The 53241-nt window shown below is 65.8% G+C and carries 64 protein-coding genes, 2 tRNA genes and 1 pseudogene (1 of these 67 only partly in view); 42 read left to right on the forward strand and 25 right to left on the reverse strand.

All coding sequences use genetic code 11. The annotated features are described in order from the left end of the window. Both MKK67_RS12205 and MKK67_RS12210 read right to left on the reverse strand, forming a co-directional pair. Window positions 1–95: transposase (locus tag MKK67_RS12205; protein WP_409568346.1), on the reverse strand; the 95-nt coding region annotated here is incomplete at its 3' end. A gap of 157 nt (window positions 96–252) precedes the next feature. Further along, entirely contained in the window at window positions 253–768 is a 516-nt protein-coding gene (locus MKK67_RS12210; protein ID WP_243965027.1) for a hypothetical protein, read from the reverse strand. A 119-nt stretch (window positions 769–887) separates the two neighbouring features. On the opposite strand from MKK67_RS12210, the gene MKK67_RS12215 reads away from it, so the two are divergent. From MKK67_RS12215 to MKK67_RS12245, 7 genes are all read left to right on the forward strand, one after another. Then, on the forward strand, window positions 888–1091 hold the full coding sequence (locus tag MKK67_RS12215; protein ID WP_243965030.1) for a helix-turn-helix domain-containing protein: 204 nt from the start codon (window positions 888–890) through the stop codon (window positions 1089–1091). Between the two features lie 3 nt (window positions 1092–1094). Further along, window positions 1095–1295: a hypothetical protein gene (locus MKK67_RS12220; protein WP_243965032.1), complete on the forward strand. Its 201-nt coding sequence runs from the start codon at window positions 1095–1097 to the stop codon at window positions 1293–1295. Beyond that, on the forward strand, window positions 1292–1585 hold the full coding sequence (locus MKK67_RS12225; RefSeq protein ID WP_243965035.1) for a hypothetical protein: 294 nt from the start codon (window positions 1292–1294) through the stop codon (window positions 1583–1585). The genes MKK67_RS12220 and MKK67_RS12225 overlap by 4 nt, the downstream gene beginning before the upstream one ends. After that, the gene (locus tag MKK67_RS12230) at window positions 1582–3600 is read left to right on the forward strand and encodes a DUF3987 domain-containing protein (protein ID WP_243965036.1); all 2019 of its coding nucleotides are present in this window, start codon (window positions 1582–1584) and stop codon (window positions 3598–3600) included. The genes MKK67_RS12225 and MKK67_RS12230 overlap by 4 nt, the downstream gene beginning before the upstream one ends. A 33-nt stretch (window positions 3601–3633) precedes the next feature. Continuing rightward, a protein-coding gene (locus MKK67_RS12235; RefSeq protein ID WP_243965038.1) for an IS5 family transposase occupies window positions 3634–4391 on the forward strand; the annotation gives its coding sequence in 2 pieces (ribosomal slippage) (window positions 3634–3970 and window positions 3970–4391; 759 coding nt in all). Between the two features lie 22 nt (window positions 4392–4413). Then, a complete protein-coding gene (locus tag MKK67_RS12240) occupies window positions 4414–4608 on the forward strand; it encodes a hypothetical protein (protein ID WP_243965040.1) in 195 nt (64 codons plus the stop codon). A 33-nt stretch (window positions 4609–4641) separates the two neighbouring features. Then, window positions 4642–4992 (forward strand): hypothetical protein, encoded by a 351-nt coding sequence (locus MKK67_RS12245; protein WP_243965041.1) that lies wholly within the window; start codon window positions 4642–4644, stop codon window positions 4990–4992. Between the two features lie 612 nt (window positions 4993–5604). Here the strand turns inward: MKK67_RS12245 and MKK67_RS12250 are convergent. Beyond that, on the reverse strand, window positions 5605–5859 hold the full coding sequence (locus MKK67_RS12250; RefSeq protein WP_147899136.1) for a hypothetical protein: 255 nt from the start codon (window positions 5857–5859) through the stop codon (window positions 5605–5607). A gap of 497 nt (window positions 5860–6356) precedes the next feature. On the opposite strand from MKK67_RS12250, the gene MKK67_RS12255 reads away from it, so the two are divergent. Next, window positions 6357–6623: a hypothetical protein gene (locus MKK67_RS12255; RefSeq protein ID WP_243965042.1), complete on the forward strand. Its 267-nt coding sequence runs from the start codon at window positions 6357–6359 to the stop codon at window positions 6621–6623. Window positions 6624–6680: 57 nt separating this feature from the next. On the opposite strand, the gene MKK67_RS12260 is transcribed toward MKK67_RS12255, so the two are convergent. Then, on the reverse strand, window positions 6681–6869 hold the full coding sequence (locus MKK67_RS12260) for a hypothetical protein (protein ID WP_243965044.1): 189 nt from the start codon (window positions 6867–6869) through the stop codon (window positions 6681–6683). Window positions 6870–6998: 129 nt separating this feature from the next. Continuing rightward, window positions 6999–7301, reverse strand: a complete 303-nt coding sequence (locus tag MKK67_RS12265; RefSeq protein WP_243965047.1) for a hypothetical protein — start codon at window positions 7299–7301, stop codon at window positions 6999–7001. 204 nt (window positions 7302–7505) lie between these two features. Here MKK67_RS12265 and MKK67_RS32920 point away from each other — a divergent pair, with 204 nt between their 5' ends. The 4 genes from MKK67_RS32920 (at window position 7506) to MKK67_RS12280 (ending at window position 9103) form a co-directional block, all read left to right on the forward strand. Then, window positions 7506–7724, forward strand: coding sequence for a ribbon-helix-helix protein, CopG family (locus MKK67_RS32920; protein WP_147899139.1), 219 nt, complete (start codon window positions 7506–7508; stop codon window positions 7722–7724). A 2-nt stretch (window positions 7725–7726) separates the two neighbouring features. Continuing rightward, window positions 7727–8410 carry a hypothetical protein gene (locus MKK67_RS12270; RefSeq protein WP_243965049.1) on the forward strand — a complete coding sequence of 228 codons (684 nt, stop codon included), beginning with the start codon at window positions 7727–7729 and terminating at the stop codon, window positions 8408–8410. Further along, window positions 8397–8663, forward strand: coding sequence for a hypothetical protein (locus MKK67_RS12275; protein ID WP_243965052.1), 267 nt, complete (start codon window positions 8397–8399; stop codon window positions 8661–8663). Before MKK67_RS12270 ends, MKK67_RS12275 begins: the two co-directional genes overlap by 14 nt. A gap of 230 nt (window positions 8664–8893) precedes the next feature. Continuing rightward, window positions 8894–9103: a hypothetical protein gene (locus MKK67_RS12280; RefSeq protein WP_243965056.1), complete on the forward strand. Its 210-nt coding sequence runs from the start codon at window positions 8894–8896 to the stop codon at window positions 9101–9103. A 5-nt stretch (window positions 9104–9108) separates the two neighbouring features. Here MKK67_RS12280 and MKK67_RS12285 read toward each other — a convergent pair whose 3' ends face one another. After that, a complete protein-coding gene (locus tag MKK67_RS12285) occupies window positions 9109–9375 on the reverse strand; it encodes a hypothetical protein (protein ID WP_243965057.1) in 267 nt (88 codons plus the stop codon). A gap of 373 nt (window positions 9376–9748) precedes the next feature. Between MKK67_RS12285 and MKK67_RS12290 the strand changes: the two genes are divergently transcribed. Genes MKK67_RS12290 through MKK67_RS12295 form a run of 3 tightly spaced genes read left to right on the forward strand, consistent with a single transcriptional unit; the run spans window position 9749 to window position 12844 of the window. After that, a complete protein-coding gene (locus MKK67_RS12290) occupies window positions 9749–10174 on the forward strand; it encodes a hypothetical protein (protein ID WP_243965059.1) in 426 nt (141 codons plus the stop codon). Continuing rightward, complete coding sequence (locus MKK67_RS32620; RefSeq protein WP_279601591.1) at window positions 10171–10302, forward strand: hypothetical protein; 132 nt, start codon at window positions 10171–10173, stop codon at window positions 10300–10302. Before MKK67_RS12290 ends, MKK67_RS32620 begins: the two co-directional genes overlap by 4 nt. Further along, entirely contained in the window at window positions 10295–12844 is a 2550-nt protein-coding gene (locus MKK67_RS12295; protein ID WP_243965061.1) for a hypothetical protein, read from the forward strand. The genes MKK67_RS32620 and MKK67_RS12295 overlap by 8 nt, the downstream gene beginning before the upstream one ends. 15 nt (window positions 12845–12859) lie before the next feature. Here the strand turns inward: MKK67_RS12295 and MKK67_RS12300 are convergent, their stop codons facing one another. Further along, window positions 12860–13102: a DUF6894 family protein gene (locus tag MKK67_RS12300; protein ID WP_243965063.1), complete on the reverse strand. Its 243-nt coding sequence runs from the start codon at window positions 13100–13102 to the stop codon at window positions 12860–12862. 764 nt (window positions 13103–13866) lie between these two features. Here MKK67_RS12300 and MKK67_RS12305 point away from each other — a divergent pair. Further along, window positions 13867–14055 carry a hypothetical protein gene (locus MKK67_RS12305; RefSeq protein WP_243965068.1) on the forward strand — a complete coding sequence of 63 codons (189 nt, stop codon included), beginning with the start codon at window positions 13867–13869 and terminating at the stop codon, window positions 14053–14055. A 202-nt stretch (window positions 14056–14257) separates the two neighbouring features. Further along, on the forward strand, window positions 14258–14743 hold the full coding sequence (locus MKK67_RS12310) for a hypothetical protein (RefSeq protein WP_243965073.1): 486 nt from the start codon (window positions 14258–14260) through the stop codon (window positions 14741–14743). Between the two features lie 122 nt (window positions 14744–14865). Here MKK67_RS12310 and MKK67_RS12315 read toward each other — a convergent pair whose 3' ends face one another. From MKK67_RS12315 to MKK67_RS12325, 3 genes are all read right to left on the reverse strand, one after another. Beyond that, window positions 14866–15921 carry an LPO_1073/Vpar_1526 family protein gene (locus MKK67_RS12315; protein WP_243965075.1) on the reverse strand — a complete coding sequence of 352 codons (1056 nt, stop codon included), beginning with the start codon at window positions 15919–15921 and terminating at the stop codon, window positions 14866–14868. Continuing rightward, window positions 15918–16088 (reverse strand): hypothetical protein, encoded by a 171-nt coding sequence (locus tag MKK67_RS12320; protein ID WP_243965077.1) that lies wholly within the window; start codon window positions 16086–16088, stop codon window positions 15918–15920. The genes MKK67_RS12315 and MKK67_RS12320 overlap by 4 nt, the downstream gene beginning before the upstream one ends. Window positions 16089–16172: 84 nt before the next feature. Continuing rightward, window positions 16173–16469 carry a hypothetical protein gene (locus MKK67_RS12325; protein WP_243965081.1) on the reverse strand — a complete coding sequence of 99 codons (297 nt, stop codon included), beginning with the start codon at window positions 16467–16469 and terminating at the stop codon, window positions 16173–16175. A gap of 488 nt (window positions 16470–16957) precedes the next feature. On the opposite strand from MKK67_RS12325, the gene MKK67_RS12330 reads away from it, so the two are divergent. The 16 genes from MKK67_RS12330 (at window position 16958) to MKK67_RS12405 (ending at window position 31987) form a co-directional block, all read left to right on the forward strand. Beyond that, window positions 16958–17446 carry a hypothetical protein gene (locus MKK67_RS12330; RefSeq protein ID WP_243965089.1) on the forward strand — a complete coding sequence of 163 codons (489 nt, stop codon included), beginning with the start codon at window positions 16958–16960 and terminating at the stop codon, window positions 17444–17446. Further along, window positions 17443–17661 (forward strand): hypothetical protein, encoded by a 219-nt coding sequence (locus tag MKK67_RS12335; protein WP_243965092.1) that lies wholly within the window; start codon window positions 17443–17445, stop codon window positions 17659–17661. The genes MKK67_RS12330 and MKK67_RS12335 overlap by 4 nt, the downstream gene beginning before the upstream one ends. Continuing rightward, window positions 17658–18071 carry a hypothetical protein gene (locus MKK67_RS12340; RefSeq protein WP_243965094.1) on the forward strand — a complete coding sequence of 138 codons (414 nt, stop codon included), beginning with the start codon at window positions 17658–17660 and terminating at the stop codon, window positions 18069–18071. Before MKK67_RS12335 ends, MKK67_RS12340 begins: the two co-directional genes overlap by 4 nt. Next, on the forward strand, window positions 18062–18262 hold the full coding sequence (locus tag MKK67_RS12345; RefSeq protein WP_243965096.1) for a hypothetical protein: 201 nt from the start codon (window positions 18062–18064) through the stop codon (window positions 18260–18262). Before MKK67_RS12340 ends, MKK67_RS12345 begins: the two co-directional genes overlap by 10 nt. A gap of 930 nt (window positions 18263–19192) precedes the next feature. Next, window positions 19193–19266: transfer RNA gene (locus MKK67_RS12350), tRNA-Gln, on the forward strand. Window positions 19267–19730: 464 nt separating this feature from the next. Next, entirely contained in the window at window positions 19731–20105 is a 375-nt protein-coding gene (locus MKK67_RS12355; protein WP_243965099.1) for a hypothetical protein, read from the forward strand. A gap of 35 nt (window positions 20106–20140) precedes the next feature. Then, complete coding sequence (locus tag MKK67_RS12360) at window positions 20141–21322, forward strand: S1C family serine protease (RefSeq protein ID WP_243965100.1); 1182 nt, start codon at window positions 20141–20143, stop codon at window positions 21320–21322. A gap of 163 nt (window positions 21323–21485) precedes the next feature. Then, complete coding sequence (locus MKK67_RS12365) at window positions 21486–21869, forward strand: hypothetical protein (RefSeq protein ID WP_243965102.1); 384 nt, start codon at window positions 21486–21488, stop codon at window positions 21867–21869. A gap of 39 nt (window positions 21870–21908) precedes the next feature. Beyond that, a complete protein-coding gene (locus MKK67_RS12370) occupies window positions 21909–23291 on the forward strand; it encodes a PepSY-associated TM helix domain-containing protein (protein WP_243965104.1) in 1383 nt (460 codons plus the stop codon). 19 nt (window positions 23292–23310) lie between these two features. Then, entirely contained in the window at window positions 23311–23706 is a 396-nt protein-coding gene (locus MKK67_RS12375) for a DUF2946 family protein (RefSeq protein WP_243965106.1), read from the forward strand. A gap of 67 nt (window positions 23707–23773) precedes the next feature. Continuing rightward, on the forward strand, window positions 23774–26086 hold the full coding sequence (locus tag MKK67_RS12380) for a TonB-dependent receptor family protein (protein ID WP_243965109.1): 2313 nt from the start codon (window positions 23774–23776) through the stop codon (window positions 26084–26086). Window positions 26087–26225: 139 nt separating this feature from the next. Next, entirely contained in the window at window positions 26226–27203 is a 978-nt protein-coding gene (locus MKK67_RS12385) for an ABC transporter substrate-binding protein (RefSeq protein ID WP_243965112.1), read from the forward strand. Next, complete coding sequence (locus MKK67_RS12390; protein ID WP_243965115.1) at window positions 27200–29239, forward strand: ATP-binding protein; 2040 nt, start codon at window positions 27200–27202, stop codon at window positions 29237–29239. The genes MKK67_RS12385 and MKK67_RS12390 overlap by 4 nt, the downstream gene beginning before the upstream one ends. Beyond that, window positions 29236–29634 carry a response regulator gene (locus tag MKK67_RS12395; RefSeq protein ID WP_243965118.1) on the forward strand — a complete coding sequence of 133 codons (399 nt, stop codon included), beginning with the start codon at window positions 29236–29238 and terminating at the stop codon, window positions 29632–29634. The genes MKK67_RS12390 and MKK67_RS12395 overlap by 4 nt, the downstream gene beginning before the upstream one ends. Beyond that, window positions 29631–30896 (forward strand): adenylate/guanylate cyclase domain-containing protein, encoded by a 1266-nt coding sequence (locus tag MKK67_RS12400; RefSeq protein WP_243965120.1) that lies wholly within the window; start codon window positions 29631–29633, stop codon window positions 30894–30896. The genes MKK67_RS12395 and MKK67_RS12400 overlap by 4 nt, the downstream gene beginning before the upstream one ends. Window positions 30897–31000: 104 nt before the next feature. Continuing rightward, entirely contained in the window at window positions 31001–31987 is a 987-nt protein-coding gene (locus tag MKK67_RS12405) for an ABC transporter substrate-binding protein (protein WP_243965122.1), read from the forward strand. Window positions 31988–32091: 104 nt separating this feature from the next. Here MKK67_RS12405 and MKK67_RS12410 read toward each other — a convergent pair whose 3' ends face one another. After that, the gene (locus tag MKK67_RS12410) at window positions 32092–32769 is read right to left on the reverse strand and encodes a response regulator transcription factor (protein WP_243965125.1); all 678 of its coding nucleotides are present in this window, start codon (window positions 32767–32769) and stop codon (window positions 32092–32094) included. 434 nt (window positions 32770–33203) lie between these two features. On the opposite strand from MKK67_RS12410, the gene MKK67_RS12415 reads away from it, so the two are divergent. Both MKK67_RS12415 and MKK67_RS12420 read left to right on the forward strand, forming a co-directional pair. Beyond that, the gene (locus MKK67_RS12415; protein WP_243965127.1) at window positions 33204–34184 is read left to right on the forward strand and encodes a hypothetical protein; all 981 of its coding nucleotides are present in this window, start codon (window positions 33204–33206) and stop codon (window positions 34182–34184) included. 194 nt (window positions 34185–34378) lie between these two features. Further along, complete coding sequence (locus MKK67_RS12420) at window positions 34379–34591, forward strand: hypothetical protein (RefSeq protein WP_243965129.1); 213 nt, start codon at window positions 34379–34381, stop codon at window positions 34589–34591. Between the two features lie 177 nt (window positions 34592–34768). On the opposite strand, the gene MKK67_RS12425 is transcribed toward MKK67_RS12420, so the two are convergent. Then, window positions 34769–34844 (reverse strand) — tRNA-Glu (locus MKK67_RS12425). Window positions 34845–34951: 107 nt separating this feature from the next. Here MKK67_RS12425 and MKK67_RS12430 point away from each other — a divergent pair. Further along, entirely contained in the window at window positions 34952–35932 is a 981-nt protein-coding gene (locus MKK67_RS12430; RefSeq protein WP_243965131.1) for an RluA family pseudouridine synthase, read from the forward strand. A 298-nt stretch (window positions 35933–36230) separates the two neighbouring features. Further along, window positions 36231–37124 carry an RNA polymerase sigma factor RpoH gene (rpoH, locus tag MKK67_RS12435; protein ID WP_007565114.1) on the forward strand — a complete coding sequence of 298 codons (894 nt, stop codon included), beginning with the start codon at window positions 36231–36233 and terminating at the stop codon, window positions 37122–37124. A gap of 41 nt (window positions 37125–37165) precedes the next feature. On the opposite strand, the gene MKK67_RS12440 is transcribed toward rpoH, so the two are convergent. From MKK67_RS12440 to hemB, 10 genes are all read right to left on the reverse strand, one after another. After that, window positions 37166–38566 carry a histidine kinase gene (locus MKK67_RS12440; RefSeq protein WP_243965134.1) on the reverse strand — a complete coding sequence of 467 codons (1401 nt, stop codon included), beginning with the start codon at window positions 38564–38566 and terminating at the stop codon, window positions 37166–37168. Window positions 38567–38852: 286 nt separating this feature from the next. Continuing rightward, entirely contained in the window at window positions 38853–40145 is a 1293-nt protein-coding gene (locus tag MKK67_RS12445; RefSeq protein WP_092042676.1) for an adenylosuccinate synthase, read from the reverse strand. A gap of 143 nt (window positions 40146–40288) precedes the next feature. After that, window positions 40289–40621 carry a hypothetical protein gene (locus MKK67_RS12450; protein WP_243965136.1) on the reverse strand — a complete coding sequence of 111 codons (333 nt, stop codon included), beginning with the start codon at window positions 40619–40621 and terminating at the stop codon, window positions 40289–40291. 86 nt (window positions 40622–40707) lie between these two features. Continuing rightward, window positions 40708–41559, reverse strand: coding sequence for a D-amino-acid transaminase (locus MKK67_RS12455; RefSeq protein ID WP_243965144.1), 852 nt, complete (start codon window positions 41557–41559; stop codon window positions 40708–40710). 194 nt (window positions 41560–41753) lie between these two features. Continuing rightward, the gene (locus MKK67_RS12460; protein ID WP_243965146.1) at window positions 41754–43025 is read right to left on the reverse strand and encodes an SAM-dependent methyltransferase; all 1272 of its coding nucleotides are present in this window, start codon (window positions 43023–43025) and stop codon (window positions 41754–41756) included. A gap of 114 nt (window positions 43026–43139) precedes the next feature. After that, window positions 43140–44456: an adenylosuccinate lyase gene (gene purB / locus MKK67_RS12465; RefSeq protein WP_243965148.1), complete on the reverse strand. Its 1317-nt coding sequence runs from the start codon at window positions 44454–44456 to the stop codon at window positions 43140–43142. A 107-nt stretch (window positions 44457–44563) separates the two neighbouring features. Next, entirely contained in the window at window positions 44564–45310 is a 747-nt protein-coding gene (locus MKK67_RS12470) for an arginyltransferase (protein ID WP_243965151.1), read from the reverse strand. Window positions 45311–45434: 124 nt separating this feature from the next. Continuing rightward, complete coding sequence (locus tag MKK67_RS12475) at window positions 45435–45923, reverse strand: RDD family protein (protein ID WP_243965152.1); 489 nt, start codon at window positions 45921–45923, stop codon at window positions 45435–45437. 81 nt (window positions 45924–46004) lie between these two features. After that, entirely contained in the window at window positions 46005–46373 is a 369-nt protein-coding gene (locus MKK67_RS12480; protein WP_243965153.1) for a hypothetical protein, read from the reverse strand. Next, window positions 46370–47428 carry a porphobilinogen synthase gene (hemB, locus tag MKK67_RS12485; RefSeq protein ID WP_243965156.1) on the reverse strand — a complete coding sequence of 353 codons (1059 nt, stop codon included), beginning with the start codon at window positions 47426–47428 and terminating at the stop codon, window positions 46370–46372. The genes MKK67_RS12480 and hemB overlap by 4 nt, the downstream gene beginning before the upstream one ends. Before the next feature lie 204 nt (window positions 47429–47632). On the opposite strand from hemB, the gene MKK67_RS12490 reads away from it, so the two are divergent. Continuing rightward, complete coding sequence (locus tag MKK67_RS12490; protein ID WP_243965161.1) at window positions 47633–48091, forward strand: DUF6163 family protein; 459 nt, start codon at window positions 47633–47635, stop codon at window positions 48089–48091. A gap of 162 nt (window positions 48092–48253) precedes the next feature. Continuing rightward, complete coding sequence (ldtR, locus tag MKK67_RS12495; RefSeq protein WP_058193388.1) at window positions 48254–48766, forward strand: transcriptional regulator LdtR; 513 nt, start codon at window positions 48254–48256, stop codon at window positions 48764–48766. A gap of 10 nt (window positions 48767–48776) precedes the next feature. Here ldtR and MKK67_RS12500 read toward each other — a convergent pair whose 3' ends face one another. Further along, window positions 48777–49379 carry an exopolysaccharide biosynthesis protein gene (locus tag MKK67_RS12500; RefSeq protein ID WP_279594956.1) on the reverse strand — a complete coding sequence of 201 codons (603 nt, stop codon included), beginning with the start codon at window positions 49377–49379 and terminating at the stop codon, window positions 48777–48779. Between the two features lie 300 nt (window positions 49380–49679). On the opposite strand from MKK67_RS12500, the pseudogene bcsS (MKK67_RS32925) reads away from it, so the two are divergent. Together bcsS (MKK67_RS32925) and bcsS (MKK67_RS32930) are read left to right on the forward strand one after the other, a co-directional pair. Next, window positions 49680–50105, forward strand: a pseudogene (gene bcsS / locus MKK67_RS32925) (cellulose biosynthesis protein BcsS); the annotation flags it as partial. Between the two features lie 14 nt (window positions 50106–50119). Continuing rightward, complete coding sequence (gene bcsS, locus MKK67_RS32930) at window positions 50120–50404, forward strand: cellulose biosynthesis protein BcsS (protein WP_409568397.1); 285 nt, start codon at window positions 50120–50122, stop codon at window positions 50402–50404. On the opposite strand, the gene MKK67_RS12515 is transcribed toward bcsS (MKK67_RS32930), so the two are convergent. Both MKK67_RS12515 and MKK67_RS12520 read right to left on the reverse strand, forming a co-directional pair. Next, complete coding sequence (locus MKK67_RS12515) at window positions 50371–51963, reverse strand: cryptochrome/photolyase family protein (RefSeq protein ID WP_243965164.1); 1593 nt, start codon at window positions 51961–51963, stop codon at window positions 50371–50373. The two genes, bcsS (MKK67_RS32930) and MKK67_RS12515, sit on opposite strands and share 34 nt — an antisense overlap. Before the next feature lie 3 nt (window positions 51964–51966). Then, a complete protein-coding gene (locus tag MKK67_RS12520) occupies window positions 51967–52701 on the reverse strand; it encodes an SDR family NAD(P)-dependent oxidoreductase (RefSeq protein ID WP_243965169.1) in 735 nt (244 codons plus the stop codon). Window positions 52702–52811: 110 nt separating this feature from the next. Here MKK67_RS12520 and MKK67_RS12525 point away from each other — a divergent pair, with 110 nt between their 5' ends. Next, a protein-coding gene (locus tag MKK67_RS12525; protein WP_243965171.1) for a formyltransferase family protein crosses the window boundary here: on the forward strand, window positions 52812–53241 show its start. Its footprint extends 434 nt past the window's final position; 430 of the gene's 864 nt are visible here — the first part of the coding sequence; its start codon is at window positions 52812–52814; the stop codon falls past the right edge of the window.

The following is a 53241-nucleotide window of genomic DNA, read 5'->3' on the forward strand; positions in this document are numbered from 1 at the left end:
CCCGAACTTTCCCGCAGAAGCGCCAGATACGGCGCCACCAGAGCCCATTCCTCATCGGACACGTCAGACGGATAGGCAGGGCGATCAGCGCTCATGCCCCCTAACGCACAAACTCCACATCGAGTTCATAACACGCTCTAGTGCAGGCGAAGCTATGCCACTTCCGCTTGCGCTTGCCAGTCTCTGGATCACGCAGATCAAGAATGATTGCCCATTTGCCGGGCGAGCGCTCGCGGATGTGGCCCTTCATGTTTATTCGCCTTCCATAAAACCACGTTTGGGCTTCACGCGAGGTATGACGCCGACATCACGTGCGGCAAATATCTTTGCAGCGTCCTCAGGTGACATACCCTTGAGGTCGAAAGAAGATATTTTGGCTATTGCAGCCCATTCGTCGAGATCGTTCCTGATATAAATCTTAAAATTCTCTACAGTTTGAGCCGCTGTCAGTTTCATAACTTCGACAGCATCGTCATTTTCGTACCAACAACTTCCATACGCTTGTTCAATTTGAGCAACGCTCGCGGCAAGTGAGCGCGCGATCGTGAAGATATCGCTCCCCAACTCCTGCTTGAGGTGATTTTGAACTGCGAGCGACGACTCTAGGCGAGCTTCGATTTCCTCTGAAACTGACCGACCGTGCCTCGCAGAAGAGATTTCTAGCTCAGCTCTCAGTTCATCGCGAAGCCGGACGGCTACGGGGCGTCGCAGCCGCACCGCGTCAGGCTTGGGTGGGCGTCCACGACGTGTGGTCTCGGCCTTGTTCATCACCGCCATACTCCTTGCCTCCATTTTCGTATCGTAGATCGTCGTTACGGTAATTGACAAGCCCGCACGTGTTGTCCATTTTCATAACGGTAATCGGCGTTTCAAAAATGGAGTCGGACATGAGACCGGTAGGTTCGGAGCGGAAGACGATCGGTGTTGAGGAAGCTGCGCGTTGGCTCGGCGTCAGCCGCAACGGCGCCTACGAGGCGGCGAAGCGCGGCGAAATCCCGACCATCAATATCGGCCGCCTGAAGCGTGTGCCGATCGCGCCGTTCGAGCGTCTGCTCGGGCTGTCCGTGTCCACCGGGAAGGAGGACGCCTAAGCCATGAAGCAGAAAACCCGCGCACAGCGCGGGCTGCGGCGGGTCTCTAAGAGTGTCTTCTGCCAGGTCGACACTCAGAGAGATACGACAGCCCAAGCGCTCCGACAAGACTATCTGGCCACCCGGTTCGGTTTAACGCCGTCCGTGGCCAATCTCCTCGCCGAACTGGCGTTCACGACCACCGATCGTTGGGGGCGCGCATGAGCGCCCCCACCCTGAACCCCAACGATTACGCCTACGGCGACCCGGATAAGCTCCGGGCGCACATCGCCGAGTTGATGGCCGGCGTCAGCATGCGGGCCAGCATGGTCGGCGACTATGCGTTCCTGCGCGACGATCCGGGGATGCGGTACGCGATGAAGTGCGCGGCGGCCGAGGTCCGTGCCGCCCTCAACTTGCTCGGCGATCTGACCGAGCAGTTGGAACGCGAGCGCCAGCGACGTCAGCCCACGCATGCCTCCCACCCCCATTCGAATCAGGAGGCGCGCGTATGAAGGCGCAGCACTTCGCCGCCGAGGTGTCCCGCCTCGGCACGGGCGCCGATGATCACCGACACGGTGATCGTGCCAAACCTAACGGCGCTAACGGCACTATCGGCACAGGGGGGTCTAATTCCTGGCCCGATCCCGACATGAGCCTGCTCGGCACCGGGCGGCGGTCGCCACCGGCCTTCCCTCTCCATCTGCTCGGCCCCTGGGCCAGCTGGTGCGAGCGCAAGGCCAAGGGGGCGTCCGCGCCGGTGGACTATGTGGCGGTGGCCCTGCTCGCCAGCGTCGGCGCCACCATCGCCAATGTGCGCTGGCCCCAGGCCGGTACCGCGTGGTCGGAGCCGCCGATCCTGTGGTGCGCGGAGGTCGGGCCGCCATCCTCGTCCAAGTCGCCAAGCATGGATGCGGCCTTCAACCTCGTGCGCTTCGCCGAGGATCGGATGGCCGATGGCTTCGAGGCGGTTCAGCAGGAGCATGCCACCGCCCAGCAGGCCTGCGAGGCCCGCGTCGAGGCGTGGAAGATCGAGGTCCGCACCGCCGTGAAGAACGGCGACCCGCCGCCCGCGATGCCGCTTGACGCGCAGGAACCGCCCGTGCCGGTTCGGCCGCGGATCCGGGTGGCGGATGCCACGGTCGAGGCGCTGGGCGCCCTGGCGGCTGGCCTGCCGCGCGGCCTGCTGCTCGTGCGGGACGAACTGGCCGGTTGGCTCGGCGCCTTTGATAAGTACGGTGGCGGCGGCTCCGACCGGGCGTTTGCGATCGAGATGTATGGCGGGCGTGCCTACGTCGTGGACCGGATGAAGAACCCTGAGCCATTGCGGATCCGGCACCTCAGCATCGGTGTGCTCGGTGGCGTCCAGCCCGACAAGCTTGAGATGATCCTGAACGGGCCCGACGACGGGTTGGCCTCCCGGCTGCTCTGGGCGTGGCCAGAGACGAAGCCAGACTTCAACCTCGCCCGCGGCGCGCAGGACGATGGGCCGATGCAGCGCGCGTTCGCCCGGCTCACCGATCTGCTGCAGCTCCATGACGAGTTCGGTCACCCGGAGCCGGTGTTGGTGCCGCTCGCCCGCGATGCGGAGGATCGGCTGGAGGCGTTCGCCCGGGACATCGTCGACCGCTGTCACGTCGCCAGCGGCCTGCTCGCCGGCACCCTCGGCAAGGCCCGCGGGCACGCCCTGCGCCTATCCGCCGTGCTTGAGTTCCTGTGGTGGTGTGGCGGCTCGGATCAGGCCGAACCGCAGGTCATCTCGCCGAACGCGGTCACCGCGGCGGCCGACCTGTTGAACGCCTACTTCCTGCCGATGGCCGAGCGGGTGTTCGGAGACGCCACGATTCCGATGGTGGAGCGGCGTGGGATGCTATTGGCACAGCACCTCCGGCAGAACCGGTTGCCCGAGTTCAACGCCCGCGAGCTCCGACGCCAGATCGGCGGCATGCTGCGGGACGCGGCCGACATGGAAGCCGCCTGCAAGCAGTTGATCGAGGCCGGACTTATCCGTCAGCGTTTCAGCCGGGCCGGCGAGGGTAAGGGGCGCAAGGCCCTGAACTACGAGGTCAACCCGGAGGTGCAAACCGACCGCCCTTTTGGCGTCAGCCCGGTTCCTGAAAAGATCTCCCCCCCTGTGCCGACAGTGCCAATGGCGCCGATAGCACCGATTTCGACGCAAATGGCGCCAACGGCACAAACGGCACAGGGGGGTAAGATAAATTTGGACGCGGCCTCCGAAGCACGGTTGGTGGCCGGCTACGACGCGTTCGCCGCCAACGACGCGTCCGCCCCAGCGCTGTTCGCGCAGATCATGGATGAGATCGGCGTCGACGAGATCATGCGCTTGGGTGCCATCGCTCGAAAGAAGATCAATCGGGCCTACGTCGAGATGGGACCGGCCGAGCGCGCCCTGTTCCATCAGCGGCACGGTGTCGGAGTTCTGGTCGGCGCGCGTCCGGAGTCGAAGCGGAAGGGCAAGGGCCTAGGGTGTGAACCGCACCAAGCTCTTGCAGGCTCTGTGATTTTGTGATTCAGGGCCGCCGTTTTCAGCACGGAGGCGGCGATGGCGGAGCTGTTCTGGCTCTCGGATGCGCAGTGGGCGGTGATCGAACCGTTCATGCCGAAGGATCAACCTGGACCGGCGCGCAAGGACGACCGGCAGATCATCTCCGGCATCCTGCACGTGCTCACCTCCGGCTGCCGCTGGCGCGACTGTCCGGCCGCGTATGGCCCGCGCACCACTGTCTACAACCGCTTCAACAGATGGTCACGGCGCGGCTTCTGGAAGGCCATGCTGGCGGCGATGGCCAAAGCCGGATGGTCGGGCGAGGCTGCTGCCATCGACAGCACCTACGTGCGGGCGCATCGCTCGGCCCACGGCGGTAAAGGGGGGCGAAGGCGCAAAGCATCGGCCCGTCGCGCGGCGGCCAGACGACCAAGATCCACGCCCTCACCGACGTCCTCGGCCGGCCCGGCGTCCTCCTGCTGACGACGGGCAACGCCGCCGACGTCTCCACCGCCCCAGCCGTGCTGGCCGAGGCACCCGGCCGGATCCGCCGCCTGGCCGCCGACAAGGGCTACGACGCCGACTGGCTGCGCGCCGAGTTGCGCGCGAAGAGCATCACGCCGATCATCCCGGGCAAGAGCGGTCGCAAGAAAAGGATCCGCCACGACAAGTGCCGCTACCGGGAACGCTGGCGCATCGAGGCGACCTTCAACCGCCTCAAAGACTTCCGCCGCATCGCCACACGATACGACAAGCTCGCCCGTAACTACGCTTCAGACTTAGCCCTAGCAGCTGTCATCGCCTTCTGGTGCTGATCGAGTCCAGACCCTAGAACCGGTGCCGTTCACTGACGACACCCGGCGCCGGCTTGCCGATCACTACCGGGGCCTGCAGCACTCATCCGGGGCGATCGAGGAGACCGCGCTGCTCCGGCACAACGTGCTGGCGATCTGGGCGCATGAGGATATCCCAGAGGATTTCCTCGACGAACTGCGGGCTGAGGCTGGGCCGGTGGTTCGATCCAATGCGTGACGAACAATATTCGTCACGAAATGGGAGGTGGTGATGCCGCGTCTTCCCGTCGGCGAGAAGGCGATGACCGCGGCCGAGCGCCAACAGCGGCGCCGGACCCGTATCAAGGCCGCTGTCGCGGACCTGAGTCCCGAACGCCGCTTTCGGCGCGACCTGCTGGCCTTCGTGGAGACGTACCGAGCGCTGCACCCCAAGCTGTCAACCGAGGTTGCGGGGCGCTCACTCAATGCTCTCGCCACTGCCATCGGGCTGGATGAATTCAGCCGATCCGAGCGCGGACTTAACCTGTACCGTGAGAGAGGGTGGGAACCTCGTGACCATATCCGCGACTACCTGCGCGCTGAGGCAAACATGCTGTTTTACGGGCCATCTGACTCGAAATAGAGGGGCATGACCAATGGGAGCCGTGCACTACCCCTCCATCTGCGCGCGGTCTTCGTGGTCATCCCCGGCTTGCTGGTCCATCGCTGGTCTCCCTCGCCGACAGGTCAATCGATCGCGGCTCGATACGGCCACGCCCATCCACAGGAACCCGGTGTGGTTAACGGAAGCTTGCGCCTGAAGCGGGGACGTCAGCGGCATTGCGGGTGACAGCGAAGCCGAGGCGCTCAGCTGGTCGACCGTTCCGCGCAAGCACCTGACAGGGCATAAGCCGACGCATCCCGCTCGATCCGAGTTAGCGGACATGAACGATGAGCCCTTGGAGCGAACCAATGTCGTCGCCGAACAAAGAGTCGCGGATTATCAACGCCCAGAACCACGCAAATAACCAGTGGGAAATAGAAATCAAATTTTATCAGAATGAGTTAGAAAAACTCAAGAATAAGATCAACGACAGACTAAGCGATGCTGAGAATAAACAACTATATAAGAAGATCCATCACACATCAGATTGTCTCGAATACTGCAAGTCAAAAGTCGAATGATTTATCTGCGGCTGCAATTGCGCGCAAGTCTGGGCTATGGCAGCCCCGACTAGCGCTGAGAGCTCGATGTCTATAGGGCCTTTAAACCGATGAGTTTTCGGCCCATGTTATACAGCCGCTTGTCGTCCTCTTGCGCACATCGAGAAATGTTTGACAGTTTATGATTGTCGCGCTGACCCATTTTGTAGGCCTCAATAGCGGATCCTACATATTTGGCATCGTCTTTGTTAAAAGCTTCCTTCAGCTCAGCTCGACCCTTCACATCCTCCCCGGTGTTCAAGCTCCAATCAAGATCGTCTTTGACCAGCTTCCAATTTGCGGACATTCGTTCCTCCCGGGCCCTTTTGTGGGGCTGGTGCGAGGATACGCTGGTTTTCGGTTCCGTCGAGTCGATGACTACCTGGCTCCTACGCGCCTCGCATCGTGCCGCCGTTCTCGGCCTGTGCAACGGCTGCCAGCTGGTCGACCGCAACCGGCTTCATGGCGTGATCGAGGATGCTTACCGTCCAGCCCTGTCGGACCAAGCGGTCACGCTGCTCATAAGCTACCCAGGCCGAGGCGCAGCGTAGGGTCCTCCGCCCTCGGCCTTTCAGTGCCGCATCGATTTTGTAGGTGTGCCGCACGTGCGCCTCCTACTCAATTCTGAGCCAACCCTAGCACCGGACCTTGCACCAGGTATCAAACCTGGTCGTTCGGACGTGCAGATGCACATTCCGCGAGGTCGGTTAACGCATGATTAACCATAGTGACCGATTGTATTAATCAGGGCTCGGCAATTGCATTGGAGCATGTCGAAACCCTCATGCGCCAAGGCATATTCTGATGTCGGACGAATTCATTCCCTTTTGGACATTGCTTGCGATTGCCGAAAACCAGCTTCAGTGGGGCACAGAGCCCGACACGATGGAAGCGACGGCACGCGCCCTCGCCAAGCGCCGGCCCGGCAGCATCGTAGCTGAAAGCCTGACAGAACGGGCCGATTACCTCAGGATGATGCGTTGTCAGTCCTCAACGGCAAAAGCCGAGTTCCTGGGCATCAACATCCCCCACACTGGTTCCATACAAGCAGTGGTCTTCTCTAATCACTAGCCTTGAATTAGCATAACATTGCACTGTAGCTGCGGGTCTTCAGAACCACCGATTACTTCAGACCATCACGTTGACGACCCGCCCTGTGGCAGAGGCGTCCGTGACGGGTGGCGCCGGTGGCGGCTCCGTCTTGTCGACCGCGACGGCGACGGACTGCTTGCCATCCATCGGCGACCCCGTTCGGATCGCTTCGTTCTCTGCGGCGCGAACGACGGCAAAGTAGTTGTTGGACGAGACGCTGATCATGGCGTTCGGCTCCTGTCCTACTCAGCTTGCCGACCCTCGATTAAAAGGGTGTTAAAGCGGCCGGAAGACAGAAATTGACTTCAGCCATGACAGTTAATCGGTTGCAATGAGAATTATGCGACCTGTCTGTCAATTCTGCCGGCTCGGGATCCACCGAGACAAGAAGCGGGGCGATCGGACAACAGTGGCCTCGTCATGCGCCGGCGCCTCATCGTCCGGCAGCAGGGACGCGATCAGATCCAGCAGGCCTGCTCTCTCCTGGCCATGAAACAGCACCAGGAATGACCCGAGATCCAGCTCGACCTCCGGTTCGTCCGCCGGGCGATGCAGCACATAAGGCTGCCCGGTATTCAGATCTCGCATCAGGAGCCAACGGTCACCTGCTGGACCGACATGGAACTCTCTGGCTGCCCGTGGCGCCTGCTCAATCATGGCTCTCTCAACGCAAAACTTGAATGCTTAACTGCGGCATATTGGCATGAAAACTTGGGCAAAAATATAACTTAACGCAACAGTGCACAACTATGGACAACGGGGCGGGAGGACGGTCGATTTAAACATCGAGTCCAACGCCTTGCCGCACTGCAGTGTAAGGCCCATCGTCTGGCTACGCAGTGACTGAGGCGTAGCCACATCATGACGAATTCTCTCCGACGAGACGCATTGCTCCGGTTCAAGGTCGAGACTGATCTCGCCCGCGCCGTCGAAACCACCGCTCGACATCGCGGCCAGACCATGTCCGAGTTCGTGCGCCAGAGCGTCCGCGCGCACCTCGCCCGTCACGGTGTTCGGCTGAGTCCTGACGACGGCCCCCGCACGCCTCCGGCCGCTCCCGCTCTCCGTCAGGCAGCTTGAGGATGGCCGGCATGAACGCGCTTCCGACAGTCAACGTCCTACACGATCGTCACGACCGCGCCCTCGCTCCGGTGGTCGGCCTCAAGCCCAGCAAGGTCGTGTTGTACCCGACGCCGCCCGCGCCGCGGACTGCCGCTCAGATCAGCGCCGAGCGTGACGCCGCCAAGGCTGAGCGCGAGGCCTGGGAAGCCAGCCGCGCTGACGTGCTGTTGAACGGCAGTGCCGACGACGTGGCCGCCCTCGACCACCGCATCGCCCTCACCAAAATCCGGCTCGACCAGTTGGAGGTTCAGCACGCCGCCGCGGTGATCGCCGAGGCGCAGGCCCAGGCCGAGCACGACACCGAGCAGAAGCGCCGCAAGGATCTTCACCGCAAGGCCATGAAGGCCAGCGCCGAGGTCGAGAAGCTGGCCGCCGAGTACGTCACCGAGGCTCAGCGCTTGGTGCCGTTGCTTGAGAAGATCCGCGAGCGGGCCGCGCTGATCGAGGCCGCCAACTACGCCTTGCCCGATGGTGCCGATCCGGTGCCGCCCGGCGAGCCCCGCTGCAGCTGGAACGGCAGATCAGACCAGCCGCACAGCTCGATTGCCAGCCGCGTGAAGCTGCCCGCCCTCGGCACCGACGCCGGCTACATCTGGGGCGAGGTCGCCTCGATCCACGGGAGGATCGTCCATGAACCGCACTGAGATCGAGGACGGCGCTGCCTGGGCGCGTCGTCTCTTCCGCAAGCCCGAGCGGGCTGCATCTGAGCGCAAGCTGAGTTCGGCAGAACGCGTCGCCGCGTATCTGGCTCAGAGCCGCGAGGTCGAGGCCAAGGACACTCAGACCCGCTCGGCGGTCGAGCAGACCCGTCGCGATTTGAACACCCCCGGTGCCGCCTTCACGGTCGGGGCCGAGCGCTATGCGGCCGACGGCTCACGCTGGCAGCGCGTCGCCTGAACGGAATTGCGTGGGCCAGACCCGCAAGGGCCTCCTTCACCCACGCCATTGAGGGCGATGCAGTCAGCCCAACACCGGAAAGCCAGCCTGTCCCTCACACCCATGGCCATGGAGAGGGATGCAAAGGCCGGCACGACTGCAACCCCTGACCAAGCAGGGACGATCCGGGATCGCGGTGGGAGGGGTCACCCCCGCCGCGGTCCCGACACCAGACAGTCCGGAGAGCCATCATGGCCGACACGACCCCGCCGAAGCTGACAGACGCTCAGATCTTCACGATCAACAACGACCTCATGAACGTGATGCAGAGCAAGGACCCGGGTGACGCGCACGGCGTCGGCATGTCCGGCTGGCCCGCCATCGGCGACACGAAGGTGATCGACGGCCACACGATGCGCTGGACTGGCCGGATCTGGTCACGAGCCGATGCGGTAGCCTGACCGTGTCAGTTGCCTCCACCACCTCCACCGCCGTCACCTCCACCACAGCTGCCGCCGTCGCTGGAGGAGCCGCCGTGCGAGCAGGAGTGTCCGCTGGAGGTACCAGAGTCCGGGCTCGAAGGATTGCTGTTCCAGCTCACATCCCCACCGCTGCCGTAGGTGTATCCAACCTGCGGTCGCCTTGGTCTGGTCAGCAGATAAAAGAAGATCGTGATCGGCACGATAGCCACGGAGATGAACACCGCGATCATCGCCGAATGCACCACGTCCATCGGAACCTCCATCGGTTCGTCGGTCTGATCAGCATAGCACACTCGCCCCTGCAGCGCTCCGAGCAGCCAGGCCGGTGGGACCCAAGCGGCACTCCTCAGCGGAGGGTGACCGGTCAACGCAAGTCCTCGGGTCCCTGTCAGGGAGGGGGGAAGCCGAGGGTCGGCGCGAGTTCAATCTGTCCGCAGGTATCAACTTTTACAGCGCGTTTCGCTTCGCAGTCTCAAATTGAATTTGACATCGTAGCTTCGAGGAAACCGGCCGTTGAAAGCGAAATCGCCCGCCACTGATGCTGCCGCCGACGCCGCCCTGATGGTGCCGGTGTCGACGATCGCGCACGCGCTGGATCTGACGCCGCGCCGCGTTCAGTAGCTCGTGGCAGAGGACGTGCTGCCGAAGGAAGAGCGCGGACGCTATCCGCTGATCCCGGTGGTGCGGGCCTACATCGCCCACCTCAAGGCCACGCCTGAAATCCCGGTTGGCAACCTCGACCCAGCCCAGGAGCGGGCCCGGAAGGATCGGGCGCTCGCTATCTCGGCCGAGATCAAGAACGACATTGCGACCGGCCGAGTGGTGCTGATCGACGACGCCATCACGATCATGACCGGCGGTCTGTCGAGGGTGCGCAACAAGATCCTGAGCCTGGCCTCGCGGGTGGCTCCCCGGCTGGTGATGCAGCGGGAGGCCGTGCCGATCCGGGCGCTGCTCTACGACGAACTGGTGGCCATCCTGGAGGAGCTGTCCGTCGAGCACGACGTGCAGCGCTTGGCTGGCGACGGTGCTGGCCGGGAGGCGGCATGACCGACCAATCGAATCCCCAGCCCACCGCCTCGAACGATCCGCCCCGCATCGGCGAGATCCGAACCCTGCTCGGCGTGCAACTGCGCTGGAACGGCAGCACGTGGAAGAAGGTGACCGCGAATGGCTGATGAAGCGCTCCGCATGCAGGCCGAGGTCGTTGACCGGTTCAGCGGCCCTCTGAAGGCCCTCCGGACTCAGTTGCTCGACACCGGCCGTGAAGGTGCCAAGCACGGCGAGGCCTTGGCCAAGGGGCTGAACAAGGCTGAGGCCGCCGCGCAAGCGACCGCCAACACCGCCAAGACCGTGCTGAACCCGGCGCTGGCGACCCTGGGCGTGACGGGCATCGGCGTCGGCGTAGCGGTAGCCGGCATCGCCAACGCGCTGAACAGCCTGAGCGGCAACCTGTCGAGCCTCGGGCAGCTCGGTCGTGAGACCGGCATGGCCGCCGATCAGCTGCGGGTGTTCCAGTCGGTCGCCGGTAAGTTTGGGGTGTCAGGCGACGCGTCCTCGGCTGCCGCCAAGACCTTCTCGCAGAACATGCGCGACATCCGTCGTGGCGTCGGTGAGACGATGGGGTTCCTGCAGTCCCAAAACCAAGTGGTTGCTCAGTTCGCTATCAAGCTCAAAGGCTCGAAGAACAACGACGAAGCCTTGAAGATGGCTGAGGAGTTCATGGAGCAGATCCCGAACGCGGTGGACCGGGGTCGCTTCGCGGAACGCCTCTTCGGCAACATGGATCTGGGCCGGCTCGGCGATAAGCACCTGGGCGCGATCAAGGATCTGAACGCCAAGACCGCGGAGAAGCTTGGACCGCTCGACCCGAAGGCGGTCGAGAGCGCCGAGAGGTACGAGCGAGCGCTGGGCAACCTGCGCTCTTCGATGTCGAAGATCGGCCTCACGATCGCGTCCGAGTTGATGGTGCCGGCCGAGCGGTTCACCACGTGGATGGACGACATCGCCTCCGGCAAGCGCAAGGCACTGATCGACGGCCTGCGTCAGGGCATGCACAACATCGGCGCTGAGCTGGGCGCGATCGACTGGAAGGCCGCCGGCCAGAGTGCCGAACAGATGCTGACCAGCACGACGATGTTGGTGAAGCCGCTGGCCGAGGGCGTGAAGGAAATCGCCGCAGCGATCAAAAGCTTCAACGAGGGGAAGCCGGCCGAAGCCCTGCGCCACCTCGACGGTGGCAGCGGCCCGCTCGCCCGCCGGCTGGCGCCCATGAAGGGCGACGACGAGATCGATGCTGTTGAAAACGTCGACAAGCTGCGCAAGCTCCGGGACGTGTCGAAGGAGGCTGCGGGCCACCTCATCGGCCGGACTCAGCAGCGCATGGGCTTGCTCGATAGCCCCGAGGCGGCACAGCAGAAGCTGGACGCGGCCGAGGCCGAGCTGAAGCGCCTGCAGGGCCGCACGCCCGAGCAGCGGCAGAAGGACTACGAGCAATCGACCGAGCGGCTGCGCAAGTCGGTCGACAATCTGTCGGAGCAGTTGAAGACAAAGCAGGACGCTACGGCTCAGAAATCGAGCCTGGATGCCGATGGCCTGTTCGGTGACGCCCGGGTCCAGACGGCCTCGCTCGGCGGCGCTCGGATCTTCGGTGGGCCGGGTGGTTACGGGGCCTTCTCCGGCGGCAATCGGGACGCCGCTCGCGAGGCGTTCAGGCAGTACTTGATGAAGCGTGTGCCTGGCTACGACGGCGGGGCTATGGTGCCGACCGGCCCGGACGGGCGGATCCCTGGTCTCGGTTATGGCATGCCGCGGCTGCCCGGGGTTGGCGGCGGACGCAGCTCAATGCCGGGGATCCCCGACAACGTGCCGATGACGGCCCAGGAGCGGAACACGCTCGGGCTCATCATGAAATATGAGAGCCACGGCCAGAACACCATGAACTACATGGGTAAGCGTCTCGGGCTCAATCCCATGACTCCCAAGGGCTACACCGCCCAAGGCTACTATCAGATGCTGAACTCCAACTGGCGCCGGATCGCGCCGGGCCTCGGGATCACGGCGCCCAACGCCATGTCCGGCAGCCTGGAAGAGCAGACCCGCGTGGCGCTGCACCTCCTGCGGAACGGTGGTGTCCGCAACTGGTCCAACTACAATCCGGCGCTTCGTGGCGCGCTTGCCCGTGGTGAGCAGGCGCCGGTCGCGAGCGTTCCGAATATCCCGCCGATCGGTGAGCGTCCGCGTGTCGCCTCAAACGATCCGGATTTCTTTCCGAACGGCGCCCCTCGGGTTCTGAAGCCGGACTCTATGAAGGATGCAGCCGGCCTGACCATGAACGATGCCGAGAGGCTTCGTGCGAACCGTTCGCCAATCGGGCGCAAGTCCGAAGTGCTGGCTGATCCGAACGACGAGCGTCGCAGGCCCGAGGGCTCATTCTACAGCGAACAGGACGACGCTCGCGCCTCGCGCGATCTCGGCATCGCGTTCCGTGCCATGTCCAAGCGCCGCCGCGAGATGGAGGTGAACGAGAGCCGCCTTGATGCCTCCGCCGGCCGTGCTGGTGTCCTGGGCGGCACGAATGTCGAGGCGAACGGCAGCGTGAACGTCCTCGTTCAGAAGCCTGGGCCCGACACGAACGTGCGCACATCAGCCTCCGGCAACTTGTTCAAGGACGTGGTGCTCAGCCGGGGGCGGACGATGGCCCCAGCCGAGCGGACGTGATGGCGTGCAGCGCGGTCAGGCCGCCAGAGCGACCTGAGTTACATTCGTCCTGATTGGCAGGTACGCGACCGGCGCTCTGGTCTGGTCCCGTATGACCAATGTCCAAAGATCATCCGGCCGGTTTGCGGCGGTCTCTTCAGCTACTTCGAGGATCACATCCAGAGCATCGGCCAGCGCTTGTTTTAGATTAGCTGCTTCGAAGCCGTTATTATCACGGACGGCCTCCTCGCCATTCTCAAAATCAAAGTAGAAGCGCATGGGAATTGGACCATCTGCTCGAAGAGGCTGACTCGCGCCTGATCTCGGCGCACAATGATCTGTTAACAAATTTGGTTAACAGATCGTTAACCTGTCTATCGTCAGGCGCGTTTTGTGCACTCGGGTGAAAGCCCACGGGGCGAGGGCACAGCCTTGGCTACCGACCGCCTATTCCGTGACATCGTGCAGAACCACGGGCGGCAGATGGCGAAGGCGGAGTGAGGCCTTGTAGTCATCCAAACGGGCGAAGCGAATCAGCATCGGCCGGGCCATGCATAGCGCTTGAAGCCCAATGACAACTTCAGCCCGCCCGGCTCACTGCCGAGGCGGGTTTTCTTGTTGCACTGCAGCACTAGAACTGTTTGTGGCGCCCGTCTCAACAGCTGGCGCCATCAGAGCCTCGGATTCCGCGGTGACACCTTTGTCCGAGGCTGAAAGCCCGCCCGATCCAGCATCGTGGCGGGCTTTCCTCTACTAGTATTTGCGGTATGGTCCCCGCGATTTTTGACTCCCCCGAGTTCGAAATCACAACCTTCGCCCGCCTGGTTCGCCGGCGCGGGCTTTTTCGTGTCGCGATCCAGGTCCGGGAAAGCGGTATCGAACTACCGGCACGCCCCGGTAACCGCCCGGCCCCATCTTGTCTCACGAGCCGCGTTGCGTATCGGCTCACTGAGGTGAGGCAATCGAGACCCATGCCGCCGCATAGCAAGCCTCTAGCTCCCATCGCGCGAGGCGAAAAAGCTGGCCGGCTTGCAACGAGCGAGATGATCAAGACGCTGAGCCCAGAGACAGGCAGCGTTGAGGGCGTCGTGCGTCGGATCGAGCAGGTTGGGATCATTGTCGCCAGGGGGCATCAGGAAGCAGGCATGCGAACTGCTGAAGTTCAGGCATGGCACATCGGTTTCCAAGCGGGGATGAGCCTCGAACTCGGAGATTACATGCGCCGCTTTTGATCGGCCGACTTCCGCCCCGCCCCGTGAGTAGATCGGGGCGGGACCGAGCGGTCGAGGGGCGCCAGAAGCGCCTGACAGCGCTGGCGTTCTTCGACACAATCCACAGCGCTCCACAGCCACGCAGCCGGCCCAGGCCGTACCCCGCTGAACCACGCGACCGGATCTGGCATGTTCCGTCTTCGTTCCAGGATGGAGGGAAGCGGTGGCGGGGCTCCTGCGCGATATTCATCCCGGTCGGGTCTACGTCGATTGCTCCTCCTGCAAGCGGTCCGGCCGGTATACCGTCGCCAGCCTGCGGGAGCGGTTCGGCCCGGACATGTCGACGCTCGACGTGCTGCGCCATCTCACAGCCTCGTGCCGCTACCAGCGTCCGCCCGGGTCACCGCCGGCCCGGAAATACGAGCATCTGTGCCTGGCCGCGATCACGCTGCCGCCGCCCAGCCGACCGGACATCCCGGTCCCGCCGGGCGTGCCTTACACGATCGAGGTCTGGACGGAGACGGGTGGGGGCGTCGAGGCCCAGCTCGCGGTGATCTACCCGATCATGATGGCACGTGCGGCGTTCGCAGTGGCGTGCGAGTTGTGGCCCAAGCACGAGGTCACGCTTCGGGACCGATGCCGGATCGTGGTGAAGCGGGAGCGGCCTGATGCGCTTGCCGACGCGACGCCCGCCGATCCGCCTCCCTGATCGCCAAGCCATCAACGACGAAGGCGAGGGCGGCGAGGGCGGCGAGGGCTGTGCGCATGGCGGTCGGATAGCTGAGGGTCGGGCAACGACAATCTAATAGAGCGTGCAACGCGAAGCCCATTTTAGTTGACCCATTTTTCCAGCGGCGCCTTATCTTCAAAATGTTGGAATAATGCGGAATGGGCTAAGATTTTTCCAAGAGAACTCAAAAACGCGCCCATCAGCATCGTCGAGTCATGTATCTGCTGAAGTTTTTCGAGATGCGGTGCGTCTTGCGAAAATAGTGATATTAAAACACTACGTTCTGGAAGCTTATGTGCGTGAAGGTCCCTAAGTTTTTGTTTTTCAGTATTTGTACATCTGAGAGAATAAACGAGGTGATGTACATTTTGTTGCGTCGGACCATTTAAGAAAGTTTCTCCGCCTGAAGATCTTCTATGGTCGATCAAAATTATAGCAATTTCCGGAGGTAAGCCATCGGGGAAAATACTTTTCAGTTCTACATCTTGAATGCTAGCAGCGAAGGCACAGGCATAATTTTGATAGACGATATTCCAAAAATCTGATGCAAAGGTATTTGGGAACGTTATACAACCGATTGATGAAAGATATTCGATTGACTGACCGACGTTCAAGAGATTATTTGTGAATATGGCAGTGATCTTTTTGAATGCCATTATGATCTTCGATTTGTCGTCGAAATCGAAATGAATGCAACTCATCGTAAATAAAGCCGAAAGTGTGGCGTATTCGTCACGAGATAAGTTTGCAGATATATTAATGGCTTGATTGAGTAGATTAGCGACTCTGGAAGAAGTGGCGCGACTTGAGCGCTCTGAAATGAGTCTTACCAGATTTTCCAGCAATTCTGGTGTGCCCACTCTACCATAGCTTTCGTGGGCGCCCCGCAAAGCAAATTGAAAATCTGGATCTTGAAACGCCTCGGGATTGGCATGAGTGCCTGGTCTAGTAAATTCTTTAAGTAACTCAGATCGAATTTCTTCGCAGCGCTCGAGAAACTTTACTTCAGCTCTTAAGACATATTGTTGTAGTCTGGCTGCAACAGCCATCATTATGTCCGCCATCTGGTCAGCAGATACGCCCTGATTGACGGTCAGATTGTGCCCGGCCTGATATGCCTCACCGCCGATGCCGACCGATTGCTTTTGATCGGTCATGGCTTCTTGTCCAACTTGATGTCATGACCAGCTTGGTAGCCGGTGCCACCAAAACCAACTCTCTGGTTCTGTCTGTTTGATCGGACTTTTTTGGCAACAAAAAATCCAGCAACACCGATTATGACAGTTATTGCTATACCGGTTACGGCCAGAGCGTCTGCTGACATTTTCCCTCCATCTTATGCTGTCCGCAGCTTAACCTGTCCTCTAGCCGTTCTCTTCGATGAAGATGACGCCAGCGGCTTCGCTGATCAGTCCTGCCCCGGATTGGGATCCGGCCGGCGGACGGTGACCTTTCCCTCGTGCTCGCTGCCCGGAACCGTCTCCCACCCGTGCTGAGCCGCCGCTTCAGCTTGCTCAGGCGTCACGGCCATCTCACCGTGCACGAGGCGATCTCCAAAGGCGTCGAGCCACAAGTCTCCGGACGGGTCGGCGACCTCGCCCGGCTCGGTGATGGGCATCGGGATGTGTGGCGATCCGCCAAGGTCGAAGGTCGACGGCGGCTCGAAGATCGTGAAATCCGGCCCCGGGATAACGTCCTTGCTCATGGTTGGTCTCCGATGCTTCCTGGCCGCTCAGTTCGCCCCCTCAGGATCCTCACGGTGCCCCACGTAGCCCCGGCCGGTGAGCCAGTCGGAGAGCACGTGCCGAACCGCCTCCGGGCGAGACGGCCTTGGCTCTGGTTGATCTGAGATCCAAGCGTCCAGCGGAGCGAGTTGCTCGGGCGGCAACCGCACATTCACCGGAGTGGCGTCGATCCGAGGCCGACCGCGCGAAGATTTTCTAGCGCTAGCTATTGCGGCCTCCCATTTCTAGCGCTAATAATACCGGACCGACCGAGCGCTTGCAACACTCGGTCGGTCCTGACCATCAACGCCTGGGATCTTCGCCAATGGCTACTCACGCCCATAGCACACGCACGCCCTTATTGCCCCAGTCCGGCAACCCGCGGCCCTTATTAGGCCAGGGGCCCGGCCGGCAGCTGGGCCCCGTCTCCCGGGCCATTCGAGCCTGCCGGGAGACCGATCCCGCCGACTTGGCCATCGCCAACATCCAGATTGGTCTGGCGAGCTTCTTCGCCGATGCCGACCGCCAGCGCGTCCGCGAGCTGCGCCGCCGGATCGCCGACCGGATCGAGGCGGACCTGGCCTTATTAGATGCGCTCAGCCCCGATCCCGACGCCGAGCCCAGCCTTGGGGCCTCCGAGCCTTTCACGGTCGGTCCGGCCCTCGATTGGGTATACGGCAGCGGTGACGACCGTGAGGAAGATGCTGGCGACGATCGCGAGCACGAGAACGAACACGGTGGCGACATCCAAGATGAGCCGCACGATGAGGAGCCGGACCGAGAGCCGAGCCTGTGCGGCCTCACCGTCAACGCCTCCATCCTGGCTGGGGACGAGTGGTCCGGCAGCGATCTTGAGAACGATGACGAGCGCGAGCCGGAGACGGTGGAGGGCTGGTCGCAGCCAACGTTCATGGATGGCGATGCCTACGCGCAGGACAGCTTCGGGAGGCGCGCATGAGCGTCCGCGATCAGCTGTTCTCGATTATCAGCGACATGGAAGACGATGTTGCCGATGTGGCTCGTTGGGGTGAGGTTGTTCGGCTCCTTGGCACCGTGTCCTGCAACATCGATCCGGGCGTCCTATGGGTGATTGGGAAGCCCCTTACCGAACTTGGCGAACGGATCGACGCCAAGTGGAAGCGGGCTCACCAAGCAGCGGGAGGGCAGCCATGAGTGTCGCGACCCGCCGCGCCGCTCTCGGCGCCATCCTCGCCGCCCCACTCACAGGTGGGGCCGTCATGGCCCTCCCTTTAGGATCGCCCCCAAATCTGGGGCCGTCCGATCTTGTTCAAGCTTGCGACTGGGCGGTCGGGCAGTCCGTCTACATCGACACCGTCTCGCATCAGGAGCACTGGGACGACGATCGCCTCGACGAGGAGATGGACCGCTACACTGAGGTGTTCCGTCGGGCGATCAACGAGCCCTCGGCCTCGCCGGCGGGCATCAGCGCCAAGGCGCGGTTGCTGCTCCGAGACCTCAAGGTCAACACGACCGGCTGGCACCCAGATGATGAGTCGACGCTGTCGGATGATGATCGTCTGGTCCGCGTCGTCCTGCGGGAGGTGATCAAGCTATGCGCCTGATCAGCCCGTTCATCCTCGCGGTGGCGTGGTGGCACACGAGGCGGGTCCGCCGTGCCACCCACGACATGCGCAGGGCGAACTACTACGCCACCCGGAGCCTGCGGACCCTGATCGCAGTCGCTCGAGGCCCGATGCCTCGAACAGTCAGCGGCGTGCCGGCGATCCCGCCGATGCCGGTGCTGTTCCGGTAGGGGGTGGTGGATCGCCACCCCCTATGACTAATTCGGGGGAACCCGATTAAAGCGCTGGCTCAAGCACTTGCGCCGAAAGTCTCCCAAGTGTGGACACTTTCGGGGAACTCGATCCCCGGATTGGGGGAGCGGCTCCAAATCTGGATCGGCCAATTACGAAACGGTTTCGCATAACGGACACGATGTCCGTTTTGGCCACCTCTAATCCGGGGAGGCCAAACACGACACCGTGTCGCTTTTTGAAAACGGAAACCGTTTCCGTTTTGCCGAGCCGGAACTCGAAGCATCCACGCCCGCCTTGGCCCTGAGGGGAGCAAAGGCTTGGGCGAGCGTGGAGGTCGGGGTGTGGCCGACCGGCAGCCGAAGCAAGGAGCGTGCGACTCTTCACGAACGCCGCTCGCGCAACCCGTGCGGCAGTCCTGCATCTCTAACTAAACCCTGTCACCGATCGTTTCGCGGCGTTGGGAACACCCGCGGGGATCGCTGCGGACAAAATTTCGGTGTGTCACGCAAAACTGAATTCGTTTCCGCTTTGGCACAGGTAGCTCAAAACTCGTCCGCGATGCCCGTTGGATGCACGCGTCCGATTGCTACCGCTTTTGCTACCCAACTCGTTGGTATCAGCTGGGATGAAGAACGATGAGAGAACGCGCGGAAGCCGATTTTCGATTACCTGTCAGGCCGTTAGGCAACGCGACAGGACACAGCGGGATGGCCAGGAGCGAATTTTAAGACCGCTGCCTTAAACCACTCGGCCACCCTTCCCGGCCGCGCCTGCGGCCCTCCGGTTATGGCTGCCCTGGTCACCGCGTCAACCGCGGAACGCCCGGTTGACCTGTCACGCCATTCCGCATATCTCACCGCCACGCCCGGGGCCGCCATGTCGGCGCGGGTGCTGTCCGGTTGTGGCTTTCAGGCCGCCCGGCGCGGTGGGGGATAGTTTAACGGTAGAACGGTGGACTCTGACTCCTCTAGTCCTGGTTCGAATCCAGGTCCCCCAGCCACCTAAGTTTTCGGCCTTTCAGCCGTATCGATAGCCAGCCTGAACCCGACCGCAGTTCCTGCATGTGAAATGCGGGGCCGCCTTGTTCGGTGCAACGGATGATGTCTCGGTCCGAAGGATCGAGTGTGGATCTTCCCGAGCAGGCAGGCACGGCACTGTTTATCCGATCCGTCGGGCCCGTATTCTTCCGACCAAACGCTGCCTTCTTCCTGCGCGAGTCCGTCGCCCGGTGCGTTTCAAGGATCGGCTGCCGTCCCTCGAACAGATCGGGGCGATACAATATTAACGACGCCTCCAACTAATTCCATCGATCCATCCGCATTGTCTACGCAGCTCATCACGCATCAGTTAGTTCAGCAGCAACCTTAAATACGCAGGCGTGGACTTGCCCACTTCACAGCGCTCCACATCAAGATAAGCTTTGCGCGGATCGTGATTCGATTCTGGTCTGTTGAGGGCAAGCTTATGATGCGGCGTTTCCTGGTTGCCGCCTGCGCGGCGGGCTCCGTTGCTATGGTCGGCCTGGCGCCGATGCCCGCGCAGGCGCAGAGCGCCGGCGCCCTCTTCGGCGGGCTGGCCGGGGGCGTGCTGGGCGGCGTCATCGCCGGCTCGATCGCCGCGCAGGCGGCTCGGGAGCGGCCGGTGGTGGTCTACCACGTTCCCAGGCGCACGGTCCGGGTCATCCACGAGGTGCGTCATGCGCCGCGCCGGAAGGTGGCGCGCCAGCGTCCGATGCCGCCGGCCGCCGGCCCGTCCGGAGCGCAGGTGGTGAACGCGTCGGCCGATCCGTTCGCCTCGCCGCAGGGCAGCGCCACCACCTCCGTGAACCAGACCCGCTGAGCCGTCCCGCCCCCGCCGCACGCCGGACCGACCGCATGTCCCGATCGAAGGTTGCCTGGGCTTTCCTGTTGACTGTCGGCCTTGCGGTGCCGCCGGCCGCGGCGTCGCCGGCTCCACCGAACCTCACGGTCGACAAGACCTTCGGAAAGGTGGCCGGCTGGTCGATCGGCTACAGCGAGAGCCTGGGCGGCTGCCTCGCGGCGGCGAGCTACGGGGATGGCACGACCCTGTGGTTCGGCTTCGGCGGCGCGCGCGGCTCATCCTACCTCGCGCTCACGAACGCCAAATGGCGCTCGTTGGAAGTCGGCGGCCAGTACGACATCCAGATGATCGCCGGTCATGAGAAGTGGCGCGGCACCTTCACGGGCTTCGAGCGCGGGGACGCCCACGGTCTGTTCCAGTCGGGCCTCAAGGAGCGGTTCGTCGCCGATCTGTCCAATGCCGGCAGCATCAGCGTGATCTTCCAGGGGCGGCAGATCGCGGTCTTGTCCCTCGTCGGGTCCACGGAGGCGTTCGACGCCGTGATGGGCTGCCAGAAGGACGTGATCAGTGCCGCCGCCAAGGAGGCGCCGGGGCTGACGAAACCGCGCAAGCTCGAGGCCGGCATGGTCAGCACCGGGACGGGCTTCTACGTCTCGGAGCGCGGGCACCTGCTCACCAACAACCACGTCGTCGAATCCTGCTCGGACTTTTCCGTCCGGCAGCCCGGCCGTCCCTTACTGACGGCGCGGCTCGTGGCGCGGGACGCGACCAACGACTTGGCGGTGCTGGCTACCGATACCCCGCAGAAGGCCGTGCCGCCCCTGTCGGTCCGGGCGCGGCTCGGCGAGAACGTCTATGTCTACGGCTACCCGCAGAGCGATGTCCTCGCTTCCACCGGCAACTTCACCATCGGCAACGTCACGGCCACCGCGGGATCGGGCGACGACACACGCAAGATTCAGATCTCGGCGCCGGTCCACCAGGGCAATAGCGGCGGCCCCGCGCTCGACCAGTACGGGAACGTCATCGGGGTGGTCCAATCCAAGCAGGTGGCCTTCGCCTCGGGTGACGTGCCGCAGAACGTGAACTTCGCGATCAAGTCGACGATCGCCTTGAATTTTCTGGAGGCGAACGGCGTCGAGGCTCCGATCACCGTGCGCACCACCGACCCGATGGACGGTGCCGGGATCGCCGAGAAGGCCCGGGATTTCACGGTTCAGGTCGTCTGCCACTGAACGCGGGCGTCTCAGTCGGAACGCACGCTGGGCGGGCCGGCATGTGAGGCGCGCGAGCGACAAGCCCTCCTATCTGAGGGCTTGAGGTCCACAGCCGAAAAATCCTTGAGGCCTCATGGCGAGCAACCGAGCGTCGACGCCCCGTTGACGTGCGGCGGCGGCGATGCCTAACAATCTGGCCATGCGCCGGTGCCTGCCCCAGATGGTCCAAGGCCGCGCGATCATCGGGATGGTCGCGCTCTACGCGCTGCTGCTCCAGGCCTTCCTTGGCTTCGCCACGCCGGCCCATGCCTTTGGGACATCCGGCGCGGTGCTATGCGCCGAGCACGATTCCGGCACGCCCGATAACGGGGCGGCTCCGCTCCATGCCCATCCGTGCTGCACGCTGGTGCAGGCGGTCGGCGTGGCGCTGCCCCCGTCTGAGCCGGTCGCCGTCGCGTGGCCATTCGCGCCGGCTCTGCGCCTGGCCTGGCGGCCGGAAGCCGAGCGACCGAAGACCGGTCCGCCACCTTCAGCCACCTCTGCCCGAGGTCCGCCCGCCGCCTGACGATCCCGTCTTCCGATCGTTCAGGCCCGGACCGTTCCCATGTCGATTCTCCTGCACGGCAGCGCCCCCGCCTTCGGGGCCGTCGCCGCTTGGCGTGCCTCCCGCGAGGCCGTCTATCGTGCCGTGTGGCGCTGGCACTTCTATGCCGGGCTGCTGTGCCTGCCGTTCCTGATCAGCCTGTCGTCGACCGGGGCGCTCTACGTGTTCAAGGACGAGATCAACGGCAGCCTGTTCGCCTACCGGACCCGCGTGGTCATCCAGGCGACGGCGCCCCTCGGGCCGGACCGGCTAATCTTCAACGCCCTGCAAGTGGAGCCAGACGCGGTACCGGTTTCCTACACGGACCCCGCCGCGCCCGACGCCTCGGCCGTGGTCACCCTGTCGAAGGACGGCCGCAAGCGCCTCGTCTACCTCGATCCCTATACCGGCTCCGTGCTCGACCGCGTCGACCGCGACGGCGAGTTCATGATGGTCGTGCGCGGGCTGCACAGCCTCAGCTATTTCGGGCCCTTCGCCAACGCGTTGGTCGAGGTGGTGGCGGGCTTCGCCATCGTTCTTGTGATCACGGGCCTGTACCTCTGGTGGCCGCGCGGCCAGACCGGCGGCGTCGTCAGCCTGCGCGGGACCCCGAACCGCCGGGTCTGGTGGCGGGACCTGCACGCCGTGACCGGGCTCGTGGCCGGGGGCGGCCTGCTGTTCCTGGCGATCACCGGGCTGCCCTGGTCGATCTGGTGGGGGCAGCAGCTGCGCACCTGGTCGAACGCCGCCGGCCTCGGCCAGCCCGCGATCCTGTGGGCCAACCGTCCGGTCTCGACGGTGCCGATGCGGGCGCGGCTGCCGGATGCCGGCTGGACCCTGCAGGATGCGCCGGTGCCGCGCTCGCGGCCGGCCGCCAGGGCTGTGGAGCCCATCGGGATCGATCAGGCCGCTGCGATCCTGACGCGGCTCGGGATGCCGCCAGGCTACGAACTCGCGCTGCCGGTTGGCGCCGACGGGGTTTATGCCGCGGCGGCCTACCCACACGATGTCGCCCAGCAGCGGCTGATCTCCCTCGATCAATATACCGGCGCGCCCTTGGTCGACGTGCACTTTGCCGAGCTCGGCCCGGTCGGGCGGGCGGTCCAATACGGGATCGGGATCCACAAGGGCGAGCATTGGGGCCGGGCCAACCAGTTCGCCATGCTGGCCTTCTGCCTGGCCACGATCCTGCTCGCCGTCACGGCCGCCACGATGTGGTGGAAGCGCCGCCCGGCCGGCGGCCTCGGCGTGCCGCCCTGGCCGCGGGACCGGCGCGTGGTCGCGACCGTGACCCTGGTGATCGCCGCGCTCGGGGTGCTGTTTCCCCTGACCGGCCTGGCGATCCTGGGGATGATCGGGCTCGATCTGGCCGTGCAGATGGTCCGCAGGCGCGAGGCGGCCTGATCTGACGATAGCGGGCTCGATGCCCGTGTCGACCGACCGCATGACTCTGCACAGGCGGTCCGGCTTCCTCGGGACCGGGCTGATCCTGCTCGCCCTGTGGGTGCAGGCCCTCGCGCCGGTGGCCGCCCTGCGGATGGCGCTGGCCCTGCCCGAGCTGCAAGGTGCGATCCTGTGCGGACACCCGCCGGATGGAGACGCGATCGGCGCGTCTGTGGACCAGCCGATGGCGCCGCCAACCTGCGACGTGTGCCGGCTGTGCCGCGCCGGGATGGTCCCCCCGCCCAATCCTGAAGCTCCCGGCCTCGCCCGCCTGCTGCGCTGGGTCACGCCGGTCTGGCCGATCCCGCCCCCGTCCCGTCCGAAGCCGGCGCCGCGCGTCGCAGGCCAACCGCGCGCGCCACCCGTCCTTGCCTGATCACGGCTTCCATTCGGGCGGCGACCGCGCCGTCCGGCTCCACGACCGATCAGACGAGACTTTTGAGATGTCGATTCACCAGGCCGCATCGCGGTTCGGCACGCTGGCCGTGCTCCTCGCAGGCACGGCCCTGCCCGCAACGGCGCAGCAAGCCGTCACGCTGGACGAGCTTTCCGTCGAAGGCGAGGCCAGTCCCGGCGCGGGCCAACCCGCTGTCGCCGTGCCCTTCGGCGTGGCCGCGCCCCAGGGCTCGGCCCCCTCGGTGATCGAGCACCCGGTCGGCCAGGTCGTTACCGGGATCGGGCGCGACAACACCATCACGAACCGGCCGGCGACCAGCATCGGCTCGGTGCTGGTGAACAGCCCCGGCGTCACCGTCCGCCAGGGCAATGGCGGGCGCGACGTGATCATCTCGATCCGCGGCAACAACGCCCGCTCCACCGGCGTGATCAAGAATACGGTGGTGCTGGAGGATGGCTTCATCCTCACGCAGCCAGACGGTGCGTCCCGCTTCGACCTGACCGACCCGCGGGCCTACAGCCGCATCGACGTGTTCCGCGGCCCGCAATCGCCCCTGTTCGGCAACTACGCCACGGGCGGCGCCATCGCGTTCCGCACCCGCACCGGCCGGGAGATCGACGGCTACGAGATCGGGACCGACGCGGGCAGCTTCGGCTACCTCAGCAACTATTTCACCGTCGGCAAGGCCAGCGGCCCGTTCGAGATCAGCCTGTTCGCCAGCGATGTGCGCAGCAACGGCTATCAGGATCACGCCAGCTTCGACACGCAGACCATCAATCTCCTGGCGAGCTACACGCCGACGCCGGACAATCGCTTCACCCTGAAGGTGATCAACAGCACGCTCGACACCAATCTCGCGGCCCGCTCCTCGCTGGCGCAGTACCGGATCAACCCGTACCAGCGGGGCTGCGCCGCGGCCGCGAGCGCGGCGCCCGGCTGCACGACCTTCAGCCTGTTCCGCAACGGCGCGTTCGGGGCGACCGTGCCGGTGACCGCGGACGAGGGCGGGTTCGGGCGCAAGGACCGGCGGACCATCGTGGCGGCGCGCTGGGAACACGACATCGACGCGTTCACCACCTGGCGGACGCAGCTCGGCTTCGACGAGCGCAACTTCAACCAGCCGTTCTACACCAACGCTTTCCTGGGCTCCTTCCCGGCCTGGAATTTCCTCACCGACGTGACCCGGCGCGGCGACCTATTCGGCCTGCCGGCGGTGGGCTACGTGGCGCTCGCCTACAACACGATCGACATCCATACGCCCACCTACAACCTGACGCCGTTCGGCGCGTCCCGCCTCGGGGCGCTGATCGGCGTTCAGGATGCGGGACAGTCCAATCTCGGCGGCCGGGCGCGGCTCGAACTCGCCCTGTCCGAAAGCTGGACCGGCGTTTTGGGCATCAGCGCCGAGAGCACCGCCATCAACGGCCGTAACCTCGCCTACAGCTACGCGGCGAGCGGCACGACCCGCACGGTGGCGGATGCCGACCGCAACTTCCTCAACGTCGCCCCCGAACTCGCCCTGGTCTACCGGCCGGACGACGCCTGGGCGTTCCGTGGCCGGGTCGCCACCGGCTACACCACGCCGGCGGCGGGCAACCTGTTCGTCACGCCGGCGGGGCTGCCCGGCAACAACACCCAGCTCCAGACCCAGGAGAATCTCGGCTTCGACCTCGGGGCGGATTGGAGCCCGACCGAGACCCTGCGCCTCAGCGTGACCGGCTTCTACGAATTCTTCCGCAACGAGCTGGTCTCGCAATCGCCGGGCGCGGGGCTCCTGGCCTACACGTTCAACGCGCCGGCCTCCGAGCACCGGGGCGTCGAGGTCGGAGCCGACTGGGCCTTCGCGCCGGGCTGGCGCGGGGTCCTGGCCTACACGTTCGATGACCAGATCTACACGCGCTACACCGAGCAGCTGAGCGCCGGCAGCCTCACCCGCCTGTTCGACCGGGCGGGCAACCGGATCCCCGGCGTGCCGGCCCATCAGCTCCTGGCGCGGATCGGCTACGATGTGCCCACCGGGCCGCTCGCCGGGCTCGGGGCCTTCGTCGAGACCGTCATGCAGGGCGATTTTGACATCGATAACGCCAACCTGCTGAAGGCGCCGGGCTACGCGATCGTCAACGCCAACGTCCACTATGCCACGGAGCTAACCGGCGGCTACGCGAAGCGGCTGAACCTCTACCTGGAAGTGCGCAACCTGTTCGACACGACCTACGTCGCCTCGGCCCAGAACCTCGCCAACTCGATCAGCGGCGCCACCGGCCTCCAGAACGGCGCCGGGGTGCTGGCGGCCACCACCGGGTCCGTGTTCGCGGGTGCGCCACGCAACATCGTCGGGGGATTCCGTCTGGCATTCTGATAACCGCGTCCACGGGTCCGCCGTGGTGCCCTGGCCGAGCTTGCACTAAGCTCCTGATCCGAACGCCGGATCGATGCGGGCGCGCGGCCCGGTCTGCGCGGTGAGGCGCGATGACGAAAAAAACCGGCGCGGTGATCGGATGAGGCGGCGGACCATCATTGCCGGGCTGTCGTGCGCCCTGGCGGGCTGGCCGCTGGCGCCACGGGCGCAGGAGCAGGCCCGGGTGGCGGCGCTCTGGCCGTTCGTGGACGGCGGCGCCGAGGGTCGCTCGCTGGCGCGCGCCTTCCGGTCGGCCCTGGGGGATCACGGCCAGACGAACCTTCAGGTCGATGATCGCTGGGGCGGCGCGGATGTGGAGCGCACCCGTGTGCTGGCGGCCGACATCGTAAAGACGAATCCGCACGTGATCTTCGCGTTCCTCAATGCGCAGCTCTCCGCGGTGTCTGCGCTGACGAAGACGATCCCGATCATCTTCGTCGGCGCCTCCGACCCGGTCGGGTCCGGCTATGTCGCGAGCCTGCAGAGACCCGGCGGCAACATCACGGGCTTCACCCTGTACGAGGCGTCGCTGGCGGGGAAATGGCTGGCGGCGCTCAAGGAGGCGGCTCCGACGCTCCGCCACGTCACGCTGCTCTCCAACGCGAACACCGAAGTGCGGCGCGGCAATTTTTACACGGAGGCGCTCGGGGTTACAGGCACCGCCGTCGGCTTGGAGACCGCGGTGGTCATGGTCAGCTCCGCAGACGCGATCGACCCGGTCATTGCCGCCCTCGGCCAGCGGGGAGATGCGGGGCTGATCGTGGCCCCCGGCACCTTCAGCGAAGCGAACGGCGACCGCATCGTCGCCCTGACGGCCGAGCATCGCGTCCCGACGGTGTTCGCGATCCGCCGCTTCGCGCATCGCGGCGGCCTGATGTCGTACGGCCCCGACCCAGCCGACGCGGTCCGTCGCGCAGCCTCCTACGTGGATCGCATCCTCCATGGCGAGAAACCGGCAGCGCTTCCGGTGCAGGCGCCGACGAAGTTCGACTTCATCGTTAACCTGAAGACGGCGCAGGCTTTGGGACTGACGATCTCATCGGCGTTGCTCGCCCAAGCGGACGAGATCGTCGAATGACGGCGACCGCTACGGTCCCGGTTGCCTCGGACCGGACCATCCCGGCCGAGCGGTTCCGCCTCCCGCTCGCGGGAAAGTTCGCCGTCGCCTTCGTGGGCCTCGTGACGCTGGTCCTGCTCATCAACGGCGCCGTCGACCTGTTCCTCAACTACGGCGACGCCAAGCGGACCGCGATCGAGGTCCAGCGCGAGAAGGCGCACGCGGCCGCGGAGCAGGTCGAGTCCTTCATCTCCGAGATCGAGAGCCAGATCGGCTGGACGACCCGGGCCGAGTGGCGCCGCATCTCCCCGGAGCAGCAGCGCTACGACTTCATCCGGCTGCTGCGGCAGGCGCCCGCCATCACGGAGGTCGCCTATCTCGATCCGAGCGGCAAGGAACAGCTGCGGGTCTCGCGCCTCGAACCGGACGTCGTCGGCAGCGGCAAGGATTTCTCCACCGCGCCGCGCTTCACCCGGGCGATCGCCGACAAGGTCTGGTTCGGCCCGGTCTATTTCCGGCGGGGATCGGAGCCGTACATGACCGTGTCGGTGGCCCATGCCGGGCGCGACCCGGGCGTGACCGTGGCCGAGGTCAACCTGAAGCTGATCTGGGACGTGGTCAGTGCCATCCACGATGGTTCGGGCGGCTACGCGTTCGTGGTGACGGCAACCGGACGGCTGATCGCCCACCCGGATCTCAGTCTCGTCCTGCGCGACACCGACCTGTCGACCCTGCCCGAAGTGGCAGCCGCGCTTTCGGGCCGCCGGTCCGGCGCCAATCCGGACGCGACGGATTACGAGATCACCACCGCGCTGGACGGCGGTTCCGTGCTCGCGGCCCATGCCACCATCCCGCGGGTCGACTGGATCGTGTTCGTGCAGCGGCCTCTCGGTGAAGCCATGGCGCCGCTCTATGCCTCGGTGGTCCAGACCTTGTCGCTGATGGGCCTCGGCGTGATGCTTGCGACCGTCGCCGGGACCTTCCTGGCCCACCGGATGGTCGTGCCGATCCGCCAGCTCGAGGACGGCGCGGAGCGCTTCGGTGCCGGCGACCTCTCGGAGCGCATCGTGATCCGCACCGGCGACGAGATCGAGACGCTCGCGCACCGCTTCAACCTGATGGCGAGCCGCGTCCAGGAATCCTACGAGACCCTGGAGGCCAAGGTCGAGGAACGGACCCGCGACCTCAACAAGTCCCTGGACGACCTCCAGAAGGCGCAGAGCCGCTTGGTCCAGTCCGAAAAGCTCGCCTCCCTAGGCCAGCTCACGGCCGGGATCGCACACGAGATCAAGAACCCCTTGAACTTCGTGAACAACTTCGCCTCCCTGTCGAGCGAACTGGTCGACGAGTTGCAGGAGGTGCTTGAGCCCGCTGCGCTCGATCCGAAGATCCGCGCGGAGGTCGACGAGATTGCCGACCTGTTGAAGGGCAATCTCGGCAAGGTCGTGCAGCACGGCAAGCGCGCCGATTCGATCATCAAGAACATGCTGCTGCACTCGCGTTCCGGGTCCGGCGAGCATCGTCCCGTCGAGATCAACGCCCTGGTCGATGAGAGCCTGAACTTGGCCTATCACGGCGCCCGGGCGGCGCAGCCGAGCTTCAACATCACCCTGGTCCGCGACCTTGATCCGGTGGCCGGCACTGCGGATGTCTACCCGCAGGAATTGACCCGCGTCCTCCTGAACCTGATGTCGAACGGGTTCTACGCCACCGAGAAACGGAAGACCGAGCGAACCGAGCCGGACTACGCGCCAACCCTGTCAGTGACCACCCGCAATCGTGGCGACAGCATCGAGATCCGCGTGCGGGACAACGGCACCGGCATCCCGGACAGCGTCAAGGCCAAGATGTTCGACCCGTTCTTCACCACCAAGCCGGCCGGAGAAGGGACGGGTCTCGGCCTGTCACTGAGCCATGATATCCTGGTCAAGCAGCATGGCGGCTCGATCGATGTCGCCACCGAGCCCGGCCAGTTCACCGAATTCACGATCACGCTGCCCCGCGACGGCGCGACGCATGCCCAGCCGATCATCGCCCAAGCCAAGAGCGAACCATGAACGTCCTCATCCTCGTCGTGGACGATGAGCCCGACGTCACCGACCTGTTCCGACAGCAATTCCGCCGCGAGCTCCGCGCCGGGCGGTTCGCGATGGAGTTCGCGCATTCCGCCCCCGAGGCCCTGGCCTGCGTGAACGCGTCGGACGGGGCGAGCCTGATCCTGATGTTCTCCGACATCAACATGCCGGGCATGACCGGTTTGGAGCTCCTGCCGCTCGTGCGGGCCGCGCGCCCCGATGTCCCGGTGATCATGATCACGGCCTATGGCGACGCCGAAACGCGCGAGAAGGCTCTGACCGGGGGCGCGGCGGGCCTGATCACGAAGCCGATCGACTTCGACCTGCTGCGGGCCGAGATCGAAAGCCGCCTGGGCTCCGCCGCGGGGCCGGCATGATCCCCGACCTGCCGCCCGCGAAGATCCTGGTCGTCGATGACGAGCCGGATCTCGAGGCGTTGATCACCCAGAAATTCCGCCGGCAGATCCGGGATGGGCAGGTGACCTTCCTGTTCGCGCATGACGGTCACGAGGCCCTGGATCTCCTGGCCGAGAATCGCGACGTCGACATGGTCGTGTCGGACATCAACATGCCCGGCATGGATGGGCTGACGCTGCTCGCGAAGCTCCAGGAATCCGACGACAGGCCCTCGACCATCATCGTCTCGGCCTACGGCGACATGGCCAATATCCGCACCGCCATGAACCGCGGGGCCTTCGACTTCCTCACGAAGCCGATCGATTTCACCGACCTCGAGACCACGATCGCGCGGACGCTCCGCCATGTCGGGATCCTGCGCGAGGGCCGGCAGCGGCAGATGCTGGCCGAGCGCGCCCACGCCTCCCTGGCGCGGTACTTCTCGCCCAATCTCGCCGAACGCCTGGCGGGCGACGCGTCGGGATTGGAACTCGGCGGCGCGCGGCGCGAGGTGGCCTCCCTGTTCACCGACATCGCCGGCTTCACCAGCTTGGTGGAGAGCCTGGACCCGACCCAGCTCGCCGAGATCTTGAACGGCTATTTCGCCGCGATGACCGATCTCGTCTTCGCGCACGAGGGCACCGTCGCCAAGATCGTCGGCGACGCGATCCATGTCCTGTTCGGGGCTCCGGGCGACCAGCCGGACCATGCGGCTCGGGCCGTCGATTGCGCGCTGGCCCTCGACACGGCCTCCGAGGCTTTTCGCCTGCGCTGGCGGGACCGGGGGATCGAGATCGGCGCGACGCGGATCGGCGTTCATGCCGGGCCGGCCATCGTCGGGAATTTCGGGGGCGGCCGGTATTTCGACTACACGGCCTACGGCGACACCATCAACACCTCCGCCCGCCTGGAGAATGCCAACAAGGCGTTCGGCACCCGGATCTGCGTCAGCCAGAGCGTGGTGATCCGGGCGGAGCAGTTCCGCGGGCGGCCCGTGGGCGACCTCGTCCTGCGCGGGAAGCAGGAGGCGCTGCGCGCCTTCGAGCCGCTGACCGAGCAGGAATACGACGCGGCGATGCTCGACCGCTACCTCGACGCCTTCGCCAAGCTGGAGGCCGGCGAGGCCGGCGCCATGCCGGCCTTCGCGGCCCTGGTGGGCTTGCGGCCGGACGACGCGTTGGCGGCGTTCCATCTCAAGCGCCTGCTCAATGGCGACTCCGGAACCCGCATCGAGGTGCGTTGAGGGTACTTACGCTCTCGACCCGCCAGCGGTCATCATTGACACTCGCGATCGTCTGCTGCGGCCGTCGAGTGTCCTCCGGAATGTCCCGTCCCCCCAGTAGCCGCATGAGGCGTCGCGACATCCTCGCGAGCCTCGGCGGCGCGGCCGTTTGGCCCACGACCGGATGTGATCAGACCCCGCCGCGGCGCCGGCTCGGCGTCCTCCTGGTCTACGGGGAGACACATCCGGACGTGCCCGTCATCGTCGAGACCCTCAAGGACAGCCTGCAGAAGCTCGGCTGGATCTGGGGACAGAACCTGACCGTCGATCTGCGGCATGGCGACGGCGACAGCGAAAAGATGCGCCGTCAGACCGACGAACTTTTGGCGAGCAGACCCGACGTGGTTTTCGCCCAGGGCGTCGTCGGGACGACAGCCTTTCAACAGGCGACCTCGACCATACCGGTGGTGTTCATTCAGGTGCAGGATCCCGTCGGCGGCGGTCTGGTCACCAGCCTGGCGCGGCCCGGCGGCAACCTCACCGGCGTCACGAATTTCGACTACACTTTCGTCGGCAAGTGGCTGCAGCTCCTGACGGAACTCAGCCCTGGGGTCACCCGGGCCAGCGCCATCATCAACCCGGATTACCGCGCGCGCTTTGCCGGCTATGCCGCTGAACTCGCGCGGATCGGGCCGCAGCTGAACATCCGTGCCGAAGCCAGCGGCGTGCACGACGTCGCCGAGATCGAGCGCGTGATCTCCAATCTCGCCGACGAGCCCCATGGCGGCCTGATCGTGCTGCCGGACGCGGTGACCGGCGTCTACAGCCGCCAGATCATCGATCTCGCCGCCCGGCACCGTCTGCCCGCAATCTACGCCTACGCGGCTCAGGTCCGCCTCGGTGGTCTTGCCGCCTACACGACCAGCGTACGCCGGGACGTCCAGCAAGCCGCCGGCTATATCGACCGGATCCTGAGGGGAGCGGCGGTCGGCGACCTGCCGGTGCAGGCGAGCGAACGGTTCTTGACCGTGATCAATCTCCAAACCGCCACGGCCCTGGGGCTGACGATCACGCCATCGCTGCTGGCGAAGGCCGACGAGCTGATCGAGTAGCGAGGGCCGTTAGGTTGGTCGACCGGACCATCGTTCGATCGGCGAGAGAAGGGCGCTCCTCTCGCGGCGGGATTCCACCTGGCCAGGAATCCGGCCATGTGTGATCAACTCACGAAGGCGTATCCAAGGTAGCGTCGGACTTCGATCGGGTCGAAGCTCAGCTTCTCTCGGAGCTTCTTGCGAAGCTTGCTGATGTGGCTTTCGACGACGCTCTCATCGACATCGCTGGTGAAGGCGCCGTAGACCGCGTTGAAGACCTGCTCCTTGGTGAGCCTGCGTCCGCGATTGCGGATCAGGAGTTCGAGGATCTGACGCTCGCGCCGCGGCAGCGCGATCGTCTCGCCATCGATGTCGGGGTCGCGGCCGTCGAAATACACCTTCAGCCGCGCGGTCCGATCCATCACCGCCTTGGCGGTCGAGCGCTGCGAGCGCCGCCAAACGGACTCGGTCCGGGCCATGATCTCGCGCACGTGGACCGGCTTGCGAACGACATCGTCGATGCCAGCCGTGAAGAGATCGAGGGTCTCCGTCAGGCAGCGGGTCTCGATCATGGCGATGATCGGCGCCCGGGACCGCTTCTGGATGAGCTCCGGAAGAGCCGGGCGCTGCTCGCAATCGCCGAGGAGGAAGCCCTGGACGGCGTCCAGATCCGGCTCCCGAGCCGTCTGAAGCCAGCCCTTGAAATCGGTTGCCCGTAATCCGACGGCCGAAACGCCTTCTCTGCTGAAGCTGGCGACGTACCCATCGGTCACCATCGGCCGCTCATCCATGATGACGTACACTACTTCTGTGCTCCTCTATTATTCATTCCGGTCGGCGACTTCGATTGAGAAAGCCGCCGCGGCTGGTTTACGCGGTATCTTCCGATCAAATCGCTAAGTTCTAGGATGAACAGTTGTGCTGAAAGTTATTTAGACATCTTTTATGGCGTTTTTTCGTATTGTTAATGGTTTTATGATTATCGCTGGGTCAAATTTGAGTCCGTAAAAAGATACTACTATATTTATTCTCCAGAATTACTATCGTATCGAATGTTATGATATAGTATTGAGTCGTAATTTAAAATTCTTGCTTTCAAAAATGCATCTTCGACGGGATTTAAGGCGACGATTGCCTATTTTCATAAAGCCTTCACGTCAGCCGCCAGCAGTGCAGGGGCCTGAAAGCGGTGCCGCGGTTGGTGGCGCATTCGGCACACGCCATCTAGGTAGGAACGATGCCATCGCTTGATCCACCGCCGCACAACTTCCCCCGCGTTCTGATCGGCCACGCGGGTTGGCGATTTCTGGGCGACGGCAACAATTTTTCTCTGTCGCAAATGGTGGGCCTGATCCGCGCATCCGGCAGCGTCAGCCATCAATGGTCGAATGTCCTGCGGTCCAGAACATCTCGTTATGGTTCACGGACAAAGACATTCATCATGCCGGAGAAGACTTGTCTCTATCAGAAATATCTGCCCGACCACCTCCAGGTAATCTCGGACAGATTTGCGACGTTTCTGGCTCAGGTAGGCTGGGCCCATTACGTCTTCTCCGATTACGTTAGGCAACAGAATGCCGGCGACCTCTATCACCCGGGTGATAGCCACACGACGGCCTACGGAGGCTACGAGGCGTCGACCGAGATCGTTCGCGCGATGGGTTTGGACGCGGACGCCTTCCAGCCGACATGGTCGATGAGGCCCGTCGACAGCTTCGATCTCTACGAACCGGATGAGGCTCGCCCGGCGCTGAGCGAACGCGTGATCGCGAACTCACCGCCGCTGGACGTGACCACCAACGGTCTCAATAACCGGGGGTGCGTGACGCGGATCGTCAATCCCCATGGCGCGCACCACCGGCTTCTGGTCTTCGGCGATTCTTTCGCGAATCTGTACCTCTGCTACGGCATCGCCCTGCACGTTCGCGAAGTCATGTTCGTGCATTCCGTAAGCTTCGACTACGAGATGATCGAGCGCTACCAGCCGGATTACATCGTCGGCGAGATCGCAGAACGGTTTCTGATCGAGGCGCCGGCCGAGGGTACCTCGCTCGCGTGGATCGTGCAGAGCAAGCTGGTGGACGACATGCTCAGCCCCATGGAGGCTGCGCAATTCGTGGCCAGCTACGAGCCGTTCAAGGAGCTCTACGGTCCGGCGATGATTCCGGTCCTCACGGAGGTTCGTCGTCGGTTCGGCGAGGCGTTTACCGGATCGTGAAGACGACCCCGTTCACCTTAGCGGGCCATTCCGCCCGCAGAACACAAGCAGCGTCGATGCAGCACCGGACTGCGATCAGGTCTTTTCGGGGGATGTCCGGGAAATGCTACGATCGACACGGCTGATCGCGGCAAGGGACGCAGGCGATGCCTGACCTCCACTGGCAAGAGGGGCCGGTCCATTGCACCGACCTTATGGACGCGTTCGGCAAGGTGTTCGGCTATGTCGGGCCGTGTTCCAATGGCGTGCGCGGGTACGTCGTCCAATCCGGATCCGAATGGCCGCCGCGGCCCGCGGCCTTTACCGACCACGCGGATGCAGAAGCGGCGCGCAGCTGGGTCGAAGCCGAGGTCGCCCGGCGATCGTTCCGGCCGATCCGCGTCACGGAAGGGCCGCCGGATGCGTGAGTGTCACGATGCCTCCGCGTGGCCACTGCCCTGCACCCGGATAGAGGTGAGCCCAGCAAGGAGTTCGCAGACAGCACGTGGGAACGCTATGCCAAGAGGCAGCGTGGTCCCGACGCGAAGGCAGCTCGGGTGCCACTTCCGCTAAATCGTTCACAAAATTAATGAAACTTGCGCCGGTGGCGCTCCCAAGGGGAATCGAACCCCTGTTTTCGCCGTGAGAGGGCGACGTCCTAGACCGCTAGACGATGGGAGCTTTCCGGCGGCGCCCGGGTGCTATAGCCACGCCCCGCCGGGGGAGCAAGGGCCTTCTCGACAGATTCCGTATCGATCGGTGCGGGTGGCGCGCGGAGAGGGATTGCGGTGGACGGAATCGACGAGGAACGGGTCGGGATCGTCGTGGAGGGGGGGATCCGGCTCGATCGGGCGCTGGTGGCCCTGTTTCCGGATCTGTCCCGGGCGCGGCTGCAGGATCTGGTGCGCGATGGGCGGGTGAGCCGGGACGGCATCCCGGTGCGCGATCCGTCCGCGAAGGTCGCTACAGGTGCGCAGATCGTCCTGGAGGTGCCGCCCCCGGCCGATGCGGAACCGGCGGCCGAGGCGGTGGACCTAGCGATCGCCTACGAGGACGACGACCTCGTCGTGATCGACAAGCCGGCGGGCCTGGTGGTGCATCCGGCGCCGGGCCACGAGAGCGGGACCCTGGTCAACGCGCTGATTGGCCATTGCGGCGCGAGCCTGTCCGGGATCGGCGGCGTGCGCCGGCCCGGCATCGTCCATCGCCTCGACAAGGACACGAGTGGCCTGATCGTGGTCGCCAAGAACGACGCGGCCCATCAGGGGCTGACGGCGCAGTTCGCCGATCACGGCCGCACCGGGCCGCTGGAGCGAGCCTATGCGGCCCTGGTCTGGGGCGTGCCGCATCCGCGCACAGGGACGATCCAGGCGAGCCTGGCCCGCTCGCGCCACAACCGGGAGAAGATCGCCGTGGTCTCCGACGAGTCCGGACGGCACGCCGTGACGCATTACACGGTCGCCGAAACCTATCCGGAGGTCGCCCTCGTGCGATGCCGGCTGGAGACGGGACGAACCCATCAGATCCGCGTCCACCTCGCCCATCGCGGCCATCCGCTCCTGGGCGACCCGGTCTATGGCGGCGCGTTCCGCACCAAGGCGGCGCGGCTGTCTCCGGAGGCGCGCGACGCGCTCACGGCCCTCGGACGGCAGGCCCTGCACGCGGAACTGCTGGGCTTCAGCCATCCGCGCACCGGCGAGACGCTCCGGTTCGAGAGCCCGATCCCGCCGGACATCGCCGCGCTCGTGGAAGCCCTCGCGAAAGCTTGAGCCAAGAGAATGAGCCAAGAGAATGAGCCAAGAGAACGCGATCAGAGACTGTGATAAGAAACCGGGTCTGTGGCGCGTGCGAAAGATCACGCCGGACCGCGTCACATCGTGACATGGTACGACCATTCGGCCGGACGCGCGTTGATGCTGACGGGGGAGTAATCAACCGCTACCGGTCCATCCGGCTCACCCGTAAGAGATGGGTGGCCGGGAGGGTCGGCTCAAGAGCGGCCCGAGTGGACGGCACTGTTGCCCGTCGCGTCCGCCCGTCAGGGGGACAAGAGTCCAGGAGAATGCCATGGCCGGTACGCTGCCCGTGCTCGCCAATGAAGGTGGCCTGTCGCGCTACCTCGACGAGATCCGCAAGTTCCCGATGCTGGAGCCGACGGAAGAGTTCACGCTGGCCAAGAGCTGGCGGGATGCCGGCGACCGTGAGGCCGCGCATCGGCTTGTAACCTCGCATCTGCGCCTCGTGGCCAAGATCGCCATGGGCTATCGCGGCTACGGCCTGCCGATCGGCGAGGTCGTGTCCGAGGGCAATGTCGGCCTGATGCAGGCGGTCAAGCGCTTCGATCCCGATAAGGGTTTTCGGCTGGCGACCTACGCGATGTGGTGGATCAAGGCTGCGATCCAGGAATACATCCTGCGCTCGTGGTCGCTCGTGAAGATGGGCACCACCGCCAACCAGAAGAAGCTGTTCTTCAACCTGCGCAAGGCCAAGGGCAAGATCTCGGCGCTGGACGAGGGCGACCTGCGCCCCGATCAGGTCAAGCAGATCGCCACCCGCCTCGGCGTGCCCGAGCAGGACGTGATCGACATGAACCGGCGCCTGTCCGGCGACACGTCGCTCAACGCGCCCCTGCGCGAGGAGGGCGAGGGCGAGTGGCAGGACTGGCTGGTCGACAACGCCCCGAGCCAGGAGACCGTGCTGGCCCGCGAGCAAGAGGGGCAGAACCGCCTCTCGGCCCTGCGCGACGCGCTCGGCGTGCTCAACCCGCGCGAGCGGCGCATCTTCGAGGCGCGGCGGCTCGCCGAGGATCCGATCACGCTGGAGGATCTGTCCGGCGAGTTCGGCGTCTCCCGCGAACGCGTCCGGCAGATCGAGGTTCGCGCCTTCGAGAAGGTGCAGGAAGCGGTCAAGCGTAACATCGCCAACCGCGAGCTGCCCCGCACCGGCATCGAGGCGCACTGATCGGCAGAGCCGGCGCGCGAGAAGGCGTGCCGGATTTTGCGCTACTGCCAGGCGTCGAAGGCGTTCTGCAGCACCTGGGCGCCGGCGCTCCCCTTCTCGAAGGTGAGCACCGCCCGCTTGCCCGAGGTGTAGCGCACGGCGAGATCGAACCAGTTGCGGTGGAGCAGCAGGTCGGTGTTGCGATCGACGTCGTTCTGAAGCGACGACAGACCGATCAGGAACAGGTTGTCCCGAACCCGGACCGGCAGGCCGGAGAGCGGGGAGCCACGGCCATTCTCGTCGTCCTTGGCCTGGAGCAGGCCGACATCCTGCACCGTCCGCGCGGCGTCACCCGTCTGGCTGAAGACGAGGCTCACCGTGTGCGAGGCCGGCAGCGTCGCGTCGAGGTTGCGCTGGATGGTCATCACCAGCGTCTGCCCGACATCCGGGATCGTCACGGTCGCGACTACGGCATTCTGGAGCGGCTGGCCCTGCTCGCCATTCACGGTGTCGAGCCGCCACGTCACCCGGCCGTTGGTCTTCGTCGGCTGCGCGTTGTCGGAGCCGGTGGCCTCCTCGATCAGCTCGGCCCGCTGGGCAACGGAGAGGTTCGGCTGAGCCGGCGACGGCGCGGCCCGCGCCGGTGCGCCGGTGTCCTGCCGTGCCGCGGCCCGCGGCGCCGGTGTCGCCTCGCCGCCGACCCGGTCACCGAACTTGGTCTCGGTGTCGGTCTGCTGTGAATCCGCCGTCTCGGTGCCGTTCGACGGCAGGTTCTGGGGCCGGTCGCGGAGCATGAAGGCCGCGACGGCGATTAACCCGATCACCACCGCCAGCACGCCACCCACGAAGGCGTTGCGCAGGATGTGGGAACGCCCGGACCGCGGCGGCACCACTTCGATGCGCGGGCGCTGGCGGCCGTTGCCGGCATCGCCGGAGGAAGCGGCGAGGTCCGGATCTTCGGGCGATGCCGCCGGCTCGGGAACCGCCTGCGGCTCTTCGGGCGCGGCCGACGGGCCCGGCCCGGATCGCGGCGACGAGATCGCGATCGGCGCTTCGCGCGGCTCTGGCTCCGCCTTGGGAATGACGCGCGCGAACGGCGGTATGGCGGCCGGAAGGATGGGCTCGGGAGCCTTCACGGGCTCGGGCTCGGGAACGGTCGGTTCCGGCGGCGATGGCTCCGGGACCTCCGGTGCCGCGGCGGGCGGCGGGCTCGGATCCGGGACCACGACGGCGTCGTTGGCCGGTGCCGGCAGGCCGCCGTGATCGACTTCGAGCCGCTCGATCGCCGTGTCGAGCGCCCGGCGCTCGAGATCGATATCGGCTTCCGACAGGGGCGGATCGAGCGAGCGGAGCTGGCTGATCAGGGCGTTTCGCGCACGGTCATAGACCGCCTTGCGCAAGGCCGGAGATCGGTCGGGCAGCGCATCGAGGGCGCGTGCCAGAAGCGGGTAGTAATCGGCCATGCTGCCTTGGTCCGCCCCTCCGGCCGCCGTCCGGCGAGGCCGGTCGAGGGCCGAGGACCGATGGCCGCTCCCGCCCCCGATGGTCGGTCATGGCCATCGGCCGGTGATGTTATGTGCCCGCCGCGCGGATCGGCATCCGCGAGCCGGTTCCTCCGATAGGGTGCGGGGCGGTCCGTCACAGGGACCGCCGCCCCGCCGTAAGCTGGTTCTAGATCAAGCGGACGCGGGCTGGATACAGGCTGAACAGCAGAAAAGATGCGTCATCAACGGGATAGGGCGCAGAGCCTCAATCCTCGAAGGGGTTGTGCATCAGGATCGTGTCGTCGCGCTCCGGGGAGGTCGACAGCAGCGCCACCGGCGCCCCGATCAACTCCTCGATCCGGCGGACATACTTGATCGCCTGCGCCGGCAGGTCCGCCCAAGACCGGGCACCTGCGGTCGTCTCGGACCAGCCCGGGATGGTCTCGTAGACCGGCTCGACCCGAGCCTGAGCCGCTTGGCTCGCCGGCAGATGGTCGATCGTCTGCCCGTCCAGCTTGTAGGCGGTGCAGACGCGGATCTCCTCGAACCCGTCGAGGATGTCGAGCTTGGTCAGGGCGATGCCGTGGATGCCGGAGGTCCGCACCGTCTGGCGCACGAGGACCGCGTCGAACCAGCCGCAGCGGCGCTTGCGACCCGTGTTGACGCCGAACTCGCGCCCGCGGGCACCGATGGTCTCGCCGATCTCGTCGTGCAGCTCGGTGGGGAACGGCCCTTCGCCGACCCGGGTGGTGTAGGCCTTGGCGATGCCGAGCACGTAGCCGATCGCCCCCGGGCCGAGTCCCGAGCCCGTCGCCGCCTGGGCGGCCACGATGTTGGAGGAGGTGACGAAGGGATAGGTCCCGTGATCGACGTCGAGCAGCGCACCCTGGGCACCCTCGAACAGGATGCGCTTGCCGGCCCGGCGCTGATCGTCCAGGAGCGACCAGACCGTGTCGGCGAAGGGCAGGATCTTGGGGGCGATCGCAGTGAGCTCGGCGAGCAGCGCCTCGGCATTCACCTCTTCGATGCCGAGGCCGCGCCGGAGCGCGTTGTGGTGGGTCAGCACCCGCTCGATCTTGGCCGGCAGGGCGTCGATATCGGCGAGATCGACCACCCGGATGGCGCGGCGGCCGACCTTGTCCTCGTAGGCCGGCCCGATCCCACGCTTGGTGGTGCCGATCTTGAGGCCCGCATTGGCGGTCTCGCGGAAATGATCCAATTCGCGGTGGAGCGGCAGGATCAGCGTGGCGTTGTCGGCGATCCGAAGAGATTTCGGCGAGACCTCGACGCCCTGTGCCTTGATCCGCTCGATCTCGTCGACGAGGTGCCAGGGATCGACCACGACGCCGTTGCCGATCACGGAGAGCTTGCCGCCGCGCACCACACCCGAGGGCAGGAGCGCCAGCTTGTAGGTCACCCCGTCGATGACCAGCGTGTGGCCGGCATTGTGGCCACCCTGGAAGCGGACGACGATGTCGGCCTGCTCGGAGAGCCAGTCGACGATCTTGCCCTTGCCCTCGTCGCCCCATTGGGCGCCTACAACGACGACGTTGGCCATGCCTGCCTGCTTACCCGCGACGGAAACCGGGACGGAGCAGCCCACGGGTGCGGGCTGCGTACGTCCTCTGCCGTTTCCGCGATCCGGGCGGCGAAATCAAGCAAGGCCGCCACATGGCAGCCGGCCTGCTTCGGGAACGGCGCCTATTTCGCTTCGGTGCCGGGGCTCCGGCCGGGCAGTTCCTGCGGCTTGATCACCGGCATCGAGCCGGATTCGTCGGGCTTCATGACGGTACCGGTCGTCCCGGTATCCGACGGCTTGATCACACCGTCGTTCTTCTGGAGCTTGTCGCTCAGCGACTGGTCCTTGGGCGGCGCGTCGGCGCTCGGGCGGACGCGATCCGGAGGCGTCTGGGTGGACGGCGGCAGGGCCGGATCGGTGTCGCGGCCTTTCAGCGGTGCGTCTGGGTTCTGAGCATAGGCGGGGACCGCAAACAGGGCCGCTGCGACCGCGGCAAGCAGGATTCTTTTCGACAAGACTGGTCTCCCCTCTCGGAAAACGTGTTCCGAGAGCAACAGCCGGGTGCCGGATCCGTTCCTATTCGCGGCCCGATGGGTCCGCTTCAGCCCTGTCGGGCAGCCTCGATGTAGAGTTCGCGCAGGCGCCGGGTCAGCGGACCGGGACGCCCCTCGCCGATCGACCGGCCGTCGATTTCCACCACCGGCATTACGAAGGCCGAGGCGCTGGTGTAGAACGCTTCTTGCGCCTCGTAGGCCTCGGCCACCGAGATCAGCCGCTCCTCGACGCGCAGGTCGGCCTCGGCGGCGAGCTTCAGCACGGAGGCCCGGGTGATGCCGGGCAGAAGCGCCGTCGAGAGCGGTCGCGTAACGAGCACGCGGTCACGGCTGACGATGAAGGCGGTGGAGGACGAGCCTTCGGTCACGGCCCCGTCCTCGACCATCCAGGCCTCGGCGACGCCGGCCTCGGCGGCCTGCTGCTTGGCGAGCACCTGCGCCAGAAGCGCCACCGACTTGATGTCCCGGCGCTTCCAGCGGAGATCCTCGACGGTGATCACCCGGGCGCCGGATTCGGCCAGCGGGTTGGCCAACACGGTCTTGGCCTGCGTGAACATCACAACGGTCGGCTCGGTCCCGGCCTTCGGGAAGGCGAAGTCGCGCTCGGCCACGCCGCGGGTCACCTGCATGTAGACCAGCCCCTCGGTGACGCCGTTGCGCGCGACGAGTTCGGTCTGCAACTTCTCCCATCCGGCCGCATCGTGCGGGTTGTGGATGCCGATCTCGCCGAGCGAGCGATCCAGGCGGGCGAGATGCGCGGCGTTGTCGACGAGCTTGCCGTCGATGATCGCCGAGACCTCGTAGATCCCGTCCGCGAACAGGAAGCCGCGGTCCATGATCGGCACGCGCGCCTCCTCGAAGGGGAGGAATGCGCCGTTGAGGTAGACGATGCGGGACATGCGGGTTTCCTCTCGGGCCGGCGTATCACTCGACCCTGATGCGGACACACGGGGTCCGGACTTTCGGACGCTTCAAGCTCTCGCACATGCGAGCACGGCGAGAAAAGCCTTGAAGCATTGGCCGGCCGCCGACCGCAAGCCGATTTCCCGCCTGCCTGGACCGCGGCCGCGCGCGCACTGGAGAGCGCCGGCCTTCATGCCGACGCCAACAGCCGCTCAGTCGGCGCCCGGACATCGTCCTCCGCCTGACGCAGACGCGCTTCGGCCTCGGCCACGTAATCCCGGGTGAACGGAACCACATCCTTCCGGCGGACGAGCTGGATCTGGAAGACCACCGCGTCCTCGTGCCGGAACGCGGCCTCGGCGCTGGCGAGGTACCAGTCCCACATCCGACAGAACCGCTCGTCGTAGAGCGCGGCGGCCTCGTCCCGGTGGGCCAGGAAGCGGGCGCGCCAATCGCGCAGGGTCTCGGCGTAATGCAGCTGCAGCACCTCGATATCGGCGAGGATCAGCCCCGACCGCTCGATCGCCGGCATCATCTCCGACAGGGTGGGCAGATGGCCGCCCGGGAAGATGTAGCGGGTGATCCACGGGTTGGTCGGCGCCGGCTCGCCGGTCCGGCCGATCGTGTGGAGCAGCATCACGCCGTCATCCGTGAGGCGGTCGCGGGCGATGCGGAAGAAGGTGTCGTAATCCGCCGGCCCGACATGCTCGAACATGCCGACCGAGACGATGCGGTCGAAGCAGCCGCGGACGAGACGATAATCCTCCAGGGCGAACCGGACCCGGGAGGACAGACCCCGCTCCGCCGCCCGCGCCTGCGCGACCCGGTGCTGCTCGGCCGAGAGCGTGATGCCTCGAACAGTGGCACAGCCCGCCACGTCCGCGAGGTAGAGGCCGAGCGCACCCCAACCGCAGCCGATGTCGAGCACCCGGTGGCCCGGCCCGGCCAGGAGCTTGGCGGCGATGTGGCGCATCTTGGCAGCCTGCGCCTCCTCCAGGCTCATCCCCGGTGCGGCGTAGTAGGCGCAGGAATAGACCCAGTTGGCGTCGAGGAAGAGGTCGTAGAGGTGCGTATCGAGCTCGTAATGCCGCTCGACGTTGCGTCGGGACCGGCTGAGGGTGTTGCGACCGATGATCCGGCGGGCGAGCCGGCGCAGGGCCGTCAGAACCCGGATGCGCCGCAACGGCGGCGCCCCGTGATTCCGGGCGAGCAGCACGGTCATCAGCTCCGGCAGGCTGCCGGCTTCGACGAGGAGGCGGCCGTCCGTGAACAGCTCGCCGAACTTCAGTTCGGGATCGAGCAACAGATCCCGTTCCGCCGCCCAGTCCAGGAACCGGACCGTCACGGCGGGACCGTCTCCATCCCCAGCGCGAAAGCGGTGGCCGTCGGCGGTGACGACCGTCAGGGTGCCGCTCAAGCCGCTGACGGAAAATGTCCTCTCCAGCAGGCGATCGAGAAGCACGCTGCACCTCGCCGACGCAAGATCATCTTCGGCGTTCGAGGATGATCCGCGGCGGGCGACCGTCAAGATAGCAAGATCCGCTTCTGCCTCAAGATGCCCTGCGATCTTTGCAGGTCAGCCTTGAGATTTGTTGCCGAACACCCGCGAGAAGATCGTGTCGACATGCTTGAAGTGGTAGCCGAGGTCGAAGCATTCCTCGATCTGCTCGGGGGAGAGCGCCGCCGTCACTTCGGCATCCGCCTTCAGCAGGGCCAGGAAGTCGCCCTCGCCGCGCCAGACCGGCATCGCGTTGCGCTGGACCAGCCGGTAGGAATCCTCCCGGGACACGCCGGCCTGGGTGAGGGCCAGAAGTACCCGCTGCGAATGGACCAAGCCGCCCAGGCGGTCGAGGTTCTTCTGCATGTTGGCCGGGTAGATCAGCAGCTTCTCGATGACGCCGGTCATGCGGGCCAGCGCGAAGTCGAGAGTCACGGTGGCGTCGGGGCCGATCATCCGTTCCACGGAGGAGTGGGAGATGTCGCGCTCGTGCCAGAGCGCGACGTTCTCCAGGGCCGGAACGACGTAGCCGCGGACCATCCGGGCGAGACCGGTGATGTTCTCGGTGAGCACCGGGTTGCGCTTGTGCGGCATGGCCGAGGAGCCCTTCTGGCCCTCGGAGAAGAACTCTTCGGCCTCCAGGACTTCGGTGCGCTGCAGGTGGCGGATCTCGATGGCCAGGCGCTCAAGCGACGAGGCGACGACACCCAGTGTCGCGAAGAACATCGCGTGGCGGTCGCGCGGGATGACCTGAGTGGAGACCGGCTCGGCGGTCAGCCCCATCTTCTCGGCGACGTATTGCTCCACCCGCGGATCGATATTGGCGAAGGTGCCGACCGCGCCGGAAATCGCGCAGGTCGCCACCTCCTCGCGCGCCGCGACGAGGCGGCGCCGGTTGCGCTCGAATTCGGCATAGGCCTGCGCGAGCTTGAGCCCGAAGGTCACCGGCTCGGCATGGATGCCATGCGAGCGGCCGATGGTCGGCGTGAGCTTGTGCTCCAGCGCCCGGCTCTTGAGGGCCGCCAGCAGTGCGTCGACATCGGCGATCAGGATGTCGGCGGCGCGCACCAGCTGCACGTTGAGGCAGGTATCCAGCACGTCCGAGGAGGTCATGCCCTGATGGACGAAGCGGGCTTCCGGACCGACGATCTCGGCGAGATGGGTCAGGAACGCGATGACGTCGTGCTTCGTCACCGCCTCGATCGCGTCGATGCGGGCGACATCGAACACCGCGTCCTTGCCCTTGGCCCAGATGGTCTCGGCTGCCGCCTTCGGCACGACGCCGATCTCGGCCAGCGCCGTGGTGGCATGGGCCTCGATCTCGAACCAGATCTTGAAGCGGCTCTCGGGCGACCAGATCGCCGTCATCGTCGGGCGGCTGTAACGGGAGATCATGGGGGCCTCGGCACGGTCGGGACTGCGTGCGTGGCCGGTAGCATGCGCCGGCCCGGCCGCTCAATGCGGTTCGCGCAGGCTTGGACGACGCGATTGGGACGCGCCTCTCAGGGGACCCGGACCCAGCCCGGGCCCATCAGGCGCTCCTGCGGGCGGAAGCGGGACTTGTAATCCATCTTACGCGAGCCCTCGACCCAGTAGCCGAGGTAGAGATACGGCAACCCGAGCCGGCGGGCCCGGCGGATATGGTCGAGGATCATGAACGTGCCGGGCGAGCGACCGGCCTCCTCGGGATCATAGAACGAATAGACCATCGACAGCCCGTCCGCGAGCACGTCGGTTAGGCAAAAGGCGAGGGGCGGACCGAAGCCGCGCCCGGTAATCGCCGTGTCCGGGCCGCGCCGTCGATACGACACGAGATGCGTGTCGACGTGGCTGTCCTCGATCATCATGGCATAGTCGAGCACCGTCATGTCGACCATGCCGCCATCGCCGTGGCGGGCGTCGAGATAGCGGCGGAACAGGGCGTATTGCTCGGAAGCCGGCCGGTTCGGCTCGGGCGTGCCGATCCAGTTGTCGCTGCGCGCCAGGATCCGCCTCTGGCTGGCGCTCGGCTCAAAATCATCGACCACCACGCGCACCGAGATGCAGGCCCGGCAGGTCTCGCAGGCCGGCCGATAGGCGATGGTCTGGGAGCGCCGGAACCCGCCCTGGGTCAGGATCTCGTTGAGGTCGCGGGCGCGGCGCCCGACCAAATGGGTGAACACCTTCCGCTCCTCCTGGCCCGGGAGGTACGGGCACGGCGAGGGGGCGGTGAGGTAGAATTGCGGAGTGTCGCGCGGATGGCTCGTCACGCTTGGTCTTGGCCCTGCACCGGGTGGTCCTCGCGGCGCCGGCATATCAGTGTACAGGCAGCGCGGCCGGGCTCAATGCCCCCGGCCAGCTGCCGAACGAGAATTTCGCCGCCCGTCAGGCGCTTCAGCGGGCGTGAACCACGGCCAGACCGAGCAACAGGTCGTGGCCCAGCCGGCGATCCGATCGCATCAGCCCGAAGGCGATGTCGAGGAACCAGAGCAGGAAGGTCGAGACCGCGACGTAGAACAGCAGAGCGTGGACGGCGGCCGTGATGAAGTCGACGGGCCCGCCGCGCTCGGGGGCGACGACGCGCAGCCCCATCAGCCGCTGCCCGATCGTGCTCTGCCTGGCGCCGCCGACCGTGATCGCGCTGTAGATGATGCCGCTCGCCGGCAGGACCGCGAACAGGGTCCAGCCGAGCCCGAACGTCACCACGCCGATCACCGTGATCACCAGCGTCAGCAGGGCCGTGAAGCCGAAGATGAACAGGATGTCGAGGAGGTACGCGACCGTGCGGGCGCCCAGGCTCGCGCGAACGAACGGGATGGGCAACGAGGCCGTGTAACCGGGGGTCTCGAAGCGCTCGGCGTAGCCGGGTTGGGGATTCTGCATGGTGTCGCGTCCTGCAAGCGAGGCTGCGGAGAAAAAGGTGGGTGCGCCCTGCACCGGCCGCAAGAGCCGTCCGGATCGGGTTCAACGCTCGGCGGGATCGTCGGCCTCGGCATCCGGCGTGTCGAGGTAGAAGCGCTTCAGCAGGTAGAGCGAGGATCCCGACAGGCTGGTGCCCTCGGTGGCCAGGGCGATGAGGGTCGCTCCGGCGTCGAAACGGCAGGTCAGCCAATGCTGCCGGTTGCCCTCGGCGTAATCGACCCGGACCGTATCGGCCGCCGGCCCGGGGGCCGCCCGCAACAACCGGATGCCGGGCTGGGGGGCGACCGCCGGGAGGGCGCGGCGGCACGTCGCGACCCGCTCCCGCCGCAGGGTATCCTGGCAGGCGGCGAGCCCCCCGAGGAAACCCGCCACCACCGCCGCCCCGAGGAGCCAGCGGCGCCGGTGCCTCACGAGGCGTTGCGCAGGCGCTCGGCGACCCGAGGCGCGTGATAGGTCAGGATCCCGTCAGCGCCGGCGCGCTTGAAGGAGAGGAGGGCCTCGACCATGGCGCGGTCGCCGTCGAGCCAGCCGTTGCGGGCCGCGGCCTCGATCATCGCGTACTCGCCCGACACCTGATAGGCGAAGGTCGGCACCTGGAACTCGTCCCGCACCCGGCGGATGATGTCGAGATAGGGCAGACCCGGCTTGACCATGACCGAGTCGGCGCCCTCTTCCAGGTCGAGGCGGACCTCGCGCAGGGCCTCGGCGGAATTGCCCGGATCCATCTGGTAGGTGCGCTTGTCGCCCACGAGCGCAGCCTTGGTGCCGATCGCGTCGCGGAACGGCCCGTAGAAGGCGCTGGCATACTTGGCCGCGTAGGCCATGATCTGGACATCGAGGAAGCCGGCCTTGTCGAGCCCGGCCCGGATCGCGCCGACGCGCCCGTCCATCATGTCCGAGGGGGCGATGATGTCGGTGCCGGCCTCGGCCTGGATCAGGCTCTGCTCCACCAGAACCGCCACCGTCTCGTCGTTCAGGATGGCGCCGTCCTTCATCAGGCCATCGTGGCCATGGCTGGTATAGGGATCGAGCGCCACGTCGGTCATGATGCCGACCTCGGGGACCGCCCGCTTCACGGCGCGCACCGCCCGACAGACGAGATTGTGGGCGTTGAGCGCCTCCGAACCCGTCGGATCACGCAGCTCGACCTCGGTGTAGGGGAAAAACGAAACCGCCGGGATCCCCAGCCGCGCGGCCCGCTCGGCGTCGCGCACGATCTCGTCGACGGAGAGCCGCTCGACCCCCGGCATCGACGCGATCGGCTCGCGGCGGCGCTCACCATCGATCACGAACATCGGCCAGATCAGGTCATCGACGGTGAGCGTGTTCTCGCGAACCAGCCGGCGCGACCAATCCGCTTTGCGGTTGCGGCGCGGACGCTGGGTGATCTTCAGCCCCTCCGGCCGGGCGCTCTCACGAGCGGCCTCCAGGGCGATGGGACGCGGCTCGGGTAAGATGTCTGACATGCGGCTTCGGTATCGTGCGCGCGGTGAAGCGAGGATCGCGCGGCGCATCGGCGCTGGGGACGCCGGACTAGCACAGTGGCCGGGCGCGGCGAAATCAGACCGTTGACGTAGGGCACCGGAACCGCTTCAACCCGGGCCATCCCCCAACATGAACCCGGCCCCCCCGACGATGCACCGGCCCATTCCACCCGCGAGCGCACCGTAGTGCCCGGCTCCTTCCCGATCCGGCGCAAGGGGTCTCGTCCGGGCGACGCGCCGACCGATCGGATCGAGCGCGCGCAAGGGCCGGCGCCAGGCACCTGGGACACGGTGCTCGTCTGGTTCATGCGGGTCACGGCGCTGTTCTGGCTGATCAAGAGCATCGGGTCCTGGGCGACGATCCTCGACGTGCTCCCCGGAACGCGCCCCTTCGAGATCGAGCCGTTCGGCCGGCAGGCGGCGATCGTCTACTTCGCCGTGGTGGATGCGTCGGCGGCGATCGGCTTGTGGCTGACGAGCGCCTGGGGCGGCGTGATCTGGTTGTTGGCCGTCACATCCGCGATGACTTTAGCGGTGTTGACCCCGCAACTCGTACCGATGCCGGTGCCGCTGCTCGTATTCGGCCTGACGGTCGTGCTGATGTACTTCCTGCTGTCCTGGATGGCCGCGCAGGAAGCACGGTGAACGAACCGTTCTGATCTTCGCTTCAGTTTGTCTTTACCGCGAAGAGTAAATCGGGAATTCATCCTGTCGCTTAAATCGCCTTTCATTCCCGACCCATAGCTTAGCCATCATCAGCGGCACCGCATCGAACGGAAGCCGCGGCATCAGACGGTGAGGCAGACGATGAAGACCCAGAGCGCCCGAGTCGCGAAGAGCGAGACCCCGGAAGAAGTCCCGTCCGCCAAGGGCTCGTACCTGGAGGCGCTTCACCTGGTCGAGCGGCTTCACCGCCGGCTCCTCGACGTGATCAAGGACGAGTTCGAGCGGCGCGGCCGCGAAGACGTCAACAGCGTCCAGGCGCTGCTCCTGTACAATATCGGCGACAAGGAGCTGACCGCGAGCGAGCTGCGGACGAAGGGCTACTATCTCGGCTCCAACGTCTCCTACAACGTCAAGAAGCTGGTCGAGGCCGGCTACCTGCACCACGCCCGGTCGAAGACGGACCGCCGCTCGGTCCGAATCAGCCTCACCGACAAGGGTCGGCAGGTCCACGAGATCATCCAGGGGCTCTACGACAAGCATGCTCGCACGATCGCGCCGATCGGGGGCATCTCGGACGACGATTTCGGCCGGTTGAACACGGCTCTCGGCCGGCTCGAGCGCTTCTGGACCGACCAGATCCGTTATCGGCTCTGATCCGTGCGCGTCACAGGTTCAGGAGACCCGCGATCCCGGCGATGACCGCGTAGGCGAAGCCGGCATTGATGGCGACGCCGAACAGGCCGATCACCAACCCGCCCATCACGACGAGGCCGTCGCGCTCGACGAGGCCGAGGCCCACGAGACAGACGGCGAGCCCCAGAGGGATCTGCCCGACGATCGGCGCGGCCACGATCAGCGCCAGCGCCAACGCCAACAGGGCGATCCCCATGCCGCGCATGCCCAACGCGGTTTCGAACACGCTGACCCGGGGGCGCGACCAGCGCTCCAGCCGCCGCAAGATCGGAACCGCCCGGGTGACGGCGCGCCGTACATCGGTGAGCGCGATCGAGCGGCCGAGCAGGATCCGCGGCAGCCACGGCGCCGACATCCCCGCCGCGATCTGAACCGCCACGAGCAGCAGCAGCAGACCGCAGATCAGCGGGATCGGCGGCGGCATCGGCAGGCAGTTCGGCAAGCCGAGCAGCACGACGAGCAATGCGAAGGCGCGGTCCCGCAGAACCGCGACGATGTCGCCCACGGTGAGGCGCTCCCCCTCCTGGCTCGCCAGCACAGTGAGGACGTCTGACGTTCGTGCACCGGCAGTCAAGGATCCGCCAACCTTCGCTGTCCTGGCGCGGGCTCTAGCCGAGATCACCCGGCAGGCCAAGCGCGGGGCGCCCGCGCGATCCCATACCGGATCCGAACCGAAGGATTCACACCTGAGGTCGGCTCGATCTGACTTGAAGTAAATCTCAAGTCATCAGAAGCACAGTTTTCTGCGACTGGGACCTCTCAGCCGACTTTATCGCGCAACCCCAAATATCTTTCTGGTGGACCTATGATGAATTGAGCGGCACTCTACGTCAATTAACATGGGGTTTACGGACTCGCCACCGGGGACCGTTTCGTGCGCAAGCGCCGGACCGCCACGAAAAGCTGCAAGCGGACGCGTTTAGCTGCTCTGGCGGCCTCGGCGATCCTCGCACAAGAGTCTCCGGCATGCAGCGGCGAGATCGACACGCTGTTGTTCGGCAGCCTCGATGCGGGCGCCGCGACATTTCTCACCGTCGGGGCCAAGCTTGGGCTGGGCTCCCTCGACCACGACGGCTTCACCGTGCTGGCAAGCGTCGGCAGCGGTCGGCAGCGAGAACGCGGCGACTTCGGCCTCCCGCGCACGCGCTACACGTTCAGCGCGGCGGCGGTGCTCGGCTATCAATGGTTCTTCGACTGGGGCGTGGCGGCGATCTTCGCGGGTCCCGAAGGTTCGATCGAGATGCTGGTCGACCCGCGCGCCCTGGCCGCCTTGCCGGCCGCGTACGGTCTGCGCCTGCACGGCGAGATCTGGGCATGCCCGACCGAGAACACGCTCCTCCAGGCGACCGCCGTCCTGGGCTCGACGCGCAGCTGTGGACGCGGCTGGCCTGGGGCTATCGGGGCTGGGACACCTATCTCGGGCCGGAACTCAGCGTCTACGGCGACGAGACCGGCTACCGGAAATGGAATCTCGGTCTGCACGCGACCGATTTCGCCATCGCCCGCTACAGTTTCCGTGTCTCGGGGGGTCTCCAGACCGAGTCGGGCCGGCGACGGGCATCCCCTTACGTGGCCTTGGCAGTCTGGTCGCCCTGGTGAACGGGTTCGGCCGTGAGAGATTCGAGGAAGCGGGCCGAATCCTGCCGAATCTCGGTCCGGCGCGCGTCCCCCATCCCGCGAAGCGTTCGAAACGGCATTGCCATGCGCGGGTTGCCCGCCAGCCTGTCCTCGTTCTCGATCAAAAAGTTCCAGTAGAGGTAGTTGAACGGACAGGCATCCGGCCCCGCCTTGAACTTCACGTCGTACGCGCAGGTGGCGCAGTAATCCGACATCCGGTCGATATAGGCGCCCGAGGCCGCGTAGGGCTTCGAGCCCATGACGCCGCCGTCCGCCCACAGCACCATGCCGTGGACGTTGGGCAGTTCGACCCATTCGTAGGCGTCGGCGAACACGATCAGATACCATTCCTCCACCTGCGCCGGGTCCAGGCCGGCAATCAGCGCGAAATTGCCGGTCACCATCAGGCGCTGGATGTGGTGGGCGTAGGCGTGGGCCCTCGTATCCGCGACCACGTTGGCGATGCAGTTGAGCTTCGTCACGCCCGACCAGTAGAACCAGGGCAGGTCCCGGTTCGCGCCCAGCGCGTTGGTCTCGCGGTATTCGGGCATCCGCGCCCAGTAGACGCCGCGGACATATTCCCGCCAGCCGAGGATCTGCCGGATGAACCCCTCGACGCAGTTGAGCGGCGCGGTTCCGTCCCGGTAGGCCCGCTCGGCGGCCCAGCAAACTTCCTCGGCGGTGAGGAGGTCGGCATTGAGCGGTGGCGAGAGCAGCGCGTGGTAGAGGAACGGCGCGCCCGCCTTCATGGCATCCTGATAATCGCCGAAGGTCGGCAGGCATTCAGCGATGAAATGCTTGAGGGCTGCCAGCGCATCGGCCCGGGTCACCGGCCAGGAGAAGGTCGCCAGGTCGCCGAAATGGTCGGCGAACTCCCGCTCCACCAGCGCGATCGCCTCCCGGGTGGTCGCGTCCGGCTGAAAACCGATCCGGTCCGGCAGCCGATGTCCCTTGGGGAGGCGTTTCCGGTTGTCGGGGTCGAAGTTCCAGCGGCCGCCGACGGGCTCGCCACCGTCCATGAGCAGGCCGGTCCGACGGCGCATGCCGCGATAGAACGTCTCCATCCGCAGGTGGTGGCGGCCCTCGGCCCAACGGGTGAAATCCTCGCGCGGACACAGGAACCGATTGTCCGCGCGGATCTCCACCGGCACGGGCAGCATCTCGCGCCAATCCTGCATCATCTCCCAGACCCGCCACTCGCCGGGCTCGGTGACGACGACCCGCGCGGGCGCATGGCGCCCCACCGCGCGTTCCAGCTCCCCGGTGAAGCTGCCGGTGTTGCCGGGATCGGTCAGGCGGACGTAGTCGACGGTGATCCCTTCCGCCCCCAGCTCGGCCGCGAAATGGCGCATGGCGGCGAACAGGAAGGCGATCTTCTGCTTGTGGTGGCGGACATAGGTCGCCTCATCCCGTACCTCGGCGAGCAGGACGACATCCTGCGCGGGGTCGAGATCGGTCAGGCTCGACACCCGCCGGTTCAGCTGATCGCCGAGGACGAACCGGAGCGTGCCTCCGGTGCGCGATGCGGATTGCGCCGGCACCCGTCAGCCCTTGGTGCGCAAGGTCGCGCGGCCGCCATCGACGCCGATCACCTGGCCGGTGATCCAGCCCGCCTCATCGGAGACCAGGAAAGCCGCGAGCGCCCCGACATCCTCCGGGCGGCCGAGCCGCTGCAGGGCGTGCATCGCGGCGATCCCCTGGGCCAAGGTCTCGTTGCCGGTGATGGCGGCGGCGAGCGGCGTCCGCGTCAGCGACGGCGCGACCACGTTGACGCGAATCTGCGGGGCGAGTTCGGCCGCGAGCGACAGGCCGAGCCCCTCAACGGCACCCTTGGCCATCGCCACGGAGGCGTGCGCGGGGAAGCCCTGCGCGACGGCCACCGTCGAGAACAGCACGATCCCGGCGCCCGACTCCCCGGCACCGGCCTTCAGTGCGCCGGCCGCGGCCTGGACCGCCGAGAAGGCGCCGAGCGCGTTGATGCGGAAGTCGTTTTCCGCATCGGCCCGGGTCAGGCGCCCGAGCGGACGCAGGTTGATCGTGCCGACCGCGTAGACCAGGCCGGCGAGCGCAGGCCCAGCCGCCTCACTGGCGGCGGCGAAGAAATCCGGATCGCCGACATCGCCCGCCGTGACCGTCGTCTCGCCGAGTTCGTCGGCCGCACGCGACAGGCGCTCGCCGTCCCGGGCCGCGAGATGGAGGGCATAGCCGCGGGCCCGCAACGCCCGGGCGGTGGCGAGGCCGATGCCACCCGTTCCGCCGTAGATCAGAACCTGTCGCACGTGCGGTCCTCTTGCTACCCAACCTGCTCCGGACAAAGTAAGGCCGGCGGCGCCCCCGGGCAGGCGGCAGGCCGCCCCGCTCCACGTTCACAAGGTCGCAGGCGGCAAGCATGAAGTTCGCGTTCGCCGGCATCGACTTCCTGGGCGGCGTGTTCGAGGGCCTAGTCGAGGCCGGCTGGAGGCCGATCAAACTGTTCACCCGGCCCTGCGACGGGATCTACGACCACAACGACGTGCTGGTCGCCCGGGCGCGCTCAATGCGCCTGCCGATCCAGCTGTCGCGCATCCGCGAGCGCGACATCGAGGCTCTGCAGGCCGAGCACGGCAGGGATTGGGCTCTGGTGGTGGCGGGCTATCCCTGGCTGGTGAAGGGCTGGCGCGGCCGCGCCGCCTACGGCCTGAACGTCCACCCCTCCCCGCTGCCGACCGGGCGGGGCCCCTATCCGCTGTTCCGGGCGGTGCTGGACCGCTACGAGACCTGGGGTGTCACCGCCCACGTGCTCGCCGACGGCTTCGACACCGGCGATATCCTGGCCCAGG

The organism is Methylobacterium sp. J-072 (genome assembly GCF_022829425.1).
In the GTDB taxonomy this organism is placed as follows: Bacteria; Pseudomonadota; Alphaproteobacteria; order Rhizobiales; family Beijerinckiaceae; genus Methylobacterium.

Bases quoted from the DNA above. Each gene is read 5' to 3' on its own strand.
- MKK67_RS12380 (WP_243965109.1), top strand. From the start codon at position 23,774: ATGTCGATTCACCAGGCCGCATCGCGGTTCGGCACGCTGGCCGTGCTC.
- MKK67_RS12305 (WP_243965068.1), top strand. From the start codon at position 13,867: ATGATCAAGACGCTGAGCCCAGAGACAGGCAGCGTTGAGGGCGTCGTG.
- MKK67_RS12440 (WP_243965134.1), bottom strand. From the start codon at position 38,566: ATGGCCGATTACTACCCGCTTCTGGCACGCGCCCTCGATGCGCTGCCC.
- MKK67_RS12260 (WP_243965044.1), bottom strand. From the start codon at position 6,869: ATGATCAGCGTCTCGTCCAACAACTACTTTGCCGTCGTTCGCGCCGCA.
- MKK67_RS12360 (WP_243965100.1), top strand. From the start codon at position 20,141: ATGTCCCGATCGAAGGTTGCCTGGGCTTTCCTGTTGACTGTCGGCCTT.
- MKK67_RS12315 (WP_243965075.1), bottom strand. From the start codon at position 15,921: ATGACCGATCAAAAGCAATCGGTCGGCATCGGCGGTGAGGCATATCAG.
- MKK67_RS12355 (WP_243965099.1), top strand. From the start codon at position 19,731: ATGATGCGGCGTTTCCTGGTTGCCGCCTGCGCGGCGGGCTCCGTTGCT.
- MKK67_RS12385 (WP_243965112.1), top strand. From the start codon at position 26,226: ATGAGGCGGCGGACCATCATTGCCGGGCTGTCGTGCGCCCTGGCGGGC.
- MKK67_RS12340 (WP_243965094.1), top strand. From the start codon at position 17,658: ATGAGTGTCGCGACCCGCCGCGCCGCTCTCGGCGCCATCCTCGCCGCC.
- MKK67_RS32920 (WP_147899139.1), top strand. From the start codon at position 7,506: ATGACGAATTCTCTCCGACGAGACGCATTGCTCCGGTTCAAGGTCGAG.
- MKK67_RS12255 (WP_243965042.1), top strand. From the start codon at position 6,357: ATGTCGGACGAATTCATTCCCTTTTGGACATTGCTTGCGATTGCCGAA.
- MKK67_RS12405 (WP_243965122.1), top strand. From the start codon at position 31,001: ATGAGGCGTCGCGACATCCTCGCGAGCCTCGGCGGCGCGGCCGTTTGG.
- MKK67_RS12230 (WP_243965036.1), top strand. From the start codon at position 1,582: ATGAAGGCGCAGCACTTCGCCGCCGAGGTGTCCCGCCTCGGCACGGGC.
- MKK67_RS12300 (WP_243965063.1), bottom strand. From the start codon at position 13,102: ATGCGCTTCTACTTTGATTTTGAGAATGGCGAGGAGGCCGTCCGTGAT.
- MKK67_RS12295 (WP_243965061.1), top strand. From the start codon at position 10,295: ATGGCTGATGAAGCGCTCCGCATGCAGGCCGAGGTCGTTGACCGGTTC.
- MKK67_RS12215 (WP_243965030.1), top strand. From the start codon at position 888: ATGAGACCGGTAGGTTCGGAGCGGAAGACGATCGGTGTTGAGGAAGCT.
- MKK67_RS12415 (WP_243965127.1), top strand. From the start codon at position 33,204: ATGCCATCGCTTGATCCACCGCCGCACAACTTCCCCCGCGTTCTGATC.
- MKK67_RS12400 (WP_243965120.1), top strand. From the start codon at position 29,631: ATGATCCCCGACCTGCCGCCCGCGAAGATCCTGGTCGTCGATGACGAG.
- MKK67_RS12375 (WP_243965106.1), top strand. From the start codon at position 23,311: ATGCCCGTGTCGACCGACCGCATGACTCTGCACAGGCGGTCCGGCTTC.
- MKK67_RS12210 (WP_243965027.1), bottom strand. From the start codon at position 768: ATGAACAAGGCCGAGACCACACGTCGTGGACGCCCACCCAAGCCTGAC.
- MKK67_RS12455 (WP_243965144.1), bottom strand. From the start codon at position 41,559: ATGTCCCGCATCGTCTACCTCAACGGCGCATTCCTCCCCTTCGAGGAG.
- ldtR (WP_058193388.1), top strand. From the start codon at position 48,254: ATGAAGACCCAGAGCGCCCGAGTCGCGAAGAGCGAGACCCCGGAAGAA.
- MKK67_RS12250 (WP_147899136.1), bottom strand. From the start codon at position 5,859: ATGTCCGCAAATTGGAAGCTGGTCAAAGACGATCTTGATTGGAGCTTG.
- MKK67_RS12245 (WP_243965041.1), top strand. From the start codon at position 4,642: ATGCCGCGTCTTCCCGTCGGCGAGAAGGCGATGACCGCGGCCGAGCGC.
- MKK67_RS12365 (WP_243965102.1), top strand. From the start codon at position 21,486: ATGCCTAACAATCTGGCCATGCGCCGGTGCCTGCCCCAGATGGTCCAA.
- purB (WP_243965148.1), bottom strand. From the start codon at position 44,456: ATGATCTCCCGTTACAGCCGCCCGACGATGACGGCGATCTGGTCGCCC.
- MKK67_RS12285 (WP_243965057.1), bottom strand. From the start codon at position 9,375: ATGGACGTGGTGCATTCGGCGATGATCGCGGTGTTCATCTCCGTGGCT.
- hemB (WP_243965156.1), bottom strand. From the start codon at position 47,428: ATGTCAGACATCTTACCCGAGCCGCGTCCCATCGCCCTGGAGGCCGCT.
- rpoH (WP_007565114.1), top strand. From the start codon at position 36,231: ATGGCCGGTACGCTGCCCGTGCTCGCCAATGAAGGTGGCCTGTCGCGC.
- MKK67_RS12320 (WP_243965077.1), bottom strand. From the start codon at position 16,088: ATGTCAGCAGACGCTCTGGCCGTAACCGGTATAGCAATAACTGTCATA.
- MKK67_RS12270 (WP_243965049.1), top strand. From the start codon at position 7,727: ATGGCCGGCATGAACGCGCTTCCGACAGTCAACGTCCTACACGATCGT.
- MKK67_RS12390 (WP_243965115.1), top strand. From the start codon at position 27,200: ATGACGGCGACCGCTACGGTCCCGGTTGCCTCGGACCGGACCATCCCG.
- bcsS (WP_409568397.1), top strand. From the start codon at position 50,120: ATGCCCGACCGAGAACACGCTCCTCCAGGCGACCGCCGTCCTGGGCTC.
- MKK67_RS12445 (WP_092042676.1), bottom strand. From the start codon at position 40,145: ATGGCCAACGTCGTCGTTGTAGGCGCCCAATGGGGCGACGAGGGCAAG.
- MKK67_RS12325 (WP_243965081.1), bottom strand. From the start codon at position 16,469: ATGAGCAAGGACGTTATCCCGGGGCCGGATTTCACGATCTTCGAGCCG.
- MKK67_RS12280 (WP_243965056.1), top strand. From the start codon at position 8,894: ATGGCCGACACGACCCCGCCGAAGCTGACAGACGCTCAGATCTTCACG.
- MKK67_RS12265 (WP_243965047.1), bottom strand. From the start codon at position 7,301: ATGATTGAGCAGGCGCCACGGGCAGCCAGAGAGTTCCATGTCGGTCCA.
- MKK67_RS12420 (WP_243965129.1), top strand. From the start codon at position 34,379: ATGGACGCGTTCGGCAAGGTGTTCGGCTATGTCGGGCCGTGTTCCAAT.
- MKK67_RS32620 (WP_279601591.1), top strand. From the start codon at position 10,171: ATGACCGACCAATCGAATCCCCAGCCCACCGCCTCGAACGATCCGCCC.
- MKK67_RS12475 (WP_243965152.1), bottom strand. From the start codon at position 45,923: ATGCAGAATCCCCAACCCGGCTACGCCGAGCGCTTCGAGACCCCCGGT.
- MKK67_RS12335 (WP_243965092.1), top strand. From the start codon at position 17,443: ATGAGCGTCCGCGATCAGCTGTTCTCGATTATCAGCGACATGGAAGAC.
- MKK67_RS12345 (WP_243965096.1), top strand. From the start codon at position 18,062: ATGCGCCTGATCAGCCCGTTCATCCTCGCGGTGGCGTGGTGGCACACG.
- MKK67_RS12220 (WP_243965032.1), top strand. From the start codon at position 1,095: ATGAAGCAGAAAACCCGCGCACAGCGCGGGCTGCGGCGGGTCTCTAAG.
- MKK67_RS12370 (WP_243965104.1), top strand. From the start codon at position 21,909: ATGTCGATTCTCCTGCACGGCAGCGCCCCCGCCTTCGGGGCCGTCGCC.
- MKK67_RS12395 (WP_243965118.1), top strand. From the start codon at position 29,236: ATGAACGTCCTCATCCTCGTCGTGGACGATGAGCCCGACGTCACCGAC.
- MKK67_RS12225 (WP_243965035.1), top strand. From the start codon at position 1,292: ATGAGCGCCCCCACCCTGAACCCCAACGATTACGCCTACGGCGACCCG.
- MKK67_RS12275 (WP_243965052.1), top strand. From the start codon at position 8,397: ATGAACCGCACTGAGATCGAGGACGGCGCTGCCTGGGCGCGTCGTCTC.